Here is a 49911-nt window from a genome sequence, read left to right on the forward strand (position 1 = left end):
CGCGGGAACCGTGCTGCACGCGGGGGTCACCGACGACCCGCTGGACGCCGCCCGGGCGCAGCGCGAGGTGGCCCACCCGGGCTGCGGCGCGGTGGTGGGCTTCAGCGGCGTGATCCGCGACCACGACGGCGGCCGGGGGGGCGTGACGGGCCTCGAGTACAGCGCGCACCCGAGTGCCGGGGACGCCCTGCGGGCCGTGGTCCGGGAGGTCGCCGCGCAGCACCCGGGGACCAGGGTGTGGGCGGAGCACCGGATCGGGGCGCTCGCGGTGGGGGACAGCGCGCTGGAGGTGGCCGTCGCGGCGGCGCACCGGGCCGAGGCCTTCGCGGTGTGCTCCCGGATCGTGGACCGCATCAAGGAGGGGGTGCCCATCTGGAAGCGGGAGAGCTTCCGGGACGGGCAGCACACCTGGGTGGGGCTGGAGGGCTGAGATGGCGGCACGGATCATCGTCCCCGCGCGTGTGCGCACGTTCGACGCCCACGGCGAGGTGACGGCGGGCCCGGACCGGCTCGCGGGGGAGGAGCCCCTGGAGATCCGCCTGGACGGGGAGCAGTTCACGGTGACCATGCGCACTCCGGGACAGGACTTCGCGCTCGTGACGGGTCTGCTGCTGAGCGAGGCCGTGATCACGGAGGTGTCCCACATCGTGAAGATGGACTACCGCTCGGGCGTGGACCGGGACGGGCACCGCACCTACAACGTGGTGGACGTGCGCCTCGCGCCCGGGGCGCCCGGGCCGCAGCGGGGAGCACAGCGGCAGGTCTTCACCTCGTCCTCGTGCGGGGTGTGCGGCACCCCGTCCCTGGACAGCGTGGTGAAGCCGTCCGCGTATCCCGTGGCGCCGCCGCGTCCCCTCGTGCCGGCCGCCCGGCTCGTGGCGCTGCCGGACGAGCTGCGGGAGCACCAGCGGGTCTTCGACGCCACGGGGGGTGTGCACGCGGCCGCCCTGTTCCCCGTGGGGCGGCGGGAGCCGCTCGTGGTGAGCGAGGACGTGGGGCGTCACAACGCCGTGGACAAGGTGGTTGGCTGGGCCGTGCAGCGCGGTCTGCTGCCGCTGCACGAGACGGTCCTGCAGGTCTCCGCACGAGCGTCCTTCGAGCTCGTGAGCAAGGCCGCCATGGCCGGGATCCCCGTGCTCTCGGCGGGGAGCGCGCCCTCCGCCCTGGCCGTGGCGCACGGGCGCGAGCGCGGCGTCACCGTGGTGGGCTTCAACCGGCGGGGCCGCTGCAACGTCTACACCCACCCCGGGCGCATCACCGCGGAGTGACCGGCACGGGTGCCGCAGCACGGGGGATTTGGTGGGCCGCCAAGGGCTGGGGTACGGTGGCAGCACCAAAGACCGCCGGTCATCATGCGCGCCCCCGGTGCGCGTGGTCGAAGAGGTCCTCGGCAACGAGGACCGTCCAGCGCAGGTGAACCAGCACGAATCCTTCAGTCGAACCCGCACCTGCGTGTGCGTGGATCGGCGGTGGTCGAGCCCCGGGCATCTGCGCGGGGCTTTTGTCGTTTCTCCTCACGGGGACGCGGAGCCGGCATCCACATGTAAGGAAGGAGCACCATGGCGAATCCTGAAAAGGCTGCCGCGGTTGCAGAGTTGAAGGACTTGTTCTCCAACTCGCACGCTGCCGTCCTGACGGAGTACCGCGGGCTCACCGTGGCCCAGCTCAAGACGCTGCGCCGCACGCTGGGTGAGAACGCCGAATACGCCGTGGTGAAGAACACGCTCACCGCCATTGCGGCGCGCGAATCCGGAATCGACGCGTTCGAGGGAAAGCTCCAGGGCCCCTCGGCCATCGCGTTCGTCTCCGGTGACGCCGTCGCGACCGCCAAGAGCCTGCGTGACTTCGCCAAGGACAACCCCCAGCTGATCGTCAAGGGCGGTTACCTGGACGGCGTCGCGATGGACGAGACCGAGATCAAGAAGCTCGCGGACCTCGAGTCCCGCGAGGTTCTGCTGGCCAAGGTCGCCGGTGCCGCCAAGGCGTCGATGTCCAAGGCTGCCGCGCTGTTCCAGGCCCCGCTGTCCAAGACCGTGCGCACCGCGGAAGCACTGCGCGCCAAGCTGGACGAGCAGGGCGAGAACGCCGCCTGATCCCTCCGGGGACACCCAGGTTCCGGGTGGTCGGGCACCGCGCCCGTCACGCACCCGTGTTCTTCTCACCACGCACACCTCGCCGGCGCCACCCGCACCGGCACCACGTACAAGTAAGGAGCCAACACCATGGCCAAGCTGACCACCGATGAACTGATCGAGGCCTTCAAGGAACTGTCCCTCATCGAGCTCTCCGAGTTCGTGAAGGCGTTCGAGGAGACCTTCGACGTCACCGCCGCCGCCCCCGTGGCCGTGGCCGGTGCCGCCCCCGCTGCCGGCGACGCCGGTGCCGCCGAGGAGGAGAAGACCGAGTTCGACGTCGTCCTCGAGTCCGCCGGTGACAAGAAGATCCAGGTCATCAAGGAAGTTCGCGGCCTGACCTCCCTGGGCCTCAAGGAAGCCAAGGACCTCGTGGACAGCGCCCCCAAGGCCGTCCTCGAAGGCGCCACCAAGGAAGCCGCTGACAAGGCGAAGGAAGCCCTCGAGGGCGCCGGCGCCACCGTCACCGTCAAGTGATTCCGGGCGCCCCGAGCGCCTGCCGCACTCGCGCGAGCGTCCGCTGACGCCGCACGCGCGGCTCACTGCAGAACCCCGCACCGTCCGGTGCGGGGTTCTGTGCGTCCCGGGCCCGCCGCACCGGTCCCGCTGCCGGGGGCGTTCACGGCACGGGTGTGATGTGCAAGACTGTGAGCGACCATCTGGCCGTCACAGTGCGGCGGGAGAGTGTGGCGGGTCGGCGGCCGGTAACGGTTGCGGACGGAGCCATCGCCGAAGGAGCAAACCCTCCCCGGGAATCTCTCAGGCACCCGTACCGCCGCACCAGGCCACTCTGAAGAGTCCGGCGCCCACGCGGCGCCCGGACACCGTCGGGGCAGGTCGGGGGTGCGGGCTGCTGCACCCACCGGCGAAATCTCTCAGGTTCGGAACAGAGCGGGGAGGACTCACCGGGCCCGCGTGCCCACAAGCAGCCCAGGAGACCGTCGCATGTCTTTCCTGTCACGCCACATCGGCCCCGACGCCGATGACCTCACCACCATGCTCCGCGCCGTGGGTGCCGAGAGCCTGGACCAGCTGATCGACCGTGCCGTTCCGGAGAGTATCCGACTGCGCGACACCCTCGACCTCCCCGAGCCCCTGGACGAGCCGGAGGCGCTGTCCGCGCTGCGCCGCATCGCGTCCCGCAACACCGTGATGCGCCAGATGATCGGCCAGGGCTACCACGACACCGTGACCCCTGCCGCGATCCGCCGCAACATCCTGGAGAACCCGGGCTTCTACACCTCCTACACGCCGTACCAGCCGGAGATCTCCCAGGGCCGCCTGGAGCTGCTGCTCACGTTCCAGAACGCGGTCATCGATCTCACCGGTCTGGAGGTCGCGAACGCGTCCCTGCTGGACGAGTCCTCCGCCGTGGCCGAGGCCGTGCTGATGATGCGCCGCGCCAACCGCCGCTCCAAGAGCTCCCGCGTGCTCGTGGACAGCCGGAGCCTCCCGCAGACCCTCGCGGTGCTCACGGGGCGCACCCGGGCCGCGGGGATCGAGCTCGTGCTCGCGGACCTCGGCGATCCCGACGCCGCCGCGCGAGCGGTTGCGGACGGCGAGTTCTTCGGCGTGGTCGTCGCCCAGGTCGGCGCGGACGGGGACGTCACGGATCCCACCGCCGTGATCGGCGCCGCCCACGAGGCGGGCGCGCTCGTCACCGTGAGCACGGACCTGCTCGCGCTGACCATGCTGCGCAGCCCGGGAGAGATGGGGGCGGACATCGCGGTGGGCTCGGCCCAGCGCTTCGGGGTGCCCCTTTTCTTCGGCGGACCCCACGCCGCGTTCATGGCCTCCCGCAAGGGCACGGAGCGTTCCCTGCCGGGCCGCATCGTGGGCGTCTCCACGGACTCCGCGGGCGCCCCCGCCTACCGGCTGGCCCTGCAGACGCGCGAGCAGCACATCCGCCGGGAGAAGGCCACCTCCAACATCTGCACGGCCCAGGCGCTGCTCGCCATCGTGGCCGCCGCGTACGCCGTGCACCACGGCCCGGCGGCGCTGCGCGCCCTGGCCGAGCGGCTGCACGGAATGGCCGCTGACCTCGCGGCGGGGCTGCGCGCGCGGGGCATCGAGGTGGCGCACGAGCGCTTCTTCGACACCGTGACCTTCTCCGTGCCGGGCCAGGCCGACGCCGTCGTGGCCGCCGCCGCGGACCGCGGCCTGAACCTGCGCCGCGTGGACGGGGACACCGTGGGCGTGAGCTTCGGTGAGCCCCACACGGACCGGGACGTGGCCGAGGTCCTCACGGCCGTGGGCGAGGCCTGCGGTGGCGCCGAAGCGGAGGACACCGTGGACGCCGCGGCCTTCGACCTCCCACAGGACGCGCTGCGCACGGACGAGTACATGACGCACCCCGTGTTCCACACGCACCGCTCCGAGACGTCCCTGATGCGCTGGCTGCGCGAGCTCTCCGACAAGGACCTCGCACTGGACCGGACCATGATCCCGCTGGGCTCGTGCACGATGAAGCTCAACGCGGCCGCGGAGATGGAGCCCATTTCCTGGCCCGAGTTCGCGAGCATCCACCCCCTGGCCCCCGCGGAGCAGACCCGTGGCTGGACCGAGCTGATCGAGCAGCTGCAGGACTGGCTCGCGGAGATCACCGGTTACGCCGCGGTCTCCGTCCAGCCGAACGCGGGCTCCCAGGGCGAGCTCGCCGGCCTGCTGGCCATCCGCCGCTACCAGGTGGACCGCGGCGAGGACCAGCGCAAGACCATCCTGATCCCGTCCTCCGCCCACGGCACCAACGCGGCGTCGGCCGTGCTCGCGGACCTGAAGGTCGTGGTGGTGGCCACCGCCCAGGACGGCACGATCGACCAGGGTGACCTCGCCGCCAAGATCGAGTCCGTGGGTGACGAGCTCGCGGGCATCATGGTCACCTACCCGTCCACCCACGGTGTGTACGACACCGACATCACCCAGGTCTGTGCCGCGGTGCACGACGCCGGTGGCCAGGTCTACGTGGACGGCGCCAACCTGAACGCGCTCATGGGACTGGCCCGCCCCGGCCGCTTCGGCGGGGACGTCTCCCACCTGAACCTGCACAAGACGTTCTGCATCCCCCACGGCGGCGGCGGGCCCGGTGTCGGCCCCGTGGCGGTGGCCGAGCACCTCGTGCCCTACCTCCCGGGCAACCCCGCCGCCGCGGACCTCACCGAGCGCGGTGCCGGCTTCCCCGTGGCCGAGGCCCCGCACGGCTCCGCAGGCGTGCTGCCCATCACCTGGATGTACATCGCGATGACCGGTGCGCAGGGTCTGACCGAGTCCTCGCGCACGGCCGTGCTGGGCGCTAACTACATCTCCCGGCAGCTCTCGGACGTGTTCCCCACCCTCTACACCGGGGACGGCGGGCTCGTGGCCCACGAGTGCATCCTGGACCTGCGGCCCATGACCAAGGCCTCCGGCGTCACCGCCGAGGACGTCTGCAAGCGGCTCGTGGACTTCGGCTTCCACGCGCCCACCCTGGCGTTCCCCGTGGCCGGCACGCTCATGGTGGAGCCCACAGAGTCCGAGGGGCTCGAGGAGCTGGACCGGTTCATCGAGGCCATGCGCACCATCCACGCGGAGATGCAGGAGATCGCGGACGGCGCGGTGGCCCTGGAGGACTCCGTGATCCGCCACGCCCCGCACACCGCCCAGGTGCTCACAGCGGACGAGTGGGACCGCTCCTACCCCCGCTCGCAGGCCGGCTACCCCGTGCCCACGCTGCGCCGTGTGAAGTACTGGCCCCCGGTGGGCCGCATCGACAACGCCGCGGGGGACCGGAACCTCGTGTGCGAGTGCCCACCCATCGAGGCGTTCGACGCCGCGTACACCGCAGCTGCGGGACAGGAGAAGTGATGAGCGAGCGTCAGACCGCACTGCACGGTGCCCACGAGGAGCTGGGTGCCCGGTTCACCGACTTCGGCGGCTGGTCCATGCCCGTCCGCTACGCGAGCGACACCGCGGAGCACCATGCCGTGCGCCGCGGCGCCGGGATCTTCGACCTCTCCCACATGGGGGAGGTGGAGGTCGTCGGGGCCCAGGCCGGGGCGTTCCTGGACCACGCGCTCGTGGGGGTGCTCTCCACCATTGGTGTGGGGCGCGCCAAGTACTCGGTGATCGTGGACGAGGACGGCCGCGTGCTGGACGACCTCATCACCTACCGGCTCGCCGAGGACCGCTACCTGGTGGTGCCGAACGCGGGCAACCAGGAGACCGTGGTGCGCGCCCTGCAGCAGCGTACGGAGGGCTTCGACGTCACGGTGACCGACCGGGGTGCCGAGACCTCCCTGGTCGCGGTCCAGGGTCCGCGGGCACTGGAGGTGCTCGAGGCCACCGGACTGGAGCCCTCCGAGGACGTCGCCGCTCTCAAGTACTACGCGTGCGCCACCGCACGCTGCGCGGGCGTGGAGGTGCTCGCGGCCCGCACGGGCTACACCGGCGAGGACGGCTTCGAGCTGTACTGCGCCAACGAGCACGCCACGACCCTGTGGGACGCGTTGCTCGCCACGGCCGGGGAGCTCGGCACGGAGGAGGCCCCCGTGCAGGCCGCGGGGCTCGCCGCACGCGACTCCCTGCGGCTCGAGGCCGGCATGCCGCTCTACGGCCACGAGCTCTCCACCGAGATCACCCCGGTGGAGGCCGGGCTCGGCAAGCTCGTGGAGATCGCGCTGCGCAAGAAGGACGAGGCGGGCACCCGCACGGTGGGACACGACGCGCTCGCGGCCATGCTGCGGGACGCTCCCGCGCGCACCCTGATCGGGCTGGAGGGTCTCGGGCGCAAACCGCTGCGCGCGGGCTACACCGTGCTCGCGGGTGAGCGCCCGGTGGGGGAGATCACCAGTGGCCTCCCCTCGCCCACGCTCGGCAAGCCCGTGGCCATGGCCCTGGTGACCACGTACGCCCTCGAGGAGATCGCCGCCGGGAACGTGAGTGTCCAGGACGCCCGGGGCCGCGGCGTCGAGGTCGCCCGGACGGCCATGCCCTTCTACAGGCGGGGCTGACGCGCACGGGAACGACCCCCAGGGGTGGTGCCGCGAACGGGTCTGCCGGGAGTAACCTCCCAGCAGGCCCGTTCCGTCGTGCCGAGCCCGTGCCGGTGCCCGCGTGGACGGCGCGGGTCGCCGAGAAGTCCCCGTGCGCCGTCGCGGGCGGAGGAAGAAGGAGAACACCGTGTTCGTGCGAGACGTCGCCCCCGGGATCCACATGGTCCAGAGCCACCACGTGAACTGCTACCTGCTGGAGGACGAGGACGGGCTGACCCTCGTGGACGCCGGGCTGCCGCGGGTGTGGAACGAGCTGGGGTGGGCCGTGCGAGAGCTGGGCCGGACACCGGCAGACCTGAAAGCACTCGTGCTCACCCACGCCCACTTCGACCACGTGGGCGTCGCCGCGAAGCTCGTGGCCCGGCTGGGGATCCCCGTGCACGCCCACCAGCGGGAGCGCCACCTCGCGGCGCACCCCTACAGCTACGCGCACGAGAGCCCGGCGGCCCTCTACCCGCTCAGGCACCCGCGCGCGGTCCCGGTGCTCGCCTCGATGCTCGCGGGCGGAGCCGCGGGCGTGCGTGGAGTTGCCGTGACGCACGATCTCGCCGTGGGGGAGACGGTGCCCGTGCCGGGCCGTCCCAGGGTGGTCCTCACGGCCGGGCACACGTACGGCCACTGCGCGCTGCACGTCCCGGCCGCCGACGCCGTGCTGTCGGGCGATGCGCTCGTCACCCTCGATCCGTACACGGGTCTGACCGGTCCTCGGGTGGTGGCCGGCGCTGCCACCGCGGACGCGGCCACGGCCCTCGAGTCCCTCGGCGCGATCGCGGCCACGGGGGCCCGCACGGTCCTGCCCGGTCACGGCGACCCGTGGCGCCTGGGCGCGACCCGGGCAGCGGAGCAGGCGAGGGCGAACGGGGTTGCCTGAGCGGGACCGGGTGCCGCCCGCGCCGTCGGGCGGCGTCCTCCCGGACCGGCCGGGCGGACGCGCGGCGGGCATGTTACGTCGCGGAGGGGGATTCGTCCAGCACCGGTGTGGACAACCTGCCGGATCTGGCCTAGGCTAGTGCTTTGCGTTGTCCCTTATGCATGCGTGCCTTCATATAGCGGTGGGCGCCGCAGGGGCGGTCGGCGATTCTCCTCGTGACCGGCCCCTTTTTCTCTCCCCGGGAACCTCGCGTATTCACTGCATGTCTGTGGAAGGATCACATCTTGGTCGCCTCGAGCACCGATACGAACGTCTCCGCCAACCACCCCACGAGCGATAACATTCCTCGCCGCGTCTCCTTCGCGAAGATCCACGAACCGCTGGACGTCCCCAACCTGCTGGCCCTGCAGACCGACAGCTTCGACCGCCTGGTGGGCAACGAGCGCTGGCAGGCCCGCGTGGTCGAGGCCCAGGAGACCGGGGACACGAGCGTGTCCACCACGTCCGGGCTCTCCGACATCTTCGAGGAGATCTCCCCGATCGAGGACTTCCAGGGGACCATGTCCCTCTCGTTCTCGGAGCCGGAGTTCTACGACCCCAAGTACACGATGGACGAGTGCAAGGACCGTGACGCCACCTACTCGGCGCCGCTGTACGTCAAGGCCGAGTTCATGAACAACACCACGGGCGAGATCAAGCAGCAGACCGTGTTCATGGGGGACTTCCCCCTCATGACCGACAAGGGCACGTTCGTGATCAACGGGTCCGAGCGCGTGGTGGTCTCCCAGCTCGTGCGTTCCCCGGGCGCCTACTTCGAGAAGGGCCAGGACCGCACGTCCGACAAGGACATCTACTCCGCCAAGATCATCCCCTCCCGCGGTGCGTGGTTCGAGCTCGAGATCGACAAGCGCGACCAGGTGGGCGTGCGTCTGGACCGCAAGCGCAAGCAGTCCGTGACCGTCCTGCTCAAGGCGCTCGGCTGGACCGAGGCCAAGATCCTCGAGGAGTTCGGCGAGTTCGACTCCATCCGCGCGACCCTCGAGAAGGACACCACGGAGACCCGCGAGGAGGCGCTGCTGGACATCTACCGCAAGCTGCGCCCGGGGGAGCCGCCCACGGTGGACGCCGCCCAGTCCCTGCTGGACAACATGTACTTCAACCCCAAGCGCTACGACCTCGCCAAGGTGGGCCGCTACAAGCTCAACCGCAAGCTCGGTCTGGACAAGCCGTTCACGGACCCGGACGCCTCCGTGCTGTCCCTGGACGACATCGTGGCCATGATCCGCTACCTCGTCACCCTGCACGACGGGGGCTCCACCATGCCCGGCACGCGTGACGGCGAGGCCCGCGAGATCCACGTGGACGTGGACGACATCGACCACTTCGGCAACCGTCGCATCCGCGCCGTGGGCGAGCTGATCGAGAACCAGATCCGCACGGGTCTCTCCCGCATGGAGCGCGTGGTGCGCGAGCGGATGACCACCCAGGACGTCGAGGCCATCACGCCGCAGACCCTGATCAACATCCGCCCCGTGGTGGCCGCGATCAAGGAGTTCTTCGGAACCTCCCAGCTGTCGCAGTTCATGGACCAGAACAACCCGCTCGCGGGTCTGACCCACAAGCGTCGGCTCTCCGCACTGGGCCCCGGTGGCCTCTCGCGCGACCGCGCGGGCATGGAGGTCCGCGACGTCCACCCCTCGCACTACGGCCGCATGTGCCCGATCGAGACCCCCGAGGGCTCCAACATCGGCCTGATCGGCTCGCTCGCCACCTACGCGCGCATCAACCCCTTCGGGTTCCTCGAGACGCCCTACCGCAAGGTCGTGGACGGCACCGTCACCGACGACGTCGTCTACCTCACGGCGGACGACGAGCGCGGGCTCACCATTGCGCAGGCCAACGCCCCGCTGACCGACGACGGCCACTTCGCCGAGGACGCCGTCCTGGCGCGTGCCTCCGACGGCTCCGGCGAGGCCGTGCTCGTGGCCCCCGAGGACATCGAGTTCATGGACGTCTCCCCGCGCCAGATGGTGTCGGTGGCGACCGCCCTGATCCCGTACCTCGAGCACGACGACGCCAACCGCGCGCTCATGGGTGCCAACATGCAGCGTCAGGCCGTGCCGCTGCTCACGTCCGAGGCTCCGCTCGTGGGCACCGGCATGGAGCGCTACGCCGCCCTGGACGCCGGCGACTCCGTCCTGGCCACCAAGCCGGGCGTGGTCGAGGAGGTCTCCGCAGACCTCGTCACGGTGCTCAACGACGACGGCACCACGAAGCTCTACCTGATCAACAAGTTCGTGCGCTCCAACCCGGGCAACACGTACAACCAGCGCGTGATCGTCTCCGAGGGTCAGCGCGTGGAGCCCCGCACCGTGATCGCCGACGGCCCTTCCACGGACCACGGCGAGCTCGCGCTGGGCAAGAACCTGCTGATCGCGTACATGTCCTGGGAGGGCCTCAACTACGAGGACGCCATCATCCTGTCCCAGCGCATGGTCTCCGAGGACGTCCTGACGTCCATCCACATCGAGGAGCACGAGATCGACGCCCGCGACACCAAACTCGGTGCCGAGGAGATCACCCGTGACATCCCGAACGTGTCGGAGGAGGTGCTCTCGGCGCTGGACGAGCGCGGCATCATCCACATCGGTGCCGAGGTGCAGGCCGGGGATATCCTGGTGGGCAAGGTCACGCCCAAGGGCGAGACCGAGCTGACCCCCGAGGAGCGTCTGCTGCGCGCCATCTTCGGCGAGAAGTCCCGCGAGGTGCGCGACACCTCCCTGAAGGTGCCCCACGGCGAGTCCGGCACCGTGATCGGCGTGCGCGTCTTCGACCGCGAGGACGAGGACGACGACCTGCCCGCCGGTGTCAACCAGGTGGTGCGCGTGTACGTGGCGCAGAAGCGCAAGATCACGGACGGCGACAAGCTGGCCGGGCGTCACGGCAACAAGGGCGTCATCTCCAAGATCCTGCCCGTCGAGGACATGCCGTTCATGGAGGACGGCACCCCGGTGGACGTGATCCTCAACCCGCTGGGCGTGCCCGGGCGCATGAACCTCGGCCAGGTGCTCGAGGTCCACACCGGCTGGCTCGCCAAGCAGGGCTGGAACATCGAGGGCAACCCCGAGTGGCTGGACGGGCTGAGCAACTTCCCCAAGAGCAGCGGACCCACGAACGTGGCCACCCCGGTGTTCGACGGCGCCCGCGAGGACGAGATCTTCGACCTGCTGGACCACACCAACCCCACGCGGGACGGTCAGCGCCTGATCGGGCGCTCCGGCAAGGCCAAGCTGTTCGACGGCCGCTCCGGCCAGCCCTTCCCGGACCCGGTGTCCGTGGGCTACCAGTACATCTTGAAGCTGCACCACCTCGTGGACGACAAGATCCACGCGCGCTCCACCGGCCCCTACTCCATGATCACCCAGCAGCCGCTGGGCGGTAAGGCGCAGTTCGGCGGTCAGCGCTTCGGCGAGATGGAGGTGTGGGCGCTCGAGGCGTACGGCGCCGCCTACACGCTCCAGGAGCTGCTCACGGTCAAGTCCGACGACGTCCACGGCCGCGTGAAGGTGTACGAGGCCATTGTCAAGGGCGAGAACATCCCGGAGCCGGGTGTGCCCGAGTCCTTCAAGGTGCTCATCAAGGAGATGCAGTCCCTGTGCCTGAACGTGGAGGTCCTCTCCGCTGACGGCAACACGGTGGAGATGCGTGACTCCGAGGACGACAGCTTCCGGGCTGCCGACGAGCTCGGCATCGACCTCTCCCACTCCGAGCCCAGCTCGGTCGAAGAGGTCTGAGAACGCTCCCGTCCACAGTTCAGCCCGACAGACTTCAGGATTTTACGAAAGAGGGACAGGACCTTATGTCCAACGATTCTTCACTGGGCCTCATGCAGATCGGCCTGGCCACTGCGGATCAGATCCGCGGCTGGTCCTACGGCGAGGTCAAGAAGCCGGAAACCATCAACTACCGCACGCTCAAGCCCGAGAAGGACGGCTTGTTCTGCGAGAAGATCTTCGGTCCCACCCGGGACTGGGAGTGCTACTGCGGCAAGTACAAGCGCGTGCGCTACAAGGGCATCATCTGTGAGCGCTGCGGCGTCGAGGTGACGCGGGCGAAGGTGCGCCGTGAGCGCATGGGCCACATCGAGCTCGCCGCTCCCGTGACCCACATCTGGTACTTCAAGGGCGTTCCGTCGCGCCTGGGCTACCTGCTGGACCTCGCGCCCAAGGACCTCGAGAAGGTCATCTACTTCGCGGCGTACATGATCACGTCCGTGGACGAGCAGGCCCGCCACGACGACCTGCCCAACCTGCAGGCGGCTATCGACCGCGAGAAGAAGCAGTTCGAGGACACCCGGGACGCGGACATCAACGCGATCGCCCGTGACCTCGAGAACGACCTCGCGCGCGTCGAGGAGGAGGGCGGCAAGGCGGCGGAGAAGCGCAAGCTGCGCGACTCCGCGGACCGTCAGATGGCGAACGTGCGCAAGCGCGCGGACCGCGAGATCGACTACCTGGAGAAGGTCTGGGACCGCTTCAAGAACCTCAAGGTCAACGACCTCGAGGGCGACGAGGCCCTGTACCGCCAGATGGTGGACCGCTACGGCATGTACTTCGAGGGCTCCATGGGCGCCGAGTCCATCAAGAAGCGTCTCGAGAGCTTCGACCTCGCGGCCGAGGCCGAGTCGCTGCGCGAGACCATTGCCACGGGCAAGGGCCAGCGCAAGACCCGTGCCCTGAAGCGCCTCAAGGTGGTCAACGCGTTCCTCACCACGGACAACTCGCCGCTGGGCATGGTCCTGGACGCCGTCCCGGTGATCCCGCCGGAACTGCGCCCCATGGTGCAGCTGGACGGCGGCCGGTTCGCGACCTCCGACCTCAACGACCTCTACCGTCGTGTGATCAACCGCAACAACCGCCTCAAGCGGCTGCTGGACCTCGGTGCCCCCGAGATCATCGTGAACAACGAGAAGCGCATGCTGCAGGAGGCCGTGGACTCGCTGTTCGACAACGGCCGTCGCGGTCGCCCGGTCACCGGACCCGGCAACCGTGCGCTGAAGTCCCTGTCCGACATGCTCAAGGGCAAGCAGGGCCGCTTCCGCCAGAACCTCCTGGGCAAGCGCGTGGACTACTCCGGCCGTTCCGTGATCGTGGTCGGTCCCCAGCTGAAGCTGCACCAGTGCGGTCTGCCCAAGCAGATGGCCCTGGAGCTGTTCAAGCCCTTCGTGATGAAGCGCCTGGTGGACCTGAACCACGCGCAGAACATCAAGTCCGCCAAGCGCATGGTGGAGCGCTACCGCCCGCAGGTGTGGGACGTCCTCGAAGAGGTCATCACCGAGCACCCCGTGCTGCTGAACCGCGCCCCCACCCTGCACCGTCTGGGCATCCAGGCGTTCGAGCCGCAGCTGGTGGAGGGCAAGGCCATCCAGCTGCACCCGCTCGTGTGCGGCGCGTTCAACGCGGACTTCGACGGTGACCAGATGGCCGTGCACCTGCCGCTGTCGCCGGAGGCCCAGGCCGAGGCGCGCGTGCTGATGCTGTCCTCGAACAACATCCTCAAGCCCTCGGACGGCAAGCCGATCGCCCTGCCCTCGCAGGACATGATCATCGGCCTCTACCACCTCACCACCGTGCGTGAGGGCTGGGCCGGGGAGGGCAACAGCTACTCCTCCGTGGCCGAGGCCATCATGGCCAACGACTCCGGCGAGCTGCACCTCAACGCGAAGTGCAGGATCCGTCTCGAGGACTTCGTGCCGTACGCCGGCTGGGAGGCCCCCGAGGGCTGGGAGCCGGGTCAGCCCGCCGTCGTGGAGACCACTCTGGGACGCGTGCTGTTCAACGAGACCCTGCCCGAGGACTACCCGTGGGACGAGAACGTCGCGGACAAGAAGCACCTGTCCGCGCTCGTGAACGACCTGGCGGAACGCTACCCGATGACCCGCGTGGCCAAGACGCTGGACAACCTCAAGGACGCCGGCTTCCACTGGGCCTCCCGCTCGGGCGTCACGGTGGCCATCTCGGACATCGCGACCCCGCCGGAGAAGCCCGCCATCATGGAGGGCTACGAGGCGCAGGCCGCGCGCATCCAGGGCCAGTACGACAAGGGCCTGATCGACGACGACGAGCGCCGCTCGGAGCTCATCGACATCTGGTCCAAGGCCACGGACGAGGTCGCCCAGGCCATGCGCGACAACCTCGAGCCCACCAACACCATCAACCGCATGGTGTCCTCGGGTGCGCGAGGCAACTGGATGCAGGTCCGTCAGATCGCGGGCATCCGCGGCCTCGTGGCCAACCCGAAGGGCGAGATCATGCCCCGCCCCATCAAGTCCTCCTACCGTGAGGGCCTGTCGGTGCTGGAGTACTTCATCGCCACCCACGGTGCCCGCAAGGGCCTCGCGGACACCGCCCTGCGTACCGCGAACTCGGGCTACCTGACCCGTCGTCTGGTGGACGTCTCGCAGGACGTGATCGTGCGCGAGTCCGACTGCCAGACCGTGCGCGGTCTGACCCTCCCGCTCGCGGACGTCACCGACACCGGTGTGCGCACGCTGCAGGAGGACGTGGAGAACACGGTGCACGGCCGCGTGCTGGCCAGTGCCGTGGCGGACGAGAACGGCGAGGTGCTGGCCGAGGCCGGTGCGGACATGTCCGACGCCATGATCGAGAAGCTCTACGCCGCGGGTGTGGACCAGGTGCGCGTGCGCTCCGTGCTCACGTGCGAGTCCGCGGTGGGCGTGTGCGCCGCGTGCTACGGCCGCTCCCTGGCCACCAACCAGCTGGTGGACATCGGCGAGGCCGTGGGCATCGTGGCCGCGCAGTCCATCGGCGAGCCCGGCACCCAGCTGACCATGCGCACGTTCCACACCGGTGGTGTGGCGTCCTCGGACGGTGACATCACGCAGGGTCTGCCCCGTATCCAGGAGCTCTTCGAGGCCCGCACGCCCAAGGGTGTGGCCCCGATCTCCGAGGTGGCCGGCCGGATCCGCATCGAGGACACGGACAAGTCCCTCAAGATCGTCGTGGTCCCGGACAACGGCGACGAGGAGTTCGCGTACCCCGTGCTGCGCCGTGCCAAGCTGCTCGTGGCGGACGGCGACCACGTGGACGTGGGCCAGCAGCTCGTCACCGGTGCGGTGGACCCCAAGGAGGTGCTGCGCATCCGCGGTCCCCGCGAGGCGCAGAAGCACCTCGTGGACGAGGTCCAGGGCGTGTACCGCTCCCAGGGCGTGGGCATCCACGACAAGCACGTGGAGGTCATCGTGCGGCAGATGCTGCGGCGCGTGACCATCATCGAGTCCGGTGACACCGCGCTGCTGCCGGGTGAGCTGGTGGACAACGTGCGCTTCCTCGAGGCCAACCGCGGTGCGGTGGCCGAGGGCAAGCGTCCGGCGGCCGGCCGCCCCGAGCTCATGGGCATCACCAAGGCCTCGCTCGCCACGGACTCGTGGCTGTCCGCCGCGTCCTTCCAGGAGACCACGCGTGTCCTCACGCAGGCCGCCATGGAGGGCAAGTCGGATCCGCTGCTGGGCCTGAAGGAGAACGTCATCATCGGCAAGCTCATCCCCGCGGGTACCGGTCTGGACCGGTACAACAGCGTGGACGTGGAGCCCACCGAGGAGGCGAAGGCCCAGATGTTCACGGATCCGTCCGCGTTCGCCGACTTCAGCTACGCCGAGGAGAACGCCGGCGGACTCGGTTCCGAGTTCCAGGCGATCCCGCTCGACGACTACGACTTCGGCGGCAACTGAGCTGGTGGAGTAGTCCGCCTGCCGCCGGTGTCCGGACACCGGCGGCAGGCGCGGCATGAGGTCCCGGAGCCCGGGCGCGTCTTCCTCTCGGGGGAGCGCGCTCGGGCTCCGTCTCGTCCGGCCCGTCCCGCCACGACGACGCCGCCGGGCCCGGTCAGCCAGCCCGTTTTCGCGGGCGCGTGCGCACCTGCTACGATGGCTCAGAATTGCTCGATTCCGGGCAGTCTGCAATGAGATGGCAAATCGGACTCCGTCCTGTGGTACGCACCCTGTACCTAGATGCCATCTTTCGTCATGCTCTGTGGCACCTTCCGTGCGGTGTGCACCGCCCGGGCAGGCCGCCGGGCACCCCGGAGTCAATGTTCCGTCACCGGCGGGTCCGGCACACACCGGTCCCCGCTCCAACAGGAGGCACTGTGCCAACTATCCAGCAACTGGTCCGCAAGGGCCGGCACTCCAAGGTCGTGAAGACCAAGGCTCCCGCGCTCAAGGGCAACCCCATGAAGCGCGGCGTCTGCACCCGCGTGTTCACCACCACCCCCAAGAAGCCCAACTCGGCGCTGCGCAAGGTGGCCCGTGTGAAGCTCAACGGCGGCGTGGAGGTCACGGCCTACATCCCCGGCGAGGGCCACAACCTGCAGGAGCACTCCATCGTGCTCGTGCGCGGCGGTCGTGTGAAGGACCTCCCCGGCGTTCGCTACAAGATCGTGCGCGGCGCGCTCGACACCCAGGGTGTCAAGGGTCGCCAGCAGGCCCGCTCCCGCTACGGCGCCAAGAAGGAGAAGAAGTAATGCCTCGTAAAGGTCCCGCTCCCAAGCGCCCCCTCGTCGTCGATCCCGTCTACGGCTCGCCCGTGGTCACGCAGCTGATCAACAAGGTCCTGCAGGACGGCAAGAAGTCCACCGCCGAGCGCATCGTCTACGGTGCCCTCGAGGGTGTGCGCAACAAGACCAACTCCGATCCCGTGGCCACGCTGAAGAAGGCCCTCGAGAACGTGAAGCCGGCCCTCGAGGTCCGCTCCCGTCGCGTGGGCGGCGCCACCTACCAGGTGCCCGTGGAGGTCAAGGCCGGACGTGCGCAGGCTCTGTCCCTGCGCTGGCTCGTGGGCTACTCCAAGGCCCGCCGCGAGAACACCATGACCGAGCGTCTGCAGAACGAGATCCTGGACGCGTCCAACGGTCTCGGTGCCGCCGTGAAGCGCCGCGAGGACACTCACAAGATGGCCGAATCCAACAAGGCCTTCGCCCACTACCGCTGGTAAAATTCGGTAGTCCTGTCGGCCCCGCTCCGGCGGGGCCGACACCAGGGCCCGGCACCACCTTTTACGAAGGGAACCATCGTGGCACTCGACGTGCTTACCGACCTCAAGAAGGTCCGCAATATCGGCATCATGGCTCACATCGATGCCGGTAAGACCACGACCACCGAACGAATCCTGTTCTACACGGGCATCAACCACAAGCTCGGCGAGACGCACGACGGTGCCTCCACGATGGACTGGATGGCGCAGGAGCAGGAACGCGGCATCACCATCACCTCGGCCGCGACCTCGTGCTACTGGCACGACTACCAGATCAACATCATCGACACCCCGGGTCACGTGGACTTCACGGTCGAGGTCGAGCGCTCCCTGCGCGTGCTCGACGGCGCGGTGGCCGTCTTCGACGGCAAGGAGGGCGTGGAGCCCCAGTCCGAGACCGTGTGGCGCCAGGCCGACAAGTACGAAGTCCCCCGCATCTGCTTCGTCAACAAGATGGACAAGCTCGGCGCGGACTTCTACTTCACCGTGGACACGATCAAGTCCCGCCTGGGTGCCACCCCGCTCGTGCTGCAGCTGCCCATCGGCGCCGAGAACGACTTCGTGGGCGTCGTGGACCTCATCACCATGAAGGCCCTCGTCTGGGAGGGTGACTCCAAGGGTGACGTCTCCCTCGGTGCCAAGTACGAGACCCGCGAGATCCCCGAGGACCTCCAGGACCGCGCCGCGGAGTACCGCAACCAGCTGGTCGAGGCCGTGGCCGAGGCCGACGACGACCTCATGGAGAAGTACCTCGGCGGCGAGGAGCTGACCGAGGACGAGATCAAGACCGGCGTGCGCAAGCTGACCACCTCCTCGGCCGCCTACCCCGTGCTGTGCGGCTCCGCCTTCAAGAACCGTGGCGTTCAGCCCATGCTCGACGCCGTGGTGGACTACCTGCCCTCCCCCCTGGACGTGGAGGACGTGCAGGGTCACGCCGTCAACGACGAGGAAGAGGTGCTCACCCGCACCGCCGACGCCAACGGTCCCTTCGCGGCACTGGCGTTCAAGGTGGCCTCGCACCCGTTCTACGGCCAGCTGACCTACATCCGCGTGTACTCCGGCAAGGCCAAGGCCGGTGAGCAGGTGATGAACTCCACCAAGGGCAAGCGCGAGCGCATCGGCAAGCTCTTCCAGATGCACTCCAACAAGGAGAACCCGGTGGAGGAGATCTCCGCCGGCCACATCTACGCCGCGATCGGTCTGAAGGACACCACCACGGGTGACACCCTGTGCGACTCCTCCAACCCGATCGTGCTGGAGTCCATGAGCTTCCCGAAGCCCGTGATCTTCGTGGCCATCGAGCCGAAGACCAAGGGTGACCAGGAGAAGCTCTCCACCGCCATCCAGAAGCTCTCCGCGGAGGACCCCACGTTCACGGTGTCCCTCAACGACGAGACCGGCCAGACCGAGATCGGTGGCATGGGCGAGCTGCACCTGGACATCCTCGTGGACCGCATGAAGCGCGAGTTCCGTGTGGAGGCCAACGTGGGCAAGCCCCAGGTGGCCTACCGCGAGACCATCAAGAAGGCCGTCGAGAAGGTCGACTACACCCACAAGAAGCAGACGGGTGGTTCCGGGCAGTTCGCGAAGGTGCAGGTCTCCTTCGAGCCGCTGCCCCTGGACGCCGAGGAGCTGTACGAGTTCGACAACGCCGTGACCGGTGGTCGCGTGCCGCGTGAGTACATCCCCTCCGTGGACCACGGCATCCAGGACGCCATGCAGCTCGGCATCCTCGCCGGGTACCCGGTCGTGGGCGTCAAGGCCACTCTCGTCGACGGCGCGTACCACGACGTCGACTCCTCGGAGATGGCGTTCAAGATCGCCGGTTCCATGGTGTTCAAGGAGGGCGCGCGCCGCGCCAACCCGGTGCTGCTCGAGCCGCTCATGGCGGTCGAGGTGCGTACGCCGGAGGAGTACATGGGCGACGTCATCGGCGACCTGAACTCCCGTCGCGGCCAGATCCAGTCCATGGAGGACGTCACGGGTGTGAAGCTCGTGCAGGCTCTGGTCCCGCTGTCCGAGATGTTCGGCTACATCGGCGACCTGCGTTCCAAGACGCAGGGCCGCGCCGTGTACTCGATGCAGTTCGACAGCTACTCAGAGGTCCCCAAGGCCGTGGCCGAGGAGATCATCCAGAAGAACCGCGGCGAGTGAGCCCCTCGGGGCCCGCCCCGAGATTTCAGTAAATTCGTAATCCAGAAGTAGACTTGCACAGGTTTCGACACGCTCAGCGCCGATGCGCTGCGGTCCGTGCTCCGGGGTCCGGAGCAGTCGAGCAAGTCTCACCTCAATGTTCTAGGAGGAACACATCATGGCGAAGGCCAAGTTCGAGCGCACCAAGCCGCACCTCAACATTGGCACCATCGGCCACGTTGACCACGGCAAGACCACGCTCACGGCTGCGATCTCCAAGGTCCTGGCCGACAAGTACCCGGACGTCAACGAGCAGCGCGACTTCGGTGCCATCGACTCCGCCCCGGAGGAGAAGCAGCGCGGTATCACGATCAACATCGCGCACATCGAGTACCAGACCGACAAGCGCCACTACGCCCACGTGGACGCCCCCGGTCACGCCGACTACGTGAAGAACATGATCACCGGTGCGGCTCAGATGGACGGCGCGATCCTCGTGGTCGCCGCCACCGACGGCCCCATGGCCCAGACCCGCGAGCACGTGCTGCTCGCCCGCCAGGTGGGCGTTCCCTACCTGCTGGTGGCGCTGAACAAGTCCGACATGGTGGACGACGAAGAGCTCCTCGACCTCGTCGAGATGGAGGTCCGCGAGCTGCTGTCGGACCAGGGCTTCGACGGTGACAACGCCCCCGTGGTGCGCGTCTCCGCGCTCAAGGCCCTCGAGGGCGACGCCGAGTGGGTCAAGTCCGTCGAGGACCTCATGGAGGCCGTGGACGAGAACGTGCCGGACCCCGTCCGCGACACCGACAAGCCCTTCCTCATGCCCATCGAGGACGTCTTCACCATCACCGGTCGCGGCACCGTGGTGACCGGCCGCGCCGAGCGTGGCACCCTGCCGATCAACTCCGAGGTCGAGATCGTGGGCATCCGCCCCGTGCAGAAGACCACGGTGACCGGCATCGAGATGTTCCACAAGCAGATGGACGAGGCCATGGCGGGCGAGAACTGCGGTCTGCTGCTCCGCGGTCTCAAGCGTGACGACGTCGAGCGCGGTCAGGTCGTGTGCAAGCCGGGTTCCATCACCCCGCACACCGACTTCGAGGCGAACGTCTACATCCTGTCCAAGGAAGAGGGCGGGCGTCACAACCCGTTCTACTCGAACTACCGCCCGCAGTTCTACTTCCGCACCACGGACGTGACCGGCGTCATCACGCTGCCCGAGGGCACCGAGATGGTCATGCCCGGTGACAACACCGAGATGACGGTGGAGCTCATCCAGCCCATCGCCATGGAGGACGGCCTCGGCTTCGCCATCCGTGAGGGTGGCCGCACCGTGGGCTCCGGGCGAGTCACCAAGATCATCAAGTAAGTCCAGGTGATCGGGTGAGGCACTGAGCCGCACCACGAAGGCCCCGCGGTCCTGTGGAGGACCGCGGGGCCTTCGCACGTCTCGGCGCTGCGCGGAGCCCTGCTCCGCGCCGCCGGTCCTCGGTTTGCGCGCCACTGCCGTGTCTGGCAGAATGGTCGCTGTTGTTCGCTCAGCGGCGCGAGTCATCGCGCGCTCTGCACGAACGTCAGGTCCATCGCGAGAACCGGGTGCGGAGCAGGTGTGCAGCCGAAGCAAACGCAATGCGCCGGCACCACGCGCAACCGCGCCGCGAACAACCATCGTCACCGGTACCAGTTCACAGTGTGGACTCGTCCTCGTCGCCTTCCGCGCGACACGCCCGAGTTCGGGTGCCGGGGCCCCGGCAGGGTGAGGAACCCGGATGTCCTTTCCGGATTCAGTCTGTGCGGGGAGGCGGAGAAGACCGCCGAACACAAAGGAGTCACGGACTCCGTACAGGGAAGTACTTCAGAAAGAGAGTCACGACGCCATGGCGGGACAGAAAATCCGCATCCGGCTGAAGTCCTATGACCACGAGGTCATCGACGTCTCGGCCCGGAAGATCGTTGAGACGGTGACGCGCGCAGGCGCCACGGTGGTGGGACCCGTCCCGCTGCCCACCGAGAAGAATGTGTACTGCGTGATCCGTTCGCCGCACAAGTACAAGGACAGCCGTGAGCACTTCGAGATGCGCACCCACAAGCGGCTGATCGACATCATCGACCCCACGCCCAAGGCCGTCGACTCGCTCATGCGTCTCGACCTGCCCGCTGACGTGAACATCGAAATCAAGCTGTAAAAAGGATCGCATCCCAATGACTACCACTTTCGAACGCCAGGTGAAGGGCCTGCTGGGCATCAAGCTCGGCATGACCCAGGTCTGGGACGAGAACGGGAAGTTCGTGCCGGTGACCGTGGTCAAGGCCGACTCCAACGTCGTGACGCAGCTGCGCAATGAGGACAGGGACGGCTACAACGCCGTTCAGATCGGCTTCGGTGCGATCGATCCCCGTAAGGTGACCAAGCCCCTGGCCGGTCACTTCGCCGCCGCAGGCGTGACGCCCCGCCGCCACGTCGTCGAACTGCGCACTTCCGACGCCGCCAGCTACGAGCTCGGGCAGGAGCTGTCCGTCGAGCTCTTCGAGTCCGGCGCCAAGGTCGACGTCGTCGGCACCACCAAGGGCAAGGGCACTGCCGGCGTCATGAAGCGTCACGGCTTCTCCGGCGTGGGCGCCTCCCACGGTGCGCACAAGAACCACCGCAAGCCGGGTTCCATCGGCGGCGCGTCGTACCCCGCTCGCGTGTTCAAGGGCATGCGCATGGCCGGGCGGATGGGCAACGCCCGTCACACCACTATGAACCTGACCGTGCACGCGGTTGACGCCGAGAACTCCCTGCTGCTCATCAAGGGCGCCCTGCCGGGCCCCAAGGGTTCGGTCGTCCTCGTCCGTTCCACCGTGAAGGGAGCTTGATACCCATGGCAACTGAAACCGTCAACGTCGAGCTGCCCGCTGAGATCTTCGACGCACAGACCAACGTGGCGCTGCTGCACCAGGTCGTCGTCGCGCAGCTGGCCGCCGCCCGACAGGGCACGCACAAGACCAAGACCCGCGCCGAGGTCTCCGGCGCAGGCCGCAAGCCGTTCAAGCAGAAGGGCACCGGCCGGGCTCGTCAGGGCTCCATCCGTGCTCCTCACATGACCGGTGGTGGCGTGGTGCACGGCCCCACGCCGCGTGACTACTCCCAGCGCACGCCCAAGAAGATGAAGGCCGCCGCCCTGCGCGGTGCCCTCTCCGACCGGGCACGCAACGGCCGCATCCACGTGGTCGCTGAGCTGGGCGGCGCGCAGCCGTCCACGAAGGCCGCCAAGGAGGCGCTGCGTTCGATCTCCGAGCGCAAGAACCTGCTGGTCGTGCTGGCCCGTGGCGAGGACAACGCCGCTCTGTCCGTGCGCAACCTGGTCAACGTGCACGCCGTGTACGCGGACCAGCTCAACACGTACGACGTGCTGGTCTCGGACGACGTGGTCTTCACCCAGGCCGCCTACGAGTCGTTCGTCGCAGCCGCGTCCGGTAGCAAGCAGGAGGACGCCAAGTGAGCGCCATCTACAACAAGGACCCGCGCGACGTCATCATCCGTCCCGTGGTCTCCGAGAAGTCCTACGGCCTGATCGACGAGGGCAAGTACACCTTCCAGGTGGACCCCTCGGCGAACAAGACCGAGATCAAGTACGCGATCGAGCACATCTTCGGTGTGAAGGTTGCGTCCATCAACACCCTCAACCGTCCCGGCAAGCGCAAGCGCACTCGCTTCGGCTGGGGACAGCGAAAGGCCACCAAGCGTGCCGTCGTGTCCCTTCGGGAAGGCTCCATCGACATCTTCGGCGGTCCGCTCTCCTGAGCGGAGACCACTTTAACGAGGAACTCAAAACATGGCTATCCGTAAGCACAAGCCGACAACCCCGGGCCGTCGTGGCTCGTCGGTTGCGGACTTCGTAGAAATCACGCGCACCACGCCCGAGAAGTCCCTGGTGCGTCCGCTGCCCAAGAAGGGTGGACGCAACAACACCGGTCGCATCACCACCCGTCACAAGGGCGGTGGGCACAAGCGCCAGTACCGCGTGATCGACTTCCGCCGTCACGACAAGGACGGCGTGGACGCCAAGGTCGCGCACATCGAGTACGACCCGAACCGCACGGCTCGCATCGCGCTGCTGCACTACGTGGACGGCACGAAGCGCTACATCATCGCGCCGAACCGTCTGAAGCAGGGCGACGTCGTGGAGTCCGGCCCCAACGCGGACATCAAGCCGGGCAACAACCTGCCGCTGCGCAACATCCCGGTGGGCACCGTGCTGCACGCCGTGGAGCTGCGTCCCGGTGGGGGAGCGAAGCTCGCCCGTTCCGCCGGCGCCTCCGTGCAGCTGGTGGCCCGTGAGGGCAAGTACGGCCAGCTGCGCCTGCCCTCCGGCGAGATCCGCAACGTGGACGTGCGCTGCCGCGCCACCATCGGCGAGGTCGGCAACGCCGAGCAGTCGAACATCAACTGGGGCAAGGCCGGTCGCAACCGCTGGAAGGGCATCCGCCCGACCGTCCGCGGTGTCGTGATGAACCCCGTGGACCACCCCCACGGCGGTGGCGAGGGCAAGACCTCCGGTGGTCGTCACCCGGTCAACCCCAACGGCAAGCCCGAGGGACGCACCCGTCGCCCCAACAAGGAAAGCGACAAGCTCATCGTGCGTCGTCGTCGTACCGGCAAGAACAAGCGCTAAGGAGCCTGACTAATGCCACGCAGCCTCAAGAAGGGCCCTTTCGTTGATCAGCACCTCTTCGTGAAGGTCGCCAAGGAGAACGAGAAGGGCACCAAGAACGTCATCAAGACGTGGTCCCGCCGCTCGATGATCGTCCCCGACATGCTCGGCCACACGATCGCCGTGCACGACGGACGCAAGCATGTTCCCGTGTTCATCACGGAGTCGATGGTCGGTCACAAGCTCGGCGAATTCGCTCCCACCCGCACGTTCCGCGGCCATGTGAAGGACGACAAGAAGGGCAAGCGTCGCTGACCCTCCGGGGTGAGCACGCTGCACTTCTTCGACAAGACGAGAGAAGGAAAGCAATGGAAGCCAAGGCATCTGCGCGCTACATCCGCGTGACGCCTATGAAGGCCCGGCGCGTCGTCAACCTGATTCGTGGCCAGCAGGCGAATGAGGCATTGGCGATTCTGAAGTTTGCCCCCCAGGCAGCTTCCGAGCCGGTGTTCAAGGTTCTCGAGTCCGCCGTGGCGAACGCCCGGCAGAAGGCCGACCGCGAGGGTCTCGCGTTCAAGCCGGAAGACCTCGTGGTCTCCGCGGCCTTCGTGGACGAAGGACCGACCATGAAGCGGTTCCAGCCGCGTGCCCAGGGCCGTGCGTACCGCATCAACAAGCGCACGAGCCACGTGACCGTGGTCGTGGCGACCCCGGAGAAGGAGGAGGTCCGCTAAGTGGGACAGAAAATCAACCCCAACGGATTCCGTCTGGGCATCACCACCGACCACGTCTCGCACTGGTACGCCGACTCCAACCAGCCGGGTCAGCGCTACAAGGACTACATCCGCGAGGACGTCAAGATCCGCGAGCTCATGTCCAAGGGCATGGACCGCGCCGGCATCTCCAAGGTCGAGATCGAGCGCACCCGTGACCGGGTCCGCGTGGACATCCACACGGCCCGCCCGGGCATCGTGATCGGCCGCCGCGGCGCCGAGGCGGACCGCATCCGCGGCGAGCTCGAGAAGCTCACCGGCAAGCAGATCCAGCTGAACATCCTCGAGGTCAAGAACCCCGAGATCGACGCGCAGCTGGTTGCCCAGGGTGTCGCCGAGCAGCTGGCCTCCCGTGTCGCGTTCCGTCGCGCCATGAAGAAGGCCATCCAGTCCGCGCAGCGGGCTGGTGCCAAGGGCATCCGCATCCAGTGCGCCGGCCGTCTGGGCGGCGCGGAGATGTCCCGTTCGGAGTTCTACCGCGAAGGCCGTGTGCCCCTGCACACCCTGCGCGCGAACATCGACTACGGCTTCTTCGAGGCGAAGACCACCTTCGGCCGCATCGGTGTGAAGGTCTGGATCTACAAGGGTGACCTGACCGACAAGGAACTCGCCGCCCAGCAGGCTGCTGCTCCGTCCTCGCGCGGACGCAACGACCGTCGCGGCGGTGGCGAGCGGCGTCGTCGCCCGAATGACCGTAACGACCGTGGCGGGCGCCGTGAGCGCGACTCCGCCGCAGCCCCGCAGCAGAACACCGCTGCGGAGGCGCCCAACGCAGAGGGTGGTAAGTAATGCTCATCCCACGTCGTGTGAAGTTCCGCAAGCAGCACCACCCGCGTCGTCGCGGGCAGGCCAAGGGCGGAACCCAGGTCACCTTCGGTGAGTGGGGCATCCAGGCGATGAGCCCGGCCTACGTGACGAACCGTCAGATCGAGGCCGCTCGTATCGCCATGACCCGCCACATCAAGCGTGGCGGCAAGGTCTGGATCAACATCTACCCGGACCGTCCCCTGACCAAGAAGCCCGCCGAGACCCGCATGGGCTCCGGCAAGGGTTCCCCCGAGTGGTGGATCGCCAACGTCAAGCCCGGACGCGTCATGTTCGAGATCTCGGGCGTGAGCGAGGACGTGGCCCGTGAGGCGCTGCGCCTGGCAATCCACAAGCTCCCGATGAAGGCACGCATCGTGCGTCGCGAAGGCGGTGAATGATCAATGGCTATTGGATCCAAGGATCTGAACATGGACAACCTTGCGGCTCTTGACACCGGTGCCCTCACCGACCAGCTGCGCAAGTCCAAGGAAGAGCTGTTCAACCTGCGCTTCCAGGCTGCAACCGGGCAGCTCGAGAGCAACGGCCGCCTCAAGTCCGTGAAGCGTGACATCGCCCGGATCTACACCGTCCTGCGGGAGCGCGAGCTCGGCATCCGCGAGGACGTGGCGCCGGCTGCCGCGAAGACCGAGAAGAAGGCCTCGAAGAAGGCTGCCAAGTCTGAGGATGATGCCAAGTGAGCGAGCAGGTCAACAACGAAACGGCCGCGGCCGAGCGCGGTGACCGCAAGTCCCGCCAGGGCTACGTGGTCTCCGACAAGATGGACAAGACCGTGGTGGTCCAGGTCGAGGACCGCGTCAAGCACGCGCTCTACGGCAAGGTCCTGCGCAAGTCCAAGCGCGTGAAGGCCCACGACGAGCAGAACTCCTGCGGCGTCGGCGACCTCGTGCGCATCGTCGAGACCCGTCCGCTGTCCGCCAGCAAGAACTGGCGGATCGTGGAGATCATCGAGAAGGCCAAGTAGGCCCTTCCCGATCGGGTTCGTCCCCGCAGCCCCCGTCCGGCACAGCCGGGCGGGGGCTGCTGCGCGTCCGCGTCCACTCTGCGGTTGGAGTTCGGACCGCGGATGCGGTAGATTGGGCCGGTACGCGTGTCGTCACACGTGTGCCCATCTGGCTTCGACCCTGCTGAGCCGGAATCCACGACCGGCGTCCCCGCCCTTCCGGGGCGCGACGTCCGGCGGCAAGTGCCGCGGTCCGCCGCGGCAGGCGTCACACCAGACCGGTGCGACCGCTGCGAGAACTTGTTCGTTGATTCTGCACTCAGCCACGAATCCGAGCAGGGCAGCACGGCGAGTCACCTCGCCCACACGTTCGACCACCGCGTGCAAACTGCGTGCAGCGCCCCGGGCCCCTCCTACGGCCTCGGGGGAGACCGTGGCACGCAGAGTTCACACGACCACCGTTCCGCAAGGCTCGACATTCAGCAGGTTTGGATGAGAACCGGCGCGACGACAGGAGTATTCAGTGATTCAGCAGGAATCGCGGCTGCGGGTTGCCGACAACACGGGTGCGAAGGAAATTCTCACCATCCGTGTGCTCGGTGGATCCGGACGCCGCTACGCAGGCATTGGCGACGTCATCGTCGCCACCGTCAAGGACGCCATCCCCGGCGGCAACGTCAAGAAGGGCGACGTGGTCAAGGCGGTTGTGGTCCGTACCAAGAAGCAGAGGCGCCGTCCCGACGGTTCCTACATCCGTTTCGACGAGAACGCCGCAGTGATCTTGAAGAACGACGGGGACCCCCGCGGCACGCGCATCTTCGGCCCCGTGGGCCGCGAGCTGCGCGACAAGAAGTTCATGAAGATCGTCTCGCTGGCTCCGGAGGTGCTCTGACATGGCTAAATTCAAGATCAAGACCGGCGACCTCGTACAGGTCATCACCGGCAAGAACAAGGGCGAGCAGGGCAAGGTCCTGCGCGTGATCACCGAGACCTCCCGCGTGGTGGTCGAGGGTGTGAACGTGGTGACCAAGCACAAGCGCGCCAATGCCCAGGGCGAAGCCGGCGGCCTCGTCAAGTCCGAGGCTCCCATCCACATCTCCAACGTGATGCTCGTGGACCCGGAGACCGGCAAGCCGACCCGTGTGGGCTACCGCACCGAGACCGTGGAGCGCGACGGCAAGCAGAAGACCGTCCGCGTCCGCGTGTCCAAGAGCACCGGCAAGGATCTGTGATGAGCGAAACGACCGAAACCAAGTTCACCCCCCGGTTCAAGACCAAGTACCAGGAGACCGTTGCTCCGGCTCTGCAGGAGCAGTTCGGCTACGCGAACGTCATGCAGATGCCCCGCGTGGTCAAGGTCGTGGTCAACATGGGTCTGGGCGAGGCGGCCAAGGATTCCAAGCTGGTGGACAACGCCATCAAGGACCTCACCGCCATCACCGGCCAGAAGCCCGTGGTCAACCGTGCCAAGAAGTCCATCGCGCAGTTCAAGCTGCGTGAAGGCATGCCCATCGGCGCGCACGTCACCATGCGCGGCGACCGCATGTGGGAGTTCCTCGACCGCCTGGTCACGCTCGCGCTGCCGCGCATCCGTGACTTCCGCGGCCTGTCGGACCGCCACTTCGACGGCAACGGCAACTACACGTTCGGTCTGACCGAGCAGTCGATGTTCCACGAGATCGATCAGGACAAGATCGACCGCGTGCGCGGCATGGACATCACCGTGGTCACGTCCGCGAAGAACGACGACGAGGGCCGCGCGCTGCTGAAGGCGCTCGGTTTCCCGTTCAAGACCAACTAATTCCATCGACGCCAGAAGGTCCCTGCGGGCTGCAACCGGCAGGGAAACCGTGGCGAGGAAGGGCTGAAGCCCACATGACAATGACAGATCCCGTCGCAGACATGCTGACGCGTCTGCGCAACGCGAACTCCGCCTACCACGACACCGTGAGCATGCCCTACTCCAAGCTCAAGGCTCGTATCGCGGAGATCCTCAAGGCCGAGGGCTACATCGCGGACTGGTCCGAGGAGCCCGCACGGGTCGGCAAGACGCTGACCCTGCAGCTCAAGTTCGGCTCCAACCGTGAGCGCTCCATCGCCGGTGTTCGCCGCATCTCCAAGCCGGGTCTGCGCGTGTACGCGAAGTCCACGAATCTCCCCCGGGTGTTCGGTGGTCTCGGCATCGCGATCCTGTCCACCTCCTCCGGGCTGCTGACTGACAAGCAGGCCGGCAAGAAGGGCGTGGGCGGGGAAGTCCTCGCGTACGTCTGGTAATCGGTAGCACAGAAGAAGAAAGGAAGAAGACATGTCACGTATTGGACGTCTCCCGATCTCTGTGCCCGCCGGTGTGGAGGTTTCCGTGGACGGTTCCGCAGTGTCGGTCAAGGGCCCCAAGGGCTCGCTGACCCACACGGTGGCGGCACCCATCACGGTGGTCGTCGAGGACGGCACCGTGCAGGTGTCCCGTCCCAACGACGAGCGCGAGTCCCGCTCGCTGCACGGTCTCACGCGGTCCCTGATCGCCAACATGATCCAGGGTGTGTCCCAGGGATACACCAAGCAGCTGGAGATCGTGGGCACCGGTTACCGAGTGCAGGCCAAGGGCGCCGACCTGGAGTTCGCTCTGGGCTACAGCCACCCCGTTCCCTTCAGCGCGCCGGACGGCATCACGCTGTCCGTGGAGGGGAACAACAAGGTCTCCGTTTCCGGTATCGACAAGCAGCAGGTTGGCCAGGTTGCCGCGAAGATCCGCTCCCTGCGTCTGCCCGATCCCTACAAGGGCAAGGGCGTCCGCTACGCGGGCGAGCAGATCCGCCGCAAGGCCGGAAAGGCTGGTAAGTAATCATGGCTCTCGTAATCAAGGGAAAGTCGAAGGCTGCCCAGCGAGCACGGCGTCACCGCCGCGTCCGCAAGCACATCGCCGGAACCGCGCTGCGCCCCCGTCTGGTGGTCACGCGTTCCACCCGCCACATGGTCGCCCAGGTGATCGACGACGACAAGGGCTTCACCCTGGTCTCGGCCTCCACCATGGAGGACGACCTGCGTGCGTCCTCCGAGGACAAGACCGCCAAGGCCAAGCGCATCGGCGAGCTGATCGCGGAGCGCGCCAAGGCTGCGGGGATCGAGACCGTCGTGTTCGACCGCGGCGGCAACAAGTACCACGGCCGTGTGGCCGCGGTGGCCGAGGGTGCCCGTGAAGGAGGTCTGGCGCTGTGAGCGAGCAGAAGAACGAGAAGGAAACTCAGGTGAGCGAAGCCACCAACGGTTCCAACGAGACGGCCGGGGCGAACACCTCGGACCGCCAGGGATCGGACGAGAACCGCGGTGGCCGCGGCGGTCGCAACGACCGCGGTGGACGCAACGAGCGGGGCGGTCGCAACGAGCGCGGCGGCCGCGGTGGCCGCGGCGGCCGTGACGAGGAGAAGGACAAGTTCCTCGAGCGCGTCGTCACGATCAACCGTGTCTCCAAGGTCGTGAAGGGCGGTCGTCGCTTCAGCTTCACCGCTCTCGTGGTCGTCGGCGACGGCAACGGCATGGTCGGCGTGGGCTACGGGAAGGCCAAGGAAGTTCCCGCGGCCATCTCCAAGGGCGTCGAGGAGGCCAAGAAGAACTTCTTCCGGGTCCCCCGCGTGGAGGACCGCACCATCCCGCACCGTGTGCAGGGTGAGGCCGCAGCCGGCGTCGTCATGCTGCGTCCGGCCACCCCGGGTACCGGTGTGATCGCCGGCGGTCCGGTGCGTGCGGTCCTGGAGTGCGCGGGCATCCACGACGTGCTCTCCAAGTCCCTCGGCTCGTCCAACCAGATCAACATCGTGCACGCGACCATCCAGGCGCTGCGTGAGCTCGAGGAGCCCGCGTCCGTGGCGGCCCGCCGTGGCCTGCCCATGGACGAGGTCGTTCCGGCGCCGTTGCTGCGCGACATCCAGAAGGCAGGTGCCTGATGAACGGAAAGCGCATCCAGGCCACCGGTGCGACCCTGCGCGTGAAGCAGGTCCGCTCCGTGGTCGGTCAGAAGCAGAACATGCGCGACACGCTGCGTTCGCTCGGTCTCAAGCGTCCGGGCCAGGTCGTGGAGCGCAAGGCCGATGCGGCCACCGCGGGCATGATCAACACGGTGTCGCATCTCGTCCAGGTCGAGGAGGCTTGAGCATGGCTGAGAACACCCAGAACAAGAGCCACGCTCTGAAGGTCCACCACCTGCGTCCGGCCCCCGGATCCCACCAGGCCAAGACGCGTCTTGGCCGTGGTGAGGCATCCAAGGGCAAGACCGCGGGTCGCGGCACCAAGGGCACGAAGGCGCGCTACCAGGTCAAGGCCGGGTTCGCCGGCGGCCAGCTGCCGCTGCACATGCGCCTGCCCAAGCTGCGCGGGTTCAAGAACCCGTTCCGCGTGGAGTACCAGGTCGTCAACCTGGACCGCCTGGGCGAGCTGTTCCCCGAGGGCGGCACCGTCACCGTGGCGGACCTCGTCGCCAAGGGTGCCGTGCGCAAGAACCAGCCGGTGAAGGTGCTGGGCAGCGGAGAGATCTCCGTGGCTCTCAACGTCACCGCGGACAAGTTCTCGGCCTCTGCGGCCGAGAAGATCTCCGCGGCCGGCGGTTCCACGCAGACCGCGTGAGCTGCCACCAGCTTTCAGTTGTAGGGTGAGTCCCTGAACTGAGACGGGCCCCGTGCCGATTGTCGGCGCGGGGCCCGTTGCTTTACCCAGGATGTCTCCACGGCGCTGCGCCCGGGTGGAACGGCATCCTTCGCTAGACTTGCCCGGGGTCGGAACCGACCGGGCCACCACGTTCTTGGAGGAGGACCTGTGCTCAGTGCTTTCGCGCGGGCGTTTACCACGCCTGAGCTGCGCAACAAGCTGCTGTTCACACTGGGGATCATCGTGATCTACCGGTTGGGGACGTTCATTCCCGCCCCGGGTGTGGACTACGGCAACGTCCAGCAGTGCCTTGCCATGGGCAACACCACGGGCGGCGCGTACGACCTGATCAACCTGTTCAGCGGCGGCGCGCTGCTGCAGCTGTCCATCTTCGCGCTCGGTGTGATGCCCTACATCACGGCCAGCATCATCGTGCAGCTGCTCCGCGTGGTCATTCCCCGGTTCCAGGAGCTCCACGAGGAAGGCGCGCAGGGGCAGACGAAGCTCACGCAGTACACGCGCTACCTCACCATCGGGCTGGCCGCCCTGAACGCGACGACCGTGATCTCGCTCGCCCGCTCGGGTAGCCTGCTCGGGAACTGCCCCCTGCCGATCATCCCGGACGACTCCCTGATGGTGCTCGTGATCATGATCATCACCATGACGGCCGGCACCACCGTGATCATGTGGCTCGGTGAGCGCATCACGGACCGCGGCGTGGGCAACGGCATGTCCCTGCTGATCTTCACGTCCATTGCCGCCACCTTCCCCTCCGCGCTGGGAGACATCCTCCGCACCCGCGGCTGGGGCATCTTCCTGGGCGTGTGCGCGATCGGGCTGGTGGTCATCACCTGCGTGGTGTTCGTGGAGCAGTCCCAGCGCCGCATCCCCGTGCAGTACGCCAAGCGCATGGTGGGCCGTCGCACGATCGGCGGCACGAGCACCTACATCCCCCTGAAGGTCAACATGGCCGGCGTGATCCCCATCATCTTCGCCTCCTCCATGCTGACCCTGCCGACCATGATCGCGCAGTTCGCCATGCCGGACGACGGCAGCCCCGCACCGGGCTGGGTCACCTGGGTCACCACGTACCTCGCGCGCGGCGACCACCCGGTGTACATGACGATCTACTTCCTGCTGATCGTGGCGTTCACGTACTTCTACGTGTCCATCACCTTCAACCCGGAAGAGGTCTCCAACAACATGAAGCGCTACGGCGGCTTCATCCCGGGCATCCGCGCGGGCCGTCCCACGGAGAACTACCTGCGCTACGTGCTCTCCCGGATCACGCTGCCCGGTGCGCTGTACCTGGGTGTGATCTCCATGATCCCGCTCATCGCACTCGTGCTGTTCGACGCGAACCAGAACTTCCCCTTCGGCGGGCCGTCGCTGCTCATCATGGTGGGCGTGGGCCTGGACACCGTGAAGCAGATCGACGCCCAGCTGCAGCAGCGGCACTACGAAGGCCTGCTGCGCACCTGAGCCGGTGCGGCGGCGTCGCCCTGTGCCATGACCCGGGCCCGAGTAGCGCGGGGGTCGGCACGACGGACCCGTCCGACCCGGTGAGGAAGCGGGAACACCGGCGCGCCGGGTCCGGGCGGCGTCGCGCGTGGGGGCCGCACCGTCCTCGGGCCCACGTGGCGCCCCGGTAGAGTGGAGCCAAGTACACGCTCACGCAAGGAGAGATCATGACCCGCATGCTGATCATCGGACCCCCAGGCGCAGGCAAGGGCACCCAGGCCGCCCGGATCTGCGATCGGCTGGACGTTCCCGCCATCTCCACGGGGGACATCTTCCGCGCGAACATCAAGGACCAGACGGAGCTCGGCCGAGAGGCACAGGGCTACACGGACGCCGGCAACCTGGTGCCGGACTCGGTGACCAACAGCATGGTCCGGGACCGGTTGTCGCAGCAGGACGTGACGGACGGCTTCCTGCTGGACGGCTACCCCCGCACGGTGGCACAGGTCGAGGAGCTGGACCGCATCCTCGAGACCAACGGCGTGGCCCTGGACGTGGTCCTGCTGCTCACCGCCGACAACGACGAGCTCGTCACCAGACTCCTGGGCCGCGCGCAGGAGCAGGGACGCACGGACGACACCGAGGACGTCATTCGCCACCGGCTGGACGTGTACGACGAGCAGACCGCTCCGGTGGTCGGGATGTACGAGGACCGCGGGATCGTGGTGCGTGTGGACGGTCTCGGCAGCATCGACGAGGTGACCGAGCGGATCATGGCGGCTCTGCCGCGCTGACCCGCCCACCGCGGAGCGCGGCCCCGGGAAAACGACACGGGTGAGCCCCCGGTCCGGTGTCCCGCACCGGTCCGGGGGCTCAGCCGTCACAACAGCAACGACTTCGCGACGGGCGGTGATCCGGCGCGGAGTCATCGAGGGAAGGACCCGCGCACCGTGTTCGGACGCCGCAAGATCCAACTGAAATCCGACGCCGAGCTGGCCGCCATGGCCAGGGCAGGGGTGGTCACCTCGCGCGCGCTCGACGCCGCCGTGGCCGCCGCCGTGCCCGGGGCCACCACCGCCGACCTCGACCGTGCGTTCCGTGAGGTGCTGGACGAATACGACGCCGGGTCCAACTTCCTCGGCTACTACGGCTACCCGGCCACCGTGTGCACCTCCGTCAACGACGAGGTGGTCCACGGGATCCCGGGGGAGCGGGTCCTCGTGGAGGGTGACATCATCTCGATCGACGGCGGCGCGGTGGTGGCCGGCTGGCACGGGGACTCCGCGCGCACCGTGCTCGTGGGCGACCGTCACGATCCCGCGGACCAGGAGCTTTCGGACGTCACGCGTGCGGCCATGTGGCGTGGGGTGGCCGCCATGGCCACCGGGACGCACGTGGGGGACATCGGCCTCGCGGTGGAGAACCACGTCCGCGAGAAGGTGGGCGGGCGGCTCGGCATCCTGGAGGACTACGTGGGCCACGGCATCGGCACCGAGATGCACATGGCACCGGACGTCCCGAACTTCGCCATCAAGCACCGTGGGCCGAAGCTCGTGACCGGCATGGCCCTGGCCATCGAGCCCATGCTCGTGCGCGGGGGCATCGAGACCCGCGTGCTGGAGGACGACTGGACGGTCGTGACCGTGGACGGTTCCCGTGCCAGCCAGTGGGAGCACAGCGTGTGCCTGCACAGCGAGGGGGTGTGGGTGCTGACCGCGGAGGACGGGGGCGCCTCCGCACTCGCCCCTCTGGGCCTCCACCCCGTGCCCATCCCGGGGTCCTGACCCACCATCCCCGATCCGAGACGCCCGCGAGGAAGAGGACAGCAGCCATGACCGCCCAGCCCGTAGAGATCACCCCAAGGCCGAAGACCGGCCAGCTCGTCTTCACGCCCGCCCGGCGGGGCAAGCCTCCGCTGCACATCGCGGACTTCGACATGGCGGGACGCAAGGCTTTCCTGAAGGAGGCCGGGTCCCCGGCCTTCCGCGCCTCACAGCTCTCCAAGCACTACTTCGAGCGCTTCGAGGCGGACCCCGCCGCCATGACCGACCTGCCCGCGGACCAGCGGGAGGAGCTCGTGGGCAAGGCCCTGCCGCCGCTGCTCACCACGGTTCGCCAGCTGCGGGCGGACCAGGGCATGACCGTGAAGTCCGTCCACCGGCTCTTCGACAACGCCATGGTGGAGTCCGTGCTCATGCGCTACGACAAGCGCGTGACCATGTGCATCTCCTCCCAGGCCGGCTGCGGCATGAACTGCCCGTTCTGCGCCACGGGGCAGTCGGGGCTGACCCGCAACCTGTCGGCGGCGGAGATCGTGGACCAGGTGGTGCAGGGCGTCCGGGCACTGCGTGACGGCGTGGTCGGGGATCCGGAGGAGGCACCGCAGCGCGTGTCCAACATCGTCTTCATGGGCATGGGTGAGGCACTGGCGAACTACAAGGCCACCATGGGTGCGGTGCACCGGATCATCGACCCGTCCCCGGAGGGGCTCGGCATCTCGGCCCGTGGGCTCACCATGTCCACCGTGGGCCTCGTCCCGGGCATCCGCAAGTTCACCCTGGAGAAGCTCCCCATCACCCTCGCGCTGTCCCTGCACGCGCCGGACGACGAGCTGCGGGACGAGCTCATCCCCATCAACACCCGCTGGAAGGTGGACGAGGCCCTCGACGCCGCCAGGGAGTACTACGACGCCACGGGGCGGCGCGTCTCGATCGAGTACGCGCTGATCCGGGACATCAACGACCAGGGCTGGCGGGCAGACCTGCTGGGGGAGAAGCTCAACAAGCGCGGTGCCGGGTGGGTCCACGTGAACCCCATTCCGCTGAACCCCACTCCCGGCTCCAAGTGGACCGCGTCGCGCCCCGGGGTGGAGCAGAACTTCGTGGAGCGCCTGCGCGCGCACGGAATCCCCACCACGGTGCGGGACACCCGCGGCTCAGACATCGACGGCGCCTGCGGCCAGCTCGCCACGGACGTCTGAGAGCGGCGTGGGCCCCGCGGTCGTGCGGGGCCGGGCGCCGTCGCGCCAGGGCCCAGAGCCTTGCAAAGCGCGGAAAAAGGGCGTAGTGTCGTGCGTTGGTTGTTTGTGCTCACTGATCGAGCCGTGCCCCCACCTCCGACCCCCGCTACCACTCGTAGTGCGGGGTTGTTCGTCTGGGGGACGCACGATTCGAGCACCGCCGTCCGGACAGACATCCGGACCCCTCGAGAAGTTAGCGGAGGATATGGCCAAGAAAGACGGAGTCATCGAGATCGAAGGCACTGTGGTCGAGGCACTGCCCAACGCGTCGTTCCGCGTTGAGCTGACCAACGGTCACAAGGTGCTCGCCCACATCTCTGGCAAGATGCGCCAGCACTACATCAGGATCCTCCCCGAGGATCGTGTCGTGGTGGAGCTGAGTCCCTATGACCTTTCCCGAGGCCGGATCGTCTACCGCTACAAGTAGCATCCGCGGCCGGGCACTGCACGCAGGAAGTTCTGCGGGTGGCGCACGGCCACAGTGCACACGCCACAACTAGTACGCGAAGGAATGCGATGAAGGTCCAACCGAGCGTCAAGCAGATCTGCGACAAGTGCAAGGTGATCCGCCGCAACGGGCGGGTCATGGTGATCTGCGAGAACCCCCGGCACAAGCAGCGCCAGGGCTGACGGGAACGCTCCCGCCCACGCAAGTGGATTGACAAGAACGGACACCGCAGCCGCCGCCCCAGGGCGCGGCAACCCCCGGCACGGAGGCCGGAGACCGATCGTGAAGCGATTGGGACGCGGTGTTCAAGACCTCCGGTACAACAAGGAGAACCGCCACTATGGCTCGTCTCGCAGGCGTCGATCTTCCCCGTGAAAAGCGGCTGGAAGTTGCGCTGACCTACATCTACGGCGTGGGCCGTACCCGCGCACTGGAAACCCTGGAAGCCACGGGCATCTCCGGGGACGTGCGCGTCAAGGATCTCACCGATCCGCAGCTCGTGGAGCTGCGCGACTACATCGAAGGCAACTACAAGGTCGAAGGCGATCTGCGCCGTGAGGTGGCCGCCGACATCCGCCGCAAGGTCGAGATCGGCAGCTACCAGGGCCTGCGCCACCGCCGCGGTCTGCCCGTCCACGGCCAGCGCACCAAGACCAACGCACGCACCCGCAAGGGTCCCAAGCGCACGGTCGCCGGTAAGAAGAAGTAATCGTGGTCGCCATCGCGCAGATGGCTGATCAACGTCGAAGATCTTTGTAGGAGAATCCATGGCCCAGAAGACTCGCGCGACGGCGGCCCGCAAGCCCCGTCGCAAGGTGAACAAGAATGTGACCCAAGGTCAGGCTCACATCAAGTCCACGTTCAACAACACCATCGTGTCCATCACCGATCCCTCGGGTGCGGTCCTGTCGTGGGCCTCGGCCGGCGGCGTGGGCTTCAAGGGCTCGCGCAAGTCCACGCCGTTCGCCGCCCAGCAGGCCGCGGAGGCCGCTGCCAAGGGTGCGCAGGAGCACGGCATGCGCAAGGTGGATGTGTTCGTCAAGGGACCGGGCTCGGGACGCGAGACCGCGATCCGCGCCCTGCAGGCAACCGGGCTGGAGGTCGGCTCCATCCAGGACGTGACCCCGTCCGCGCACAACGGCTGCCGTCCCCCCAAGCGCCGCCGCGTCTGATTCGTGTCGCGTGGTCACCGGGCCCCTCGGGGTCCGGTGACCACGCATCGACGCGGTGACCACGCCTGCTCACCGCGGCATCCACCCATTTTGTTTTCCACCACCTGCGTGCGTCATATGGCGGAGGCACGCTGAAAGGAAACATCAGTGCTCATCGCACAGCGTCCCACCCTCACGGAAGAGGTCGTGGCGGACAACCGCTCCCGGTTCGTGATCGAACCGCTCGAGCCGGGTTTCGGCTACACCCTCGGCAACTCCCTGCGCCGCACGCTCCTGTCCTCCATCCCCGGGGCCTCCGTGACCAGCATCCGCATCGACGGCGTGCTGCACGAGTTCTCCACGGTGGAGGGCGTCAAGGAGGACGTCACCGAGCTCATCCTGAACATCAAGAAGCTCTCGCTGTCCTCCGAGGAGGACGAGCCCGTGACCGCATGGCTGCGCAAGCAGGGCCCGGGCGAGGTCACCGCCGCGGACATCTCGGCCCCGGCCGGTGTGGAGGTCCACAACCCGGAGCTGCACATCGCCACGCTGAACTCCAAAGGTCAGCTGGAGATCGAGCTGACCATCGAGCGCGGCCGCGGCTACGTCTCGGCGGCGCAGAACAAGTCCGGTGACGCGGAGGTCGGTCGGATCCCCGTGGACTCGATCTACTCGCCCGTCCTCAAGGTGACCTTCCGCGTGGAGGCCACCCGTGTGGAGCAGCGCACCGACTTCGACAAGCTCATCCTCGACGTGGAGACCAAGGAGGCCATCTCCCCGCGTGACGCGGTGGCTTCCGCGGGCACCACGCTGGTGGAGCTGTTCGGGCTCGCCCGTGAGCTGAACTCCGCGGCCGAGGGCATCGAGATCGGGCCGTCGCCCACGGACGCGGCTGCGGCTGCGGACATGGCGCTGCCCATCGAGGACCTCGAGCTGTCCGTCCGCTCGTACAACTGCCTCAAGCGCGAGGGCATCCACAGCGTGGGTGAGCTCGTGGGCCGTTCCGAGGCGGACCTCATGGACATCCGCAACTTCGGTGCCAAGTCCATCGACGAGGTCAAGGACAAGCTCGGCGAGCTGGGCCTGGCCCTGAAGGATTCCCCTCCGGGCTACGACCTCGCCGCCCACGCGGCGTCCCTCGAGGACGAGGACGACAACAACAACCCGTTCGACGTCGATCTCGACTGACGCGCACACCACTTTCCGTGCCCCGCGGCCGCTGAGGCGGCCGCGCGGGACCGATCACCAGGAGACCTGATATGCCTACCCCTACCAAGGGACCCCGTCTCGGCGCCGGGCCGACCCACGAGCGCATGATCCTCTCGAACATGTCCCAGCAGCTGTTCGAGCACAAGCGCATCACCACCACCGTGACCAAGGCCAAGCGCCTGCGTCCCGTGGCCGAGCGCCTGATCACCTTCGCCAAGCGCGGTGACCTCGCCTCCCGCCGTCGTGTCATGCGCCAGCTGACCGACAAGTCCGTGGTGCACGAGCTGTTCACCAGCATCGCCTCCGCCATGGAGGGCCGCGAGGGCGGCTACACGCGCATCACCAAGATCGGCAACCGCAAGGGTGACAACGCCCCCATGGCCGTGATCGAGCTGGTCATGGAGCCCGTGGCCTCCCAGGCCACGGTGTCCGAGGCGGAGCGGGCCACTGCCAAGGCCGCGCCGGCTCCCGCCGCCCCCGTGGACACCCCGGCCGGTTCCTCGGCCGCGGACGTCAAGGAGAAGGAGATCCCCGCGGACGAGCAGGCCCCGGCCGTGGGCTCCGAGGAGGCCGCCGAGGTCGCCGCCGAGAACCAGAACGCCGAGTTCCCCGGCTCGCACGCCCCGCTGGAGTCCGGCGAGGCCCCCGAGGGCTACGCCGTCAAGGGCAACCGCAACTCCATGAAGTACCACGTGCCCGGTTCGCGCTGGTACTCCGGCACCACTGCGGAGATCTGGTTCGACTCCCCGGCCAACGCCGAGGCAGCCGGCTTCCAGCCCGCGGGTGGCGCAGCCGCCCAGAAGATCTCCGAGTAGTCGCGAGGTCCCCGGTCGCGTGAGCACCGGTTCCGACGCCGCCGCAGGTAGCCTGCGGCGGCGTCGTCGTACCCGGAGTCCGTGCGGGGGAGAGGAGCAGGATTCGTGCAGGACGAACTGAACAGGCTGCGCATCGACCTGGCCTACGACGGCGCTCCGTTCCGCGGGTGGGCGCGGCAGCCGGGGCTGCCCAGCGTCCAGTCCGCCGTGGAGGACGCGCTCGAGCTCGTCGTGCGCCGCCCGTGCACCACGGTGGTGGCCGGGCGCACCGACACGGGAGTGCACGCGCGGCGCCAGACGCTGCACGTGGACGTCCCCTCGGAGGTCGTGCGGCGCGCAGGGGCTTCCGGCGGGGAACCGACCGCGCCCGACGAGGACGGTACGCGCGGCAGGCGGGCAGCCAGCGGGGGCTGCGCCCCCGACGCGACGGTGCGGGCATCCGACGGCGACGCCGCGTCCCGCGTCCCGTCGGCGCCCGGCCCTGACGGGGGCGGCGAGGACGCGGCGTGGTCGGGTGAACCCGTCCCCGGGCTCACGCGTCGACTGAACGGCGCGTTGAACCGGGTGCTCGGCAAGGACCGCACGGCGGACGGCTGGGAGCCGGCCGTGGGCGCGGTGGTGGTGCATGACGTCGTCGTGGCGCCCGCGGGGTTCGACGCCCGCTTCTCCGCGCTGTCCCGCGGCTACCTCTACCGGATCGCGGACACCGTGACCGGTCACGACCCCCTGACCCGGGGGTTCGCGTGGTGGCTGGGGCGGGAGCTGGACGTTCCCGCGATGGACGCCGCCGTGCGCGAGCTGCTGGGGCTGCACGACTTCCTGAGCTTCTGCAAGCCGCGCGAGGGCGCCACCACCGTGCGCGAGCTGCAGCGCGCGGGAGTGCGGCGGGACGGCACGGGGATGATCACGGTGCGGCTCACCGCGGACGCGTTCTGCCACCACATGGTGCGCTCGGTCGTGGGTGCCGTCGTGCGGGTGGGGGAGGGGCGGCGCGCCGCCGCCTGGCCGGGCGAGCGGCTGCGCGCGCGGACCCGGGACGCGTCCGTCGTGATGGCCCCGGCGCACGGGCTCGTGCTGGACGCCGTGGACTACCCCGAGGCGTCCCGGCTCGAGGAGCGAGCGGTGCTCACCCGGGCCCGGCGCGAGGAGGCGTGAGACGATCCGCGCGGGGACGGCGCGGCTCCGAGCGCCCGCTCGTGCGGTGTCCGCGCGCGGCCCCGCGGCGCGGAGCCAGGTGGCACGTGGGGCGGCAATCCGGTAGCATGGGGCGCTGTTGTGCGTGTTCTGCCCCGGTTCACGTGTACCCGCTACGGTCGCTCATGTTGCAGAGCGCACGGCCGAGCGGTGCACCGGGTTGCGGACGCACGGATGCCGCCCGGATCTCACCCGGGCCCCGAAGCACAGCGGAACAGATCGACACGAGTAATCGTGTCTTCACCAGACAAACGAAGGCAGATCAACGTGCGTACGTACACTCCGAAGCCCGGTGACGTCCAGCGTCAGTGGCACGTCATCGACGCCACCGACGTCGTCCTGGGTCGTCTTGCCAGCCAGACCGCAACACTGCTGCGCGGGAAGCACAAGCCGACCTTCGCCCCCCACGTGGACACCGGCGATTTCGTCATCATCATCAACGCGGAGAAGGTGGCCCTGACCGGCGCCAAGCTCCAGAAGAAGCGCGCCTACCGGCACTCCGGCTACCCGGGCGGACTCAAGTCCACCAACTACGCCGAGCTGCTCGCCAAGAACCCCACGCGCGCCGTCGAGAAGGCCGTGAAGGGCATGCTGCCCAAGAACAAGCTGGCCGCCCAGCAGCTGTCCAAGCTGAAGGTGTACGCCGGTGCCGAGCACCCGCACGCGGCGCAGCAGCCCACGCCCTACGAATTCACCCAGGTCGCCCAGTAATTCGGGCCAACGAAGAACACATAAGGAGAATCGTGGCTCAGAACACTGACGAGCAGATCACCGAGGACGTGGAGCTGACCAGCTACACCTCCGAGTCCACCGAGTCCGCCACCGGTGCGGTCCTGTCCGAGCGCCCCGCGCTGACGGTGCCCGGCCAGGCAGTGGGCCGCCGCAAGCAGGCCGTGGCCCGCGTGCGCCTGGTCCCCGGCTCCGGCAAGTGGACCGTCAACGGCCGCAGCCTGGAGGAGTACTTCCCCAACAAGCTGCACCAGCAGGAGGTGAACGATCCGTTCACCCTCCTCGAGCTGCAGGGCGGCTACGACGTGATCGCCCGCATCTCCGGCGGCGGCCCCTCCGGCCAGGCCGGCGCGCTGCGCCTGGGCGTGGCTCGTGCGCTCAACGAGATCGACGCCGAGCACAACCGCCCGGCCCTCAAGAAGGCTGGCTTCCTCACTCGCGACGCCCGCGTCATCGAGCGCAAGAAGGCCGGTCTCAAGAAGGCCCGCAAGGCTCCGCAGTACTCCAAGCGCTAAACACGGGAACGGCCCGGCTCAGCCCAGGCGTTCTCCGACAGGGCCTCGTCCCCCGGCTTCGGCCGGGAGCCGGGGCCCTGCCCCGTGCCCGGGGTGTTTTGCGGGCAACCCACGGATGACGCGGGCGTAAAATGTGAGCCGGAGCACCGTCGCTCCCACCGCACCGTCACGAGAGGGCCCGCATGAGCAAGCAACCGGACCAGCAGCAGGAGAACGCCATCATCGAGAAGGCGGAGGACGAGGCGGCGCAGCACGTCGTCAAGGGCCACGCGGTCCAGGAGGCGCTCAAGAAGGAGCAGCACCGGGTCTCCGTGGTGGAGGACTACGCGGCGGAGCTGGACGAGATCTCCGAACTGGACAAGAAGCTCCACAAGGAGAGCGGGGTCAAGGACTCCCAGGCGTGGAAGATCGGCTACCCGTACGACGAGAAGCTGTCCCGCAAGGAGTACGAGAAGACCAAGCGCGCCCTGCAGATCGAGCTTCTGAAGCTGCAGCTGTGGATCAAGGAGACGGGCCAGAAGCTGCTCATCATCTTCGAGGGCCGTGACGCCGCCGGCAAGGGCGGGGCGATCAAGCGTTTCACCGAGCACATGAACCCCCGCGGGGCGCGTGTGGTGGCGCTGGAGAAGCCCACGGACATCGAGCAGACCCAGTGGTACTTCCAGCGCTACGTGCAGCACCTGCCCTCCGGCGGTGAGATCGTGCTCATGGACCGCTCCTGGTACAACCGCGCGGGCGTGGAGCGCGTGATGGGCTACTGCACCTCCCAGCAGTACTACGAGTTCATGCGCCAGGCGCCCGAGTTCGAACGCATGCTCGTGAACTCGGACACGCACCTCATCAAGTTCTGGTTCTCCGTGACCCGGGCGGAGCAGCTGGCACGGTTCCAGTCCCGGCGGACGGACCCGGTGCGCCAGTGGAAGCTGTCCCCCACGGACGTGGCGTCCCTGGACAAGTGGGACGACTACACCGAGGCCAAGGAGGCCATGTTCTTCTACACGGACACCGGGGACGCGCCCTGGACCGTGATCAAGTCCAACGACAAGAAGCGGGCCCGCCTGGAGGCCATGCGCCACGTGCTCAACCAGTTCGACTACCCCAACAAGGATCGCGAACTCGTGGGCGTGGTGGATTCCAGGATCGTGGGTGGCGCGTCCGACCTCACCGACGACAACGGTGCCAACCCGGACGGGTTCCCGGTGGTGCGTCCGGGCAAGGACTGAGGCGGATGCGCCGGGTTTCCCCAGCGGAGGGCCGTAGGATGATCTGCGATGTCTAGAATCTTTGGAACGGACGGCGTCCGCGGACTCGCGAACGGCCTCCTCACAGCTGAACTTGCCATGGAACTCTCGCAGGCCGCGGCGATCGTCCTGGGTCACCGTCACGCGGAGCACGGAAGGCGCCCCACGGCCGTGGTGGCCCGGGACGGCCGTGCCAGCGGGGAGTTCATCGGGGCCGCGGTCACCGCGGGTCTCGCGAGCTCCGGCGTGGACGTGTACGACGCCGGCGTGCTCCCCACTCCTGCGGCCGCGTACCTGGTGGGGGACATCGACGCCGACTTCGGCGTGATGATCTCCGCGTCCCACAACCCCGCGCCGGACAACGGGATCAAGTTCCTGGCCCACGGGGGCAAGAAGCTCCCCGACGCCGTGGAGGACAGCATCCAGGAGGTCTACGAGTCCAAGGAGTTCGTGCGCCCCACCGGGGCGGACGTGGGCCGCGTGACCCGCCTGTCCGATGCGGAGGACCGCTACATCCTCCACCTCGTGGGAGCGATTCCCCATCGCCTGGACGGGCTGTCCATCGTTCTGGACTGCGCCCACGGGGCGGCCTCGGGTGCCTCGCCGGACGCGTTCCGCGACGCAGGTGCCACCGTGCACGTGATCGGCGCGGAGCCGGACGGGTTGAACATCAACGACGGCGTGGGCTCCACGCACCTGGATCCGCTGAAGCGGGCGGTGCGCGAGCTGGGCGCGGACATGGGCATCGCCCACGACGGCGACGCCGACCGGTGCCTCGCGGTGGACCACACCGGCACCGAGGTGGACGGTGACCAGATCATGTGCATCCTGGCCCTGGCCATGAAGGATGCCGGCACGCTGCGCGAGGACACGCTCGTGGCCACGGTCATGAGCAACCTGGGCCTGCAGCTGGCGCTGCAGGACGCGGGGATCAACCTGGTCCGCACCTCCGTGGGGGACCGCTACGTCCTGGAGTCCATGGTGGCCAACGGCTACAACCTGGGTGGTGAGCAGTCCGGCCACGTGATCATGGCCGACTACGCCACCACCGGTGACGGCCTGCTCACCGGGTTGATGCTGGCCTCACGGGTGGCCCAGACGGGAATGCCGCTGCAGGAACTGGCGCGGTCCATGACCCGGATGCCCCAGGTCATGATCAACGTGAAGAACGTGGACAAGGCGGCCGCGAAGACGAGCGCCCCGGTGCTCGAGGCGGTGTCCCGCACCGAGGAGCGCCTCGGGGAGGAGGGCCGTGTGCTGCTCCGCCCCTCCGGCACCGAACCGGTGGTCCGGGTGATGGTGGAGGCCGCCACCCACGAGGACGCCCGGCGCGAGGCCGAGGAGCTGGTCTCCGTGGTGGAGGGGCACCTGAGTCTGTAGCCGGTCACCTGGTACGGGGCCCGGGGGAGACCTGTCCCGGAGCCCTGTGCCCGCGGGAGAGTCGGCAGTCGGCGCAGAGGGCCCCGCATCCGTGGTGGATGCGGGGCCCTCTGTCGTGAGCTGGGTCGTGGGGGAGGGGTCAGACGGCCGGGCCGGAGTGACGGCCCTCGGTGCGCAGGGCGTCGGGATGGGCCGTGAGCGCGTCGCGGATCTCGGTCAGCAGCACGGTGTTGGGATCCGCGGGCTCCTCGGTGGGTTCGATGCCCATGCGACGGTTGCGGCGCTCGATCATCTTGTTCATGGGCATCACGATGCAGAAGTACACGGCGGCCGCGATGAGCAGGAAGTTGACGACGGCGGTCAGCAGGACGCCGAACTTCAGCTCGTTGCCGCGCAGGGTGACCACGGCGAAGGTGTCGAAGTTGGGGGACCCCACGACGGCGGAGATGGCGGGCATGAGCACGCTCTCCACGAGGGCGTTGACGATCTTGGAGAAGGCGGCGCCGATGATGACGGCCACGGCCAGGTCCATCACGTTGCCCTTCATGATGAATTCTTTGAAACCACTAAGCATGGCGCTCACAGTACAGAGCGTCATCAAGGATCGGGAAATCGGCGGCGTAACCTATCGCGGAACGCATGCGAAAAGCAAAGAGGCTGAGCACTTTTCCCGGCGTGCCCGGCTCAGTTCTTGCGCAGCAGCACCCGACGGATCTTGTGGTCGTGGTCCTTGGAGAGGATGAGCCGCGCCCGGCCCCGGGTGGGGCGGACGTTCTGGACGAGGTTCGGCTCGTTGATCCGGTGCCAGATGTCCGTGGCCACGTCGCGCGCCTCCTCGTCCGTGAGGCTCGCGTAGCGGTGGAAGTAGGACTCCGGGTCCGCGAAGGCGGAGGAGCGCAGCGCGCGGAAGCGGTCCACGTACCAGCTCTCGATGTCCTGGGTGCGGGCATCCACGTAGATGCTGAAGTCGAAGAAGTCGCTCAGTGCCAGGGCCGTGCGCTTGCCGCTCTCCAGCTTGGCGGGGGCGAGGACGTTGAGCCCCTCCACGATCACCACGTCCGGGCGCGTGACCACGACCTCCTCGTCCGGCAGGATGTCGTAGGTCACGTGGGAGTACTTGGGTGCGCGCACCTCGGGGGCCCCGGACTTGATCTCCGAGACGAAGCGCAGCAGCGCGCGGCGGTCGTAGGACTCGGGGAACCCCTTGCGGTCCATGAGTCCCCGCCGCTTGAGCTCGGCATTGGGGTACAGGAAGCCGTCGGTGGTGACCAGCTGGACGTTCGGGGTGGAGGGCCAGCGGGCGAGCATCTCCCGCAGCAGGCGCGCCGTGGTGGACTTGCCCGCCGCCACGGAACCGGCGATCCCGATCACGAACGGGGTGCGTGCGTGGTGCTCCCCGAGGAACGAGTTGGTCGCCGCGTTGAGCTGCGTGGAGGACATGTCGTAGAGCGTGAGCAGCCGGGAGAGGGGCAGGTACACCTCGCGCACCTCGTCCACGTCCAGGCGGTCACCGAGACCGCGCAGGTTCTCGATCTCCTGCGCGGTGAGGGGGACGTCGATCTCGTGCGAGAGACGGGACCACGTCTGGCGGTCCAGCTCCACGAAGGGAGAGACGCGCTGGGAAAGGGGGTGTGTGCTCATGCTCGGACCAGTGTAGGCCCGCGGTGGGGTGGGGAGCGTAGGGCACGATGCGTTTCCGGTACAGTGCTTCGCATGTGTGGAATTGTGGGATATGTGGGCTCAGAGCGTGCTGAGGGGCGGAAGCACACTGCACTCGACGTGATTCTCGAGGGGCTGCGCCGCCTGGAGTACCGGGGGTACGACTCCGCCGGAGTGGCCGTCATCGCGGACGGCGAGGTGGAGTACCGCAAGAAGGCGGGAAAGCTCAGCAACCTGGTGGCGGAGCTCGAGGAGCACCCGCTGCCGGAGTCGACCATCGGCATCGGGCACACCCGCTGGGCCACCCACGGCGGTCCCTCGGACGTCAACGCCCACCCCCACGTGGTGGACGGCGGCAAGCTCGCCATGATCCACAACGGGATCATCGAGAACTTCAGCGAGATCAAGCGTGAGCTGAGCGCACAGGGTGAGAGCTTCGTGTCCGAGACGGACACCGAGGTGGCCGCCGTGCTGCTTGCGCGCACGTACAACGCCCAGCCGGAGGGCCAGAAGGACCTCACGGTGGCCATGCAGGACACCTGCCGCCGCCTGGAGGGCGCCTTCACCCTGCTGGCCGTGCACGCGGACGTCCCGGACCGGGTGGTGGCAGCACGCCGCAACTCCCCGCTCGTGATCGGGCTGGGCGACGGCGAGAACTTCCTGGGCTCGGACGTCTCCGGCTTCATCGACTACACCAGGCGCGCGGTGGAGATGGGTCAGGACCAGATCGTCACCATCACCGCGGACGACTACACGATCGTGGACTTTGAGGGCAACCCGGCGCAGGGCAAGCCCTTCGACATCGAGTGGGACGCCGCGGCCGCCGAGAAGGACGGCTACCCCTCCTTCATGGAGAAGGAGATCCACGACCAGCCCGCCGCCGTGGGGGACACCCTGCTGGGCCGTCTGGACGAGAACGGCAGCCTCACGCTGGACGAGATCAAGATCGACGAGTCGGTCCTGCGCTCGATCGACAAGATCGTGGTGATCGCGTGCGGCACCGCCGCGTACGCCGGTCAGGTGGCGCGCTACGCCATCGAGCACTGGTGCCGGATCCCCACCGAGGTGGAGCTGGCCCACGAGTTCCGCTACCGGGACCCCATCGTGAACGAGAAGACCCTCGTGGTGGCCGTCTCCCAGTCCGGCGAGACCATGGACACCCTCATGGCCGTGCGCCACGCCCAGGAGCAGGGCGCCAAGGTCGTGGCCATCTGCAACACCAACGGCTCCACGATCCCCCGTGAGGCGGACGCGGTGCTCTACACCCACGCGGGTCCGGAGATCGCGGTGGCCTCCACCAAGGCGTTCCTGGCGCAGATCACGGCGGCCTACCTCCTGGGCCTGTACTTGGCCCAGCTGCGCGGCAACAAGTACAAGGACGAGATCGCGTCCCTGCTGACCGAGCTGGAGGCCATGCCCGCCAAGATCCAGCGGGTCCTGGACGAGGTGGAGCCCCAGGTCAAGGAGCTCGCCTCCGGCATGAAGGATGCCGGGTCGGTGCTCTTCCTGGGCCGCCACGTGGGCTACCCCGTGGCCATGGAGGGCGCGCTCAAGCTCAAGGAGATCGCCTACATCCACGCCGAGGGCTTCGCCGCCGGCGAGCTCAAGCACGGGCCGATCGCCCTGATCGACCAGGGCCAGCCGGTGATCGTGATCGTGCCCTCGCCGCGCGGCCGGGACTCGCTGCACGCCAAGGTGGTCTCCAACATCCAGGAGATCCGCGCGCGCGGGGCCGAGACCATCGTGATCGCCGAGGAGGGGGACGAGGCGGTGCGCGAGTTCGCCAACCACGTCTTCCACGTCCCCGAGGCGCCCACCCTGCTGCAGCCGCTGCTGGCGACCGTCCCCCTGCAGATCTTCGCGTGCGAGCTCGCGGGAGCCAAGGGCTACGACGTGGACCAGCCGCGCAACCTGGCCAAGTCCGTCACGGTCGAGTAGACGTCACTCGCCGTCGTCGTCTGTGCGGGCGGGCGACGACGCCGCGGGGTCGCCCGTGCGGGTCGGAGGGCGTGGGTAGGCTGGCCCGCATGATCGTGGGAACCGGCGTGGACATCGTGGACATCGCGCGCTTCGAGGGACAGCTCGCCCGCACGCCGCGGCTGCGCGAGCGGCTGTTCGTGCCGCACGAGCGCGAGCTGCCGCTGCGTTCGCTGGCCGCGCGGTTCGCCGTGAAGGAGGCCGCGGCCAAGGCGCTGCAGGCGCCTCCGGGAATGGTCTGGCAGGACTGCTGGACCACGAACGGCGAGCACGGCGCACCTCGGCTGCACACCACGGGCACCGTGGCCGAGCAGCAGCGGCGCCTCGGTGTGGAGTCCTGGCACGTGAGCATCTCCCACGACGGCGGCATGGCCGTGGCGTTCGTCGTGGCCGAGGGACAGGGAGGAACCCGCGGTGATTGAGGCGTATTCCGGTGACCAGGTGCGCGCTGCCGAGCAGCCGTCGCTGGACGGCGGGCTGGGCGGCACGCTCATGCGGCGCGCGGCCCGCGGTCTGGCCCGGGTGTGCGAGGATCAGCTGAGGCGGGTCAACCCCCAGGGGTTGCTGCGCGGTGGCTCCGCCGTGCTCCTGGTGGGATCCGGCAACAACGGCGGGGACGCGCTCTGGGCCGGCGCCTTCCTGAGAGGTCGGGGCATGGCCGTGACCGCCGTGCTCACGGGCTCGCGGGTCCACCAGGAGGGTCTGGCTGTCCTTCGGCGTGCGGGCGGCAGGGTGCTGCGGCTCGTGGCCGAGGACGACCCGCACGGGGGCGGTGCCACGGAGCTGCCGGCCGACGTCGCCGAGGTTCCCACCACCGCCGTGCCCGGGGTCGTGTCGCTCATGTGCTCGGCGCAGCTCGTGGTGGACGGGATGCTCGGAACCGGTGGTCACGGTGGGCTGCGCGGGCTTCCGGCGCAGCTCGTGACGGCCTTCGCCGCGCGGCGCGACGGCGCGGCTCCACGGGTGAGCGCCACTGTCGCGGAGGGCGCCGCCCACCGATCGGAGAGCACCGCCCGCCGTCCGGGGGGCACCGTCCGCGGGGCGGGCGCCCCGGCGCCGTTCCCGGAACGGACTCCCCGGATCGTGGCCTGCGATCTGGTCTCGGGTGTCTCCGCCGACACCGGCGAGGCCCCGGGGCCGGTGCTGCGCGCACACGCCACGGTGACGTTCGGTGCCGCCAAGACCGGACACGTGGTGGCTCCGGGGGAGCAGGCCGCGGGCGAGCTCAGGGTGGTCCCCATCGGCATCGAGGACGAGCTGGGCGAGGCCGCGGTGCACCGGCTCCAGGCGCAGGACGTCCTCGCAGCGTGGCCGCGTCCCGGGGCCACGGACACCAAGTACACGCGCGGGGTGCTGGGTGTGGTGGCCGGTGCTCCCAGCTACCCGGGTGCCGCGATCATGTGCACCCAGGCGGCCGTGAACGCGGGCGCCGGGATGGTCCGCTTCCTGGGTGACGCCACCGCCCGCGCCATGGTGCTGGCCCGCAGCCCCGAGGTGGTGTGCTCCGACGACCAGCCCTGGGACGTGCACGTCCAGGCCTGGCTGGCCGGACCGGGCGTGGTGGGGGACGAGTCCCAGACCGCCCGGGTGCAGGCCGTGATCGAGGCGCCGGAACCCGCCGTTCTGGACGCGGGCGCGCTCGACGCCGCCGCGCGCTCGGTGGCCGACGCCCGCCTGGGTCCGCACAAGATCCTCACCCCGCACGCGGGAGAGCTCTCGCAGATCTTCGAGTGGCTGCACGGCTTCGGGCTGTGCCCCAGCCGCGTGGAACGCACGGACATCGAGGCGAACCCGCTGCACTGGGCCCGTGAGGCGGCGCGTCTCACCGGGGCCACGGTGCTGCTCAAGGGTGCCACCACGGTGATCGCCTCGCCCGTGGCGGTGACCTCGGCCGGGGGTGGAGACCGTGTCCAATGCGGTGAAGAGAGCGGTTCCCAGGGCGAGGACGGCGTCGGTGCCCCAGCACGCGGCGGAACGGACGCGCGGACGGGCGCGGCGGCGTCGTCCTCCGGGGCGGGCGGGTGCCTGTGCCTGAGCGTGGGGGACGCGAGCCCCTGGCTGGCCACGGCCGGGTCGGGGGACAC

At 68.4% G+C, this 49911-nt stretch carries 53 protein-coding genes and 1 riboswitch; of the genes, 51 read left to right on the forward strand and 2 right to left on the reverse strand.

The genetic code is table 11. The features are described from left to right. The 48 genes from CWC38_RS01330 to glmM all read left to right on the forward strand — a co-directional run. Positions 1 to 430: molybdenum cofactor biosynthesis protein MoaE (locus tag CWC38_RS01330; RefSeq protein WP_133306226.1), on the forward strand; the 430-nt coding region annotated here is incomplete at its 5' end. A gap of 1 nt (position 431) precedes the next feature. Beyond that, positions 432 to 1268: a formate dehydrogenase accessory sulfurtransferase FdhD gene (gene fdhD / locus CWC38_RS01335; protein ID WP_121845055.1), complete on the forward strand. Its 837-nt coding sequence runs from the start codon at positions 432 to 434 to the stop codon at positions 1266 to 1268. Positions 1269 to 1559: 291 nt separating this feature from the next. Beyond that, on the forward strand, positions 1560 to 2093 hold the full coding sequence (gene rplJ, locus CWC38_RS01340; RefSeq protein ID WP_121845056.1) for a 50S ribosomal protein L10: 534 nt from the start codon (positions 1560 to 1562) through the stop codon (positions 2091 to 2093). 129 nt (positions 2094 to 2222) lie between these two features. Beyond that, positions 2223 to 2609 carry a 50S ribosomal protein L7/L12 gene (gene rplL, locus CWC38_RS01345; RefSeq protein ID WP_121845057.1) on the forward strand — a complete coding sequence of 129 codons (387 nt, stop codon included), beginning with the start codon at positions 2223 to 2225 and terminating at the stop codon, positions 2607 to 2609. 190 nt (positions 2610 to 2799) lie between these two features. Continuing rightward, positions 2800 to 2917, forward strand: a riboswitch (glycine riboswitch). Positions 2918 to 3077: 160 nt separating this feature from the next. Next, positions 3078 to 5972: an aminomethyl-transferring glycine dehydrogenase gene (gcvP, locus tag CWC38_RS01350; protein WP_121845058.1), complete on the forward strand. Its 2895-nt coding sequence runs from the start codon at positions 3078 to 3080 to the stop codon at positions 5970 to 5972. Continuing rightward, positions 5972 to 7117, forward strand: a complete 1146-nt coding sequence (gene gcvT, locus CWC38_RS01355; RefSeq protein ID WP_121845059.1) for a glycine cleavage system aminomethyltransferase GcvT — start codon at positions 5972 to 5974, stop codon at positions 7115 to 7117. Before gcvP ends, gcvT begins: the two co-directional genes overlap by 1 nt. 169 nt (positions 7118 to 7286) lie before the next feature. Next, positions 7287 to 8030, forward strand: a complete 744-nt coding sequence (locus CWC38_RS01360; protein ID WP_121845060.1) for an MBL fold metallo-hydrolase — start codon at positions 7287 to 7289, stop codon at positions 8028 to 8030. Positions 8031 to 8314: 284 nt separating this feature from the next. Beyond that, complete coding sequence (gene rpoB, locus CWC38_RS01365; RefSeq protein WP_121845061.1) at positions 8315 to 11824, forward strand: DNA-directed RNA polymerase subunit beta; 3510 nt, start codon at positions 8315 to 8317, stop codon at positions 11822 to 11824. A 65-nt stretch (positions 11825 to 11889) separates the two neighbouring features. Next, complete coding sequence (locus tag CWC38_RS01370) at positions 11890 to 15780, forward strand: DNA-directed RNA polymerase subunit beta' (protein ID WP_121845062.1); 3891 nt, start codon at positions 11890 to 11892, stop codon at positions 15778 to 15780. Between the two features lie 416 nt (positions 15781 to 16196). Beyond that, positions 16197 to 16571 (forward strand): 30S ribosomal protein S12, encoded by a 375-nt coding sequence (gene rpsL, locus CWC38_RS01375; RefSeq protein WP_012397684.1) that lies wholly within the window; start codon positions 16197 to 16199, stop codon positions 16569 to 16571. Next, a complete protein-coding gene (gene rpsG, locus CWC38_RS01380; protein WP_012397685.1) occupies positions 16571 to 17041 on the forward strand; it encodes a 30S ribosomal protein S7 in 471 nt (156 codons plus the stop codon). Before rpsL ends, rpsG begins: the two co-directional genes overlap by 1 nt. A 78-nt stretch (positions 17042 to 17119) precedes the next feature. After that, positions 17120 to 19234, forward strand: coding sequence for an elongation factor G (gene fusA / locus CWC38_RS01385; protein WP_121845063.1), 2115 nt, complete (start codon positions 17120 to 17122; stop codon positions 19232 to 19234). A gap of 157 nt (positions 19235 to 19391) precedes the next feature. Continuing rightward, positions 19392 to 20582 (forward strand): elongation factor Tu, encoded by a 1191-nt coding sequence (gene tuf / locus CWC38_RS01390; protein WP_110919096.1) that lies wholly within the window; start codon positions 19392 to 19394, stop codon positions 20580 to 20582. Between the two features lie 508 nt (positions 20583 to 21090). After that, a complete protein-coding gene (gene rpsJ / locus CWC38_RS01395) occupies positions 21091 to 21399 on the forward strand; it encodes a 30S ribosomal protein S10 (protein WP_003803825.1) in 309 nt (102 codons plus the stop codon). 16 nt (positions 21400 to 21415) lie between these two features. Further along, entirely contained in the window at positions 21416 to 22072 is a 657-nt protein-coding gene (rplC, locus tag CWC38_RS01400; RefSeq protein WP_121845064.1) for a 50S ribosomal protein L3, read from the forward strand. Positions 22073 to 22077: 5 nt separating this feature from the next. Further along, the gene (gene rplD / locus CWC38_RS01405) at positions 22078 to 22698 is read left to right on the forward strand and encodes a 50S ribosomal protein L4 (protein ID WP_121845065.1); all 621 of its coding nucleotides are present in this window, start codon (positions 22078 to 22080) and stop codon (positions 22696 to 22698) included. Beyond that, positions 22695 to 23000, forward strand: a complete 306-nt coding sequence (gene rplW / locus CWC38_RS01410) for a 50S ribosomal protein L23 (protein ID WP_121845066.1) — start codon at positions 22695 to 22697, stop codon at positions 22998 to 23000. The genes rplD and rplW overlap by 4 nt, the downstream gene beginning before the upstream one ends. 31 nt (positions 23001 to 23031) lie before the next feature. Then, positions 23032 to 23871 carry a 50S ribosomal protein L2 gene (gene rplB / locus CWC38_RS01415; protein WP_047979388.1) on the forward strand — a complete coding sequence of 280 codons (840 nt, stop codon included), beginning with the start codon at positions 23032 to 23034 and terminating at the stop codon, positions 23869 to 23871. 12 nt (positions 23872 to 23883) lie between these two features. Beyond that, complete coding sequence (gene rpsS / locus CWC38_RS01420) at positions 23884 to 24165, forward strand: 30S ribosomal protein S19 (RefSeq protein WP_035959716.1); 282 nt, start codon at positions 23884 to 23886, stop codon at positions 24163 to 24165. A 53-nt stretch (positions 24166 to 24218) separates the two neighbouring features. Further along, positions 24219 to 24584, forward strand: coding sequence for a 50S ribosomal protein L22 (rplV, locus tag CWC38_RS01425; protein WP_055085353.1), 366 nt, complete (start codon positions 24219 to 24221; stop codon positions 24582 to 24584). Further along, positions 24585 to 25412 carry a 30S ribosomal protein S3 gene (rpsC, locus tag CWC38_RS01430; protein ID WP_121845067.1) on the forward strand — a complete coding sequence of 276 codons (828 nt, stop codon included), beginning with the start codon at positions 24585 to 24587 and terminating at the stop codon, positions 25410 to 25412. Next, a complete protein-coding gene (gene rplP / locus CWC38_RS01435; protein WP_012397695.1) occupies positions 25412 to 25828 on the forward strand; it encodes a 50S ribosomal protein L16 in 417 nt (138 codons plus the stop codon). Before rpsC ends, rplP begins: the two co-directional genes overlap by 1 nt. 3 nt (positions 25829 to 25831) lie before the next feature. Next, the gene (rpmC, locus tag CWC38_RS01440; RefSeq protein ID WP_121845068.1) at positions 25832 to 26128 is read left to right on the forward strand and encodes a 50S ribosomal protein L29; all 297 of its coding nucleotides are present in this window, start codon (positions 25832 to 25834) and stop codon (positions 26126 to 26128) included. Beyond that, a complete protein-coding gene (rpsQ, locus tag CWC38_RS01445; RefSeq protein ID WP_121845069.1) occupies positions 26125 to 26412 on the forward strand; it encodes a 30S ribosomal protein S17 in 288 nt (95 codons plus the stop codon). The genes rpmC and rpsQ overlap by 4 nt, the downstream gene beginning before the upstream one ends. A gap of 502 nt (positions 26413 to 26914) precedes the next feature. Then, positions 26915 to 27283, forward strand: coding sequence for a 50S ribosomal protein L14 (gene rplN, locus CWC38_RS01450; protein WP_012397698.1), 369 nt, complete (start codon positions 26915 to 26917; stop codon positions 27281 to 27283). A 1-nt stretch (position 27284) separates the two neighbouring features. After that, positions 27285 to 27623, forward strand: a complete 339-nt coding sequence (rplX, locus tag CWC38_RS01455) for a 50S ribosomal protein L24 (protein ID WP_019309641.1) — start codon at positions 27285 to 27287, stop codon at positions 27621 to 27623. Next, positions 27623 to 28192: a 50S ribosomal protein L5 gene (rplE, locus tag CWC38_RS01460; protein ID WP_121845070.1), complete on the forward strand. Its 570-nt coding sequence runs from the start codon at positions 27623 to 27625 to the stop codon at positions 28190 to 28192. The genes rplX and rplE overlap by 1 nt, the downstream gene beginning before the upstream one ends. Before the next feature lie 74 nt (positions 28193 to 28266). Then, positions 28267 to 28665, forward strand: coding sequence for a 30S ribosomal protein S8 (rpsH, locus tag CWC38_RS01465; RefSeq protein ID WP_121845071.1), 399 nt, complete (start codon positions 28267 to 28269; stop codon positions 28663 to 28665). A 31-nt stretch (positions 28666 to 28696) separates the two neighbouring features. Then, complete coding sequence (gene rplF / locus CWC38_RS01470; RefSeq protein ID WP_121845072.1) at positions 28697 to 29233, forward strand: 50S ribosomal protein L6; 537 nt, start codon at positions 28697 to 28699, stop codon at positions 29231 to 29233. A 2-nt stretch (positions 29234 to 29235) separates the two neighbouring features. Then, positions 29236 to 29607 (forward strand): 50S ribosomal protein L18, encoded by a 372-nt coding sequence (gene rplR, locus CWC38_RS01475; protein WP_121845073.1) that lies wholly within the window; start codon positions 29236 to 29238, stop codon positions 29605 to 29607. Continuing rightward, complete coding sequence (gene rpsE, locus CWC38_RS01480) at positions 29604 to 30332, forward strand: 30S ribosomal protein S5 (RefSeq protein WP_121845074.1); 729 nt, start codon at positions 29604 to 29606, stop codon at positions 30330 to 30332. Before rplR ends, rpsE begins: the two co-directional genes overlap by 4 nt. Continuing rightward, positions 30332 to 30538, forward strand: a complete 207-nt coding sequence (gene rpmD / locus CWC38_RS01485) for a 50S ribosomal protein L30 (protein ID WP_121845075.1) — start codon at positions 30332 to 30334, stop codon at positions 30536 to 30538. The genes rpsE and rpmD overlap by 1 nt, the downstream gene beginning before the upstream one ends. Before the next feature lie 2 nt (positions 30539 to 30540). Continuing rightward, positions 30541 to 31008: a 50S ribosomal protein L15 gene (gene rplO / locus CWC38_RS01490; protein ID WP_121845076.1), complete on the forward strand. Its 468-nt coding sequence runs from the start codon at positions 30541 to 30543 to the stop codon at positions 31006 to 31008. Between the two features lie 189 nt (positions 31009 to 31197). Continuing rightward, positions 31198 to 32511: a preprotein translocase subunit SecY gene (secY, locus tag CWC38_RS01495; protein WP_121845077.1), complete on the forward strand. Its 1314-nt coding sequence runs from the start codon at positions 31198 to 31200 to the stop codon at positions 32509 to 32511. Between the two features lie 206 nt (positions 32512 to 32717). Next, the gene (locus tag CWC38_RS01500; RefSeq protein WP_121845078.1) at positions 32718 to 33284 is read left to right on the forward strand and encodes an adenylate kinase; all 567 of its coding nucleotides are present in this window, start codon (positions 32718 to 32720) and stop codon (positions 33282 to 33284) included. Between the two features lie 156 nt (positions 33285 to 33440). Beyond that, positions 33441 to 34274 carry a type I methionyl aminopeptidase gene (gene map / locus CWC38_RS01505; RefSeq protein ID WP_121845079.1) on the forward strand — a complete coding sequence of 278 codons (834 nt, stop codon included), beginning with the start codon at positions 33441 to 33443 and terminating at the stop codon, positions 34272 to 34274. A gap of 47 nt (positions 34275 to 34321) precedes the next feature. Beyond that, positions 34322 to 35470, forward strand: coding sequence for a dual-specificity RNA methyltransferase RlmN (gene rlmN / locus CWC38_RS01510; protein WP_121845080.1), 1149 nt, complete (start codon positions 34322 to 34324; stop codon positions 35468 to 35470). A gap of 244 nt (positions 35471 to 35714) precedes the next feature. Beyond that, positions 35715 to 35936, forward strand: a complete 222-nt coding sequence (gene infA / locus CWC38_RS01515) for a translation initiation factor IF-1 (protein WP_012397711.1) — start codon at positions 35715 to 35717, stop codon at positions 35934 to 35936. Between the two features lie 89 nt (positions 35937 to 36025). After that, on the forward strand, positions 36026 to 36139 hold the full coding sequence (rpmJ, locus tag CWC38_RS01520) for a 50S ribosomal protein L36 (RefSeq protein ID WP_012397712.1): 114 nt from the start codon (positions 36026 to 36028) through the stop codon (positions 36137 to 36139). A 158-nt stretch (positions 36140 to 36297) separates the two neighbouring features. Then, positions 36298 to 36666: a 30S ribosomal protein S13 gene (gene rpsM, locus CWC38_RS01525; RefSeq protein WP_012397713.1), complete on the forward strand. Its 369-nt coding sequence runs from the start codon at positions 36298 to 36300 to the stop codon at positions 36664 to 36666. 58 nt (positions 36667 to 36724) lie between these two features. Then, positions 36725 to 37129 carry a 30S ribosomal protein S11 gene (gene rpsK, locus CWC38_RS01530; protein WP_055085385.1) on the forward strand — a complete coding sequence of 135 codons (405 nt, stop codon included), beginning with the start codon at positions 36725 to 36727 and terminating at the stop codon, positions 37127 to 37129. Positions 37130 to 37276: 147 nt separating this feature from the next. After that, entirely contained in the window at positions 37277 to 38296 is a 1020-nt protein-coding gene (locus CWC38_RS01535; protein ID WP_121845081.1) for a DNA-directed RNA polymerase subunit alpha, read from the forward strand. A 71-nt stretch (positions 38297 to 38367) separates the two neighbouring features. Then, complete coding sequence (gene rplQ / locus CWC38_RS01540) at positions 38368 to 39132, forward strand: 50S ribosomal protein L17, sunset domain variant (RefSeq protein ID WP_121845082.1); 765 nt, start codon at positions 38368 to 38370, stop codon at positions 39130 to 39132. A 105-nt stretch (positions 39133 to 39237) separates the two neighbouring features. Continuing rightward, on the forward strand, positions 39238 to 40287 hold the full coding sequence (locus tag CWC38_RS01545) for a tRNA pseudouridine synthase A (RefSeq protein WP_121845083.1): 1050 nt from the start codon (positions 39238 to 39240) through the stop codon (positions 40285 to 40287). A gap of 306 nt (positions 40288 to 40593) precedes the next feature. Further along, positions 40594 to 41037 carry a 50S ribosomal protein L13 gene (gene rplM, locus CWC38_RS01550; protein ID WP_121845084.1) on the forward strand — a complete coding sequence of 148 codons (444 nt, stop codon included), beginning with the start codon at positions 40594 to 40596 and terminating at the stop codon, positions 41035 to 41037. 32 nt (positions 41038 to 41069) lie between these two features. Beyond that, positions 41070 to 41570 (forward strand): 30S ribosomal protein S9, encoded by a 501-nt coding sequence (gene rpsI, locus CWC38_RS01555; protein WP_121845085.1) that lies wholly within the window; start codon positions 41070 to 41072, stop codon positions 41568 to 41570. Positions 41571 to 41752: 182 nt separating this feature from the next. After that, positions 41753 to 42793, forward strand: coding sequence for a polyphosphate kinase 2 (gene ppk2 / locus CWC38_RS01560; RefSeq protein WP_165860311.1), 1041 nt, complete (start codon positions 41753 to 41755; stop codon positions 42791 to 42793). Between the two features lie 48 nt (positions 42794 to 42841). After that, positions 42842 to 44191, forward strand: coding sequence for a phosphoglucosamine mutase (gene glmM / locus CWC38_RS01565; RefSeq protein WP_121845086.1), 1350 nt, complete (start codon positions 42842 to 42844; stop codon positions 44189 to 44191). Between the two features lie 139 nt (positions 44192 to 44330). Here the strand turns inward: glmM and mscL are convergent, their stop codons facing one another. Both mscL and coaA read right to left on the reverse strand, forming a co-directional pair. Then, complete coding sequence (gene mscL, locus CWC38_RS01570) at positions 44331 to 44765, reverse strand: large conductance mechanosensitive channel protein MscL (RefSeq protein WP_121845091.1); 435 nt, start codon at positions 44763 to 44765, stop codon at positions 44331 to 44333. A gap of 110 nt (positions 44766 to 44875) precedes the next feature. After that, positions 44876 to 45832: a type I pantothenate kinase gene (coaA, locus tag CWC38_RS01575; protein ID WP_121845087.1), complete on the reverse strand. Its 957-nt coding sequence runs from the start codon at positions 45830 to 45832 to the stop codon at positions 44876 to 44878. 72 nt (positions 45833 to 45904) lie between these two features. Between coaA and glmS the strand changes: the two genes are divergently transcribed. The 3 genes from glmS to CWC38_RS01590 all read left to right on the forward strand — a co-directional run. Next, on the forward strand, positions 45905 to 47788 hold the full coding sequence (glmS, locus tag CWC38_RS01580; RefSeq protein WP_121845088.1) for a glutamine--fructose-6-phosphate transaminase (isomerizing): 1884 nt from the start codon (positions 45905 to 45907) through the stop codon (positions 47786 to 47788). Positions 47789 to 47877: 89 nt separating this feature from the next. Beyond that, positions 47878 to 48249, forward strand: a complete 372-nt coding sequence (locus tag CWC38_RS01585; RefSeq protein WP_121845089.1) for a holo-ACP synthase — start codon at positions 47878 to 47880, stop codon at positions 48247 to 48249. Then, on the forward strand, positions 48242 to 49911 hold a 1670-nt coding region (locus CWC38_RS01590), incomplete at its 3' end, for a bifunctional ADP-dependent NAD(P)H-hydrate dehydratase/NAD(P)H-hydrate epimerase (RefSeq protein WP_133306227.1). The genes CWC38_RS01585 and CWC38_RS01590, both read left to right, overlap by 8 nt.

Source organism: Kocuria tytonicola, assembly GCF_003687455.1.
Taxonomy (GTDB): domain Bacteria; phylum Actinomycetota; class Actinomycetes; order Actinomycetales; family Micrococcaceae; genus Kocuria; species Kocuria tytonicola.

Bases quoted from the DNA above. Each gene is read 5' to 3' on its own strand.
- rpsS (WP_035959716.1), top strand. From the start codon at position 23,884: ATGCCACGCAGCCTCAAGAAGGGCCCTTTCGTTGATCAGCACCTCTTC.
- rplE (WP_121845070.1), top strand. From the start codon at position 27,623: ATGAGCGAAACGACCGAAACCAAGTTCACCCCCCGGTTCAAGACCAAG.
- infA (WP_012397711.1), top strand. From the start codon at position 35,715: ATGGCCAAGAAAGACGGAGTCATCGAGATCGAAGGCACTGTGGTCGAG.
- rplJ (WP_121845056.1), top strand. From the start codon at position 1,560: ATGGCGAATCCTGAAAAGGCTGCCGCGGTTGCAGAGTTGAAGGACTTG.
- CWC38_RS01585 (WP_121845089.1), top strand. From the start codon at position 47,878: ATGATCGTGGGAACCGGCGTGGACATCGTGGACATCGCGCGCTTCGAG.
- rpsK (WP_055085385.1), top strand. From the start codon at position 36,725: ATGGCCCAGAAGACTCGCGCGACGGCGGCCCGCAAGCCCCGTCGCAAG.
- rplV (WP_055085353.1), top strand. From the start codon at position 24,219: ATGGAAGCCAAGGCATCTGCGCGCTACATCCGCGTGACGCCTATGAAG.
- rplQ (WP_121845082.1), top strand. From the start codon at position 38,368: ATGCCTACCCCTACCAAGGGACCCCGTCTCGGCGCCGGGCCGACCCAC.
- rlmN (WP_121845080.1), top strand. From the start codon at position 34,322: ATGACCGCCCAGCCCGTAGAGATCACCCCAAGGCCGAAGACCGGCCAG.
- rpsH (WP_121845071.1), top strand. From the start codon at position 28,267: ATGACAATGACAGATCCCGTCGCAGACATGCTGACGCGTCTGCGCAAC.
- CWC38_RS01370 (WP_121845062.1), top strand. From the start codon at position 11,890: ATGTCCAACGATTCTTCACTGGGCCTCATGCAGATCGGCCTGGCCACT.
- rplD (WP_121845065.1), top strand. From the start codon at position 22,078: ATGGCAACTGAAACCGTCAACGTCGAGCTGCCCGCTGAGATCTTCGAC.
- glmM (WP_121845086.1), top strand. From the start codon at position 42,842: ATGTCTAGAATCTTTGGAACGGACGGCGTCCGCGGACTCGCGAACGGC.
- glmS (WP_121845088.1), top strand. From the start codon at position 45,905: ATGTGTGGAATTGTGGGATATGTGGGCTCAGAGCGTGCTGAGGGGCGG.
- gcvT (WP_121845059.1), top strand. From the start codon at position 5,972: ATGAGCGAGCGTCAGACCGCACTGCACGGTGCCCACGAGGAGCTGGGT.
- rpmD (WP_121845075.1), top strand. From the start codon at position 30,332: ATGAACGGAAAGCGCATCCAGGCCACCGGTGCGACCCTGCGCGTGAAG.
- rpmJ (WP_012397712.1), top strand. From the start codon at position 36,026: ATGAAGGTCCAACCGAGCGTCAAGCAGATCTGCGACAAGTGCAAGGTG.
- rplR (WP_121845073.1), top strand. From the start codon at position 29,236: ATGGCTCTCGTAATCAAGGGAAAGTCGAAGGCTGCCCAGCGAGCACGG.
- rplF (WP_121845072.1), top strand. From the start codon at position 28,697: ATGTCACGTATTGGACGTCTCCCGATCTCTGTGCCCGCCGGTGTGGAG.
- rpsJ (WP_003803825.1), top strand. From the start codon at position 21,091: ATGGCGGGACAGAAAATCCGCATCCGGCTGAAGTCCTATGACCACGAG.
- rplC (WP_121845064.1), top strand. From the start codon at position 21,416: ATGACTACCACTTTCGAACGCCAGGTGAAGGGCCTGCTGGGCATCAAG.
- rplP (WP_012397695.1), top strand. From the start codon at position 25,412: ATGCTCATCCCACGTCGTGTGAAGTTCCGCAAGCAGCACCACCCGCGT.
- tuf (WP_110919096.1), top strand. From the start codon at position 19,392: ATGGCGAAGGCCAAGTTCGAGCGCACCAAGCCGCACCTCAACATTGGC.
- fdhD (WP_121845055.1), top strand. From the start codon at position 432: ATGGCGGCACGGATCATCGTCCCCGCGCGTGTGCGCACGTTCGACGCC.
- rplL (WP_121845057.1), top strand. From the start codon at position 2,223: ATGGCCAAGCTGACCACCGATGAACTGATCGAGGCCTTCAAGGAACTG.
- rplO (WP_121845076.1), top strand. From the start codon at position 30,541: ATGGCTGAGAACACCCAGAACAAGAGCCACGCTCTGAAGGTCCACCAC.
- gcvP (WP_121845058.1), top strand. From the start codon at position 3,078: ATGTCTTTCCTGTCACGCCACATCGGCCCCGACGCCGATGACCTCACC.
- rpsG (WP_012397685.1), top strand. From the start codon at position 16,571: ATGCCTCGTAAAGGTCCCGCTCCCAAGCGCCCCCTCGTCGTCGATCCC.
- rpmC (WP_121845068.1), top strand. From the start codon at position 25,832: ATGGCTATTGGATCCAAGGATCTGAACATGGACAACCTTGCGGCTCTT.
- rplB (WP_047979388.1), top strand. From the start codon at position 23,032: ATGGCTATCCGTAAGCACAAGCCGACAACCCCGGGCCGTCGTGGCTCG.
- mscL (WP_121845091.1), bottom strand. From the start codon at position 44,765: ATGCTTAGTGGTTTCAAAGAATTCATCATGAAGGGCAACGTGATGGAC.
- rpsM (WP_012397713.1), top strand. From the start codon at position 36,298: ATGGCTCGTCTCGCAGGCGTCGATCTTCCCCGTGAAAAGCGGCTGGAA.
- ppk2 (WP_165860311.1), top strand. From the start codon at position 41,753: ATGAGCAAGCAACCGGACCAGCAGCAGGAGAACGCCATCATCGAGAAG.
- coaA (WP_121845087.1), bottom strand. From the start codon at position 45,832: ATGAGCACACACCCCCTTTCCCAGCGCGTCTCTCCCTTCGTGGAGCTG.
- CWC38_RS01500 (WP_121845078.1), top strand. From the start codon at position 32,718: ATGACCCGCATGCTGATCATCGGACCCCCAGGCGCAGGCAAGGGCACC.
- rplX (WP_019309641.1), top strand. From the start codon at position 27,285: ATGGCTAAATTCAAGATCAAGACCGGCGACCTCGTACAGGTCATCACC.